Here is a 57,671-nt window from a genome sequence, read left to right on the forward strand (position 1 = left end):
GGGGGGGTGGGGGGGGGGGGTGTTGTTTGGGGGGGGGGGGGGGGGGCGGGGGGGGCGGGGCGCGGGCGGCGCGCCCCCCCGGGCCCGCCCCGGGCGGGCCTGCCAAGCTGTCGCCATGCGCGTCCACATCGGCACCGACCACGCCGGCTTCGAGCTCAAGCAGCACCTCGTGGCGCACCTGCGCGAGCAGGGCCACGACGTCGTCGACCACGGCGCGGCCGAGTACGACGCCGCCGACGACTACCCGCCCTTCGTGCTGGCCGCCGCGGCCGCCGTGGCCGCCGAGCCGGGCAGCCTGGGCGTCGTGATCGGTGGTTCCGGCAACGGCGAGCAGATCGCCGCCAACGTCGTGCCCGGCATCCGCTGCGCCCTGGCCTGGTCCGTGCGGACCGCGCAGCTGGCGCGCGAGCACAACGACGCGCAGTGCGTGGGCGTGGGTGCGCGCATGCACACCCTCGAGGAGGCCACCGCGATCGTGGACGCCTTCCTGGCCACGCCGTTCTCCGGCGACCCCCGCCACCAGCGCCGCATCGACATGCTCACCGAGTACGCGCGCACCGGCGAGCTGCCGGCGGCGCCCCAGCGCTGAGCCGGGCACCGGGGTGCCCGAGGGCAACGTCGTCCACCGCTACGCCCGCGTCCTGGGCGAGCGCTTCGGCGGGCAGCCGCTCGCCGTGAGCAGCCCGCAGGGCCGCTTCGCCGACGGGGCGGCCCTGCTGGACGGCCGGGTGCTGCAGCACGCCGAGGCGCACGGCAAGCACCTGCTCGCCGACCTCGGCGAGGACCGGCTCCTGCACGTGCACCTGGGCCTGTACGGCACGTGGACGCTCGGCGACGGCGAGCCGCCCGAGCCGCGCGGCGCGGTGCGCGCCCGCCTGGTGGCCGGCACCGGCTGGGCGGACCTGCGCGGGCCGACCGCCTGCGAGGTGCTGACCCCGGCGGGCGCGCAGGAGCTGCACGCGCGGCTGGGCGCGGACCCGCTGCGCGCGGACGCCGACCCCGAGCGCGCCTTCGCGGCCGTGCACCGCTCGCGCGTCGCGTTCGGCGCGCTGCTCATGCAGCAGGAGGTGGTGGCGGGACTCGGCACCATCTACCGCGCCGAGCTGCTCTTCCGCGCAGGTGTGGACCCCTACCGCCCCGGCCGGGCGGTCAGCCGCGAGGAGTGGGACGCGGTGTGGGCCGACGCGGTGCACCTGATGCGCACGGACGTGCGCACGGGGCGCATCGTCACCACCCGCCCGGCGCACCGCTCGAACCCGCGCGGCGCTCCGTCGGAGGAGGACCGCTTCTACGTCTACCGGCGCGGCGGGCAGCCGTGCCGGGTGTGCGGCACCCCCGTGCAGCACGCGCAGGTGGTGGCCCGGCACCTGTTCTGGTGCCCCACCTGCCAGCCGTCCTGAGGGAGCGGCGGGCGATCAGCCGACGGCGGCCGCCAGCTCGGCGCCCAGGGCGCGGGCCAGCCCCTCGAGCAGCGGGCCCGCCTGCGCGATGCAGCGGGCGGTGTCCGGCTCGACGTCGGTCAGGGCGCGCGCACCGGTGAACCCCTCGGCCCGCCAGCGCTGCTCCGGCAGCGTCCGCCGCCCGCTGAGCACCACGACCGGCGCGCCGAGGGCGGCCGCCGCGCGGGCCACGCCCACCGGGGTCTTGCCGCCCAGGGACTGCTCGTCGAAGCTGCCCTCCCCGGTGACGACCAGGCCCGCCCCTGCGGCCCGTTCCGGCCAGCGCACCAGGTCCAGCACGACCTCGACGCCGGGACGCCGGCGCGCGCCCAGCAGACCCAGGGCCACCAGGCCGGTGCCGCCCGCGGCCCCCGCCCCGGGCGCCTCGCGCGCGTCGGGGGCCCCCGCGGCGGCGAGCGCGTCGGCGAAGCGGGTCAGCGCGGCGTCCAGCGCGGCCACCTGCGCCGGGTCGGCGCCCTTCTGCGGGCCGAACACCGCCGCCGCGCCCCGCGCGCCCAGCAGGGGGTTGTCCACGTCGGCGGCCAGCGTCCAGCGCACCTCGCGCACCCGGGGGTCCAGCTCCGCCAGGTCCACCCGGTGCAGCCGGGCCAGCGCACCGCCGCCGTCGGGCAGGTCGCGCCCGTCGGCGTCCAGCAGGCGCGCGCCCAGGGCTGCCAGCAGGCCGGCGCCGCCGTCGGTGCAGGCGCTGCCGCCGACGGCCAGCACGACCTCGCGCGCACCGTCGTCCAGCGCGGCGCGCACCAGGTCCCCGGTGCCCCGCGAGGTGGCCGCCAGGGGGGCGCGCACGCCCGCCGGCAGGCGGTCCAGCCCGGAGGCCTGCGCCAGCTCGACCAGGGCGGCCGGGCCGCCCTCCTCCCGCGCCCACGTGGCGCGCACGGGCGCGCCGGTGGGGCCCGCGACGGTGGCCGTCACCGCGCGCCAGCCCGCGGCGACGGCGGCGTCCACGGTGCCCTCACCGCCGTCGGCCACGGGCACCTCGCTGATCCGCAGGGCGTCCGCGGGCACCGCCGGCCGCGCGGCGGCGAACCCGGCGCGCAGGCCCGCGGCGACGCGCGCGGCCACCTCGGCGGCCGTCAGCGACCCCTTGAACTTGTCGGGGGCGACGACGACGTGGAGGGGCAGCGACACCGGTGTCCGCACGATCACGGGGCCAGCCTGCCAGGCGGCCGGGCCGGGCGGGCGCGCGGCTCGGCCACCGGGTGCGCACGATGGCCCCGTGACGAGGGCGAGGCTGACGGCCGGGGACGTGGCGTGCTGGGTGCTCAAGGCGGCCTCCGACGTCCCCGAGCTGACCGGGGCACCGGCCGGTGCCCCGGTGCACCTGCACCGCTGCGTGCACCCGACCTACCGGCTCGGCCTGGTCCAGCCCGGGCAGGGCGTCCTGCTGTGGCGCAGCGGCCGCCGGGCGGGGGTGCGGGCGGTGGGGGAGGTGCTGTCCGCGCCGGTGGAGGGTGCGGTCGCCGTGCGGCTGCACCCGCTGGCGCGGCCGGTGGCGCGCGCGGACCTGCTGGTGGACACCCGGTTCCGCGCGGCGGAGGTGGTGCGGGTGCCGGTGGGGGCCAACCCGTCGTACCTGACGGGCGCTGCGCTGGCGGCGGTCCTCGAGCGGCTCGCCCCGGGTGAGGAGGCGTTCCTGCCGGGGGCGGGGGCGCCGGGGTGACGCCGTCTCGACGGGCCGGGTGCGCGCGGGTGTGCCAGCGTGGAGCAGGTCCCGAGCCAGGAGGGTGCTGTGCGCCACGCGTTGATGTCCCTGTCCGCTGCCGGTCTGCTCGCGCTCACCGCGTGCAGCACGCAGACCACCGAGAGCACCACCGAGGGGGTCGAGGTGGTCACCCCCGAGGACCTCGGTCCCTCGGAGGAGCGGGTGGACGAGGTGACCGAGGAGGAGCCGCCCGCCGGTGACGCCGCCGAGGAGGCGGAGGTCGTCGTCGACACCTGCGCGGTGGCCGACCCCGGGGTGGTCGCGGGCCTGACGGTGTCGAACGACCAGGTGGACCCGCGCAGCTACGTCGTCACCGTCGCGTTCGCGGGCGCCGACGGCACGCCGGTCGCCGAGGCGCAGGCCACGGTGGACGAGGTCCGCTCAGGGGAGTCGGCGCAGGGGCAGGCCGTCGCGGAGGTCGCCGACCCGCCGGCGGAGGTGACCTGCGTGGTCACCGACGTGAACCGCTTCTGAGCTCTCGACGCCGCGAGCCGCCGCCCCGGAGGGCGGCGGCTCGCGCGCGTGGAGCGGGCGACGGGAATCGAACCCGCGTAGCTAGTTTGGAAGACTAGGGCTCTACCATTGAGCTACGCCCGCGCGGCCGTGCACGGCGCCCGGTGGGGGCATGCGCAGCGGTCGGCGCCCAGCTTAACGGGTCCGCGGCGGTAACCTGTCGCAGTACCCGCCGCGCGCGGCGGGTCGCGGGGTGTGGCGCAGCTTGGTAGCGCGTCCGCTTTGGGAGCGGAAGGCCCCCGGTTCGAATCCGGGTACCCCGACGAGCACGGCCCGCCGGCGCCTCGCGCCGATCGGCGGGCAGGCAGACGCCCCGGCGCGGACGGCTAGGCTTTCGCGGGGGGGGGGGGGGCCCCCCCCCCCCCCCCCCCCCCCCCCCCCCCCCCCCCCCCCCCCCCCCCCCCCCCCCCCCCCCCCCCCGGCCCCCCCCCCCCCCCCCCCCCCCCCCCCCACGCCTGACCACGACCTCCGCCCCGGCGCGGAGAGACCCCAGGAGAACCCCGCTGTGAAGAGCGACGTCGAGACCCTCAACCCGACCCGGGTGAAGCTGACCGTCGAGGTCGGCTACGACGAGCTGAAGCCGAGCCTCGACGCCGCCTACAAGTCGATCGCGGGCCAGGTCCAGGTGCCGGGCTTCCGCCGGGGCAAGGTCCCCGCCCGCGTCATCGACCAGCGCTTCGGCCGTGCCGCGGTGCTGGAGGAGGCCGTCAACGACGCGCTGCCGAAGTTCTACCAGCGCGCCGTGGAGGAGCGGGAGCTGCGCCCGCTGGGCCAGCCGACCGTCGACGTCTCCCAGGCGCCGGACCCCAAGACGGGCGGTGACCTGCGCTTCTCCGTCGAGGTGGACGTGCGCCCCACCCTGGAGCTGCCGGTCCTGGACGAGCTCGAGGTGTCCGTCGACGACCTGGCGATCTCCGAGGAGGACGTCGAGCAGCGGCTGGACGCCCTGCGCGAGCGCTTCGGCACGCTGACCGGCGTGGACCGCCCCGCCGCGGACGGCGACTTCGTCTCCCTGGACCTGCGCGCCGAGATCGACGGCGAGGAGATCGAGACCGCCAAGGGCATCTCCTACCAGGTCGGCCAGGGCAACATGATCATCGGCCTGGACGAGGCCGTGACGGGCCTGTCCGCCGAGGGCAGCACCACCTTCACCGCGCCGCTGGCCGGCGGTGACCGCAAGGGCCAGGACGCCCAGATCACCGTGACCGTGCAGTCCGTCAAGGAGCGGGTGCTCCCCGACGCCGACGACGAGTTCGCGCAGCTGGCCAGCGAGTTCGACACCCTGGACGAGCTGCGCGCCGACCTGCGCACGCAGGTGGAGCAGTCCAAGAAGTTCGAGCAGGGCCTGCAGGCGCGCGACCGCGTCCTGGAGAAGCTGCTGGAGCTGGTCGAGGTGCCCGTCCCCGAGTCGCTGGTCCAGGCGGAGATCCACACGCACCTCGAGCGCGAGAACCGCCTGGAGGACGCCGAGCACCGCGCCGAGATCGACGAGAGCACCCGCGCCGCCCTGCGCAGCCAGCTGCTGCTGGACGCCCTCGCCGAGCGCGAGGAGATCGGCGTGGAGCAGCAGGAGCTGCTGGAGTACCTGGTCGGGCAGGCCCAGCAGTACGGCATGGAGCCCAACCAGTTCGTGCAGATGGTGGACCAGGCGGGCCAGGTGCCCTCCATGGTCTCCGAGGTGCGCCGACGCAAGGCGCTGGCGGTGGCGATGGAGAAGGCCACCGTGAAGGACGCCTCGGGCAACGTCGTGGACCTGGAGGAGCTCGTGGGCGGCCCCGAGGACGACGAGGACGCCACCGGCGTGCCCGCCGAGAGCGGCGCCGAGGAGCGCGCGGACGGCGCCGAGGACGCGGCGGACGCGCCCGAGGCCGGCCAGACGGTCGACCCGGTGGGCGAGGACGTCCAGGCCGCGGCCGACGCCGCCGCCGGGCAGGAGCAGGACGGCGGGGAGCGCCCCCAGGGCTGACCCCGCGCGCCGTGGGCGCACCGGCCCGGTGCCGGTGCGCCCACAGCGAAAAGCCCCCGGCCCCGACATGCCCTGCGGGACCTGCGCGTTAGGGTCGATCGAGATCGGCGGGACGCTCCGCCGGCCCCCGTCCGCGGGGGTGGTCGACGCCAGGAGAGGGCCAGGGAACAGCGTGAGCGAGATCTTGAGCGCACCGGGACTGGTGACGCCGCAGCACGCCCGTACGCCGGGCACGCCGGGGATGGGCCTCGACGACAACGTCTACCAGCGGCTCCTGCAGCAGCGGATCATCTGGCTGGGCTCGGAGGTCCGCGACGAGATGGCCAACGCCATCTGCGCGCAGCTGCTGCTGCTGGCGGCCGAGGACCCGGACGCCGACATCTACATGTACATCAACTCGCCCGGCGGGTCGGTCTCCGCGGGCATGTCGATCTACGACACGATGCAGTACATCAAGCCGGACGTGGCGACCATCGCCACCGGCCTGGCGGCCTCGATGGGCCAGTTCCTGCTGTGCGCGGGTGCTGCGGGCAAGCGTTCGGCGCTGCCGCACGCGAAGATCATGATGCACCAGCCGCTGGGCGGACTGGGCGGCTCCGCGAGCGACATCAAGATCCTCGCCGAGCAGATCATCATGACGAAGAAGCAGATGGCCGAGCTGATCGCCCAGCACAGCGGTCAGAGCTACGAGACCATCACGCGCGACTCCGACCGCGACCGCTGGTTCACGGCCGAGGAGGCCCAGGAGTACGGCCTGATCGACCACGTCGTCGGCCGCTCCAGCGAGGTCACGGGCGGCGGGGGCACCGGTGCGTGAGCCCGCGGGCCGCTCCCCGCTCCACGTCCCGCCGCACGTGACCGCCCAGATGGGAGACCGTCCGATGGACCAGCACAGCCGCTTCGACCCCGCGCTCGCGCCCTCGGCGCGCTACGTGCTCCCGCAGTTCGAGGAGCGCACGTCCTACGGGATGAAGCGCTCGGACCCCTACACCAAGCTCTTCGAGGACCGCATCATCTTCCTCGGCGTCCAGGTGGACGACGCCTCGGCGGACGACATCATCGCCCAGCTGATCGTCCTGGAGTCCCAGGACACCGACCGCGACATCATCATGTACATCAACTCGCCCGGCGGGTCCTTCACGGCGCTGACGGCGATCTACGACACGATGCAGTACATCCGTCCGGACATCCAGACGTACTGCATGGGCCAGGCGGCCTCGGCCGCGGCGGTCCTGCTGGCCGCGGGCACCCCGGGCAAGCGGTTCGCCCTGCCCAACTCCCGCATCCTCATCCACCAGCCGGCGATGTCCGGCGGCGGGTACGGCCAGGCCTCCGACCTGGAGATCCAGGCCAACGAGATCCTGCGGATGCGCACCTGGCTGGAGCAGACGCTGGCGGCGCACTCGGGCCGCACCGCCGAGCAGGTGGGCACGGACATCGAGCGCGACAAGTTCCTCTCCGCCGAGGAGGCCGTCGAGTACGGCCTGATCGACGAGGTGCTGGTCAGCCGCAAGGCCTCGGCCGTCACCCGTTAGGCAGCAGCGCGCGGCGCGTCCCGGGGGGCCGGTCTGGCACCGTGTCCCCCGGGGGCGTCTAATGAGTCCCCGGGAGGTTCCCGGCAGGTAGCGTGGTCGAGTCGTGACGGTGCCGTGAGCGGTGCTCCCGCGAGGTCAGCGGCACCGTCGAGCAGTACGAGGAGAGGAATCCGTCGGTGGCACGCATCGGTGACGGTGGCGACCTGCTGAAGTGCTCCTTCTGCGGAAAGAGCCAGAAGCAGGTCAAGAAGCTCATCGCCGGTCCCGGCGTGTACATCTGCGACGAGTGCATCGACCTCTGCAACGAGATCATCGAGGAGGAGCTCGCCGAGGCCAACGACCTGGGCCTGGTGGAGCTGCCCAAGCCCCGGGAGATCTTCGAGTTCCTCGACCAGTACGTCATCGGCCAGTCCGCGGCCAAGAAGTCGCTGGCGGTGGCCGTGTACAACCACTACAAGCGCATCCAGGTGGGGGACCCGGCCAAGAGCCGCGACGACGCCGTCGAGATCTCCAAGTCCAACATCCTGCTGATCGGCCCGACGGGCTGCGGCAAGACCTACCTGGCGCAGACGCTGGCGAAGATGCTCAACGTCCCCTTCGCCATCGCCGACGCCACGGCGCTGACGGAGGCCGGGTACGTCGGCGAGGACGTGGAGAACATCCTCCTCAAGCTCATCCAGGCCGCCGACTACGACGTCAAGAAGGCCGAGACGGGCATCATCTACATCGACGAGGTCGACAAGATCGCCCGCAAGTCGGAGAACCCGTCGATCACCCGCGACGTCTCCGGCGAGGGCGTGCAGCAGGCGCTGTTGAAGATCCTCGAGGGGACCACGGCGAGCGTGCCGCCGCAGGGCGGCCGCAAGCACCCGCACCAGGAGTTCATCCAGATCGACACGACGAACGTGCTGTTCATCGTGGGTGGCGCCTTCGCCGGCCTGGACCGCCTCATCGAGGCCCGCGCCGGCAAGCAGGGCCTGGGCTTCGGTGCCCAGCTGCGTCCCACGGGCACCGCGAAGCTCGAGCCGTCCTTCGGTGACGTGATGCCCGAGGACCTCATGAAGTTCGGGCTGATCCCGGAGTTCATCGGACGTCTGCCGGTGATCACCACGGTGGAGAACCTGGACCGCGAAGCGCTGGTGCGCATCCTCACCGAGCCCCGCAACGCCCTGGCCAAGCAGTACCAGCGCATGTTCGAGCTGGACGGCGTGGAGCTGGAGTTCACCCCCGACGCGCTGGAGGCCGTGGCCGACCAGGCGATCCTGCGCGGCACCGGCGCCCGGGGTCTGCGCGCGATCCTCGAGGAGGTGCTGCTGCCGGTCATGTTCGACGTGCCCAGCCGCGACGACATCGCGCGCGTCGTGGTCACCCGCGAGGTCGTGCTGAAGAACGTGAACCCGACGCTGGTGCCCCGGGAGGCCCCGGTGCGCAAGGGCACCCGGGAGCGCCGCGAGAAGTCGGCCTGACCCCGACCCGGACGAGACGTCGAGGGGCCCCGCCCGTGTCGAGCACGGGCGGGGCCCCTCCGTCGTCGTGCCGCGGCCGTGGGGCCCGGGTCAGAGCTGGGAGTTCAGGCGCGCCACGAGCGTGGCCAGCTGGTTCATGTCCTCCTCGGACCAGTCCTGCAGGCGGGCGTGCAGGCGCTCACGGCGCGCCGCGCGGGCCGCGAGCAGCTGCTCGGAGCCGGTGGGGGACAGGCGCAGGCGCACCGCCCGCCCGTCGGTGGGGTCCGCGGTCCGCTCGATGAGGCCGAGGCCCTCCAGCAGCTGGACCTGCCGGCTCAGGGTGGGTTTGCCGATGCCGAAGAACGCGGCCAGGTCGGAGGGGCGTGCCTCGCCCAGGTCGTCGAGGCGCACCAGGAGGCTGTACGCCTCCGGTTCGAGGTCCGGGTGCACGGTGCGGGCCGTCTCCCGGCTGATCGCCCGGGATCGGCGCAGCAGGACGGCGAGCTCACGTTCCAGGTGGTCTGCGGCGTCGTGGTGCACGGGGGAACCGTACCGCTCCGGCACGCCGCACCGCGTGATCGCCACGGCACCGCGCGACCCCCGGGTGTTGTGGTGGCGGCCCAGCTGCCCTAGGGTCGGACCGATGCATCGGACCGATGCATCGCCGACGGTCCTCAGGGAGTGCAGTGGTGCGAAGGCGCGGTGACGTGCTGCCCCTGGCGGTGCTGGCCCTGCTCGCCGACGGCCCTCTGCACGGCTACGAGGTCCGCCGCCGTCTCGACGTGCGACTGGGCGCCTTCCGCGCGCTGTCGTACGGGACGCTCTACCCGTGCCTGCGCACCCTGCAGGCCGGCGGCTGCATCACCGAGACCACCGAGCAGCGCACCCCGGGCACCGTGAGCGCCAAGCGGGCCCGCGTCGTCTACGAGCTCACCGAGCGCGGCAGGGATCGCCTCGCCGAGCTGCTCGAGGAGGCCGGCCCGGCCGCCTGGGAGGACGACGCGTTCGGGGTGCGCCTGGCCCTGTTCCAGCGGGTCGCCCCCCGCACGCGGCTGCGCATCCTGGAGGGCCGTCGCGCCCGGCTGCTGGAACGCGTGGAGCAGCTCACCGCCACCATCGAGCGGGCCCAGGCCCAGCTCGACGCGTACGCCCTCGAGGCCCAGCGCCACGGCCTGGAGACCGTCCGCAGCGAGGTCGACTGGCTCGACCGCCTCATCACGGCCGAGCGCCGTGCCCCCGCCCGGCCGGGTGTTCCGGCCGCACCCCCTCCCGAGGAGAGTTGATGTCCGAGATCCGCGTCGCCGTCGTGGGGGTGGGCAACTGCGCCGCCTCCCTCGTCCAGGGCGTCCACTTCTACGCCGACGCCGACGAGACCACGACCGTGCCCGGCCTCATGCACGTGAAGTTCGGCGAGTACCACGTGCGCGACGTGACGTTCGTCGCCGCCTTCGACGTCGACGACAAGAAGGTCGGCACCGACCTCGCCGACGCCATCGGCGCCAGCGAGAACAACACCATCAAGATCTGCGACGTCCCCACCACCGGGGTCACCGTCCAGCGCGGTCACACCCTCGACGGCCTGGGCCGCTACTACCGCGAGACCATCACCGAGTCCGCGGCCGAACCGGTGGACGTCGTCGCCGCGCTGCGCGAGGCCCGCGCCGACGTCGTCGTGTGCTACCTGCCGGTGGGTTCCGAGGACGCGGCGAAGTTCTACGCCCAGTGCGCCATCGACGCCGGGTGCGCCTTCGTCAACGCGCTGCCCGTCTTCATCGCCAGCACCCCCGAGTGGGCGCAGAAGTTCACCGACGCGGGCCTGCCCATCGTCGGCGACGACATCAAGTCCCAGGTCGGCGCCACCATCACCCACCGCGTGATGGCCAAGCTGCTGGAGGACCGCGGCATCAAGCTCAAGCGGACGTACCAGCTCAACGTCGGCGGCAACATGGACTTCAAGAACATGCTGGAGCGCGACCGCCTGGAGTCCAAGAAGACCTCCAAGACGCAGGCCGTCACCAGCAACGTCCAGGCCGACTTCGGCACCCGCGACGTCCACATCGGCCCCAGCGACTACGTCCAGTGGCTCGACGACCGCAAGTGGGCCTACGTCCGCCTGGAGGGCGAGGCGTTCGGCGGCGTGCCGCTGAACCTGGAGTACAAGCTGGAGGTCTGGGACTCCCCGAACTCCGCCGGCGTCATCATCGACGCGGTGCGCGCCGCGAAGATCGGCCTGGACCGCGGCATCGGCGGCCCGCTGCTGTCCCCGTCGGCGTACTTCATGAAGTCCCCGCCGGAGCAGCGCGACGACGAGCGCGGCCGTGCCGCCGTCGAGGAGTTCATCGCCGGGACCGCCGAGCGCTGATCGGCCGTCTCCCCGCGCAGGGCCCCGTGGTGCACCCGCACCGCGGGGCTTCTCGCGTTCCGTCCCTCGGGTCGGGTTTTCGGCCGGGTGGCGGGGTGGTCCGGCCGTCGGGCTCTCCGCCCGCGCCGGACTCGGGTGGTTCCCTCACCTGCCGTTGCTCGGCGCGGGCTCCGGACGCCCGTCGACCGGACCACCCCGCCACCCTCCGACCTCACCGGGGTGGACGGTCGCCGTCCGTCCCCGTGGTGCGGGTGCGCCACCGGGCCGCGCCGGACGGTCGATGAGCGCTCGACGGGCCCGGGTGCGATGTGGAGTGGGGGAGAGGTGCGAGGCGGCAGGACGGTGGTGGCTGCGGAGGTCGGCGTCCGGAGCCCGCCCTGCGCGAACAGGTGCGGCGGTGCACCCGGCAGCGGGCGGAGAGCCGGCCGCAGCACCCGCCACCGTCCCACCACGGCGACCACGGGCATCCCGAGAACGCGACAGGGCCGCTCCCGGTGAGGGAGCGGCCCTGTCGAGGGGAGGACGTCAGCCCTGCTCGGCGATCTCCGCCTTCGCCGTCAGCACCGGTGCCTGCTCGCCCTCGGCGACCGGCACCTCCTGCCAGGTGATCGAGGCCGCGCGGCTGGCGGCCAGCACGTCCGCCTCGGCGCGGGCGGCGTCGGCGGTCACGCCCGCCGGGCCGAACACCGCGGCGGCGGTCAGCGGGGTCTTCTGGGAGACCTTCGCCTCGCTCTTGACCTTGCGCAGCGCGGACAGCGCCTGACCGGCGGCACCGAGCACGCCGAGCGCACCGGTGTCCGCGGCGGCGGGGCCGAGCTCGTCCACGACGGGCCAGGACGCGGTGTGCACGGAGCCGTCCTGCCACCAGGACCACACCTCCTCCGCCGCGAACGGCAGGAAGGGGGCGAACAGCCGCAGCAGGGTGCGCAGCGCGATGGCCGCGGTGGCGCGGGCGGAGGCCTGCGCCTGCTCGCCGCGGGCGCCGTAGGCGCGGTCCTTGACCAGCTCCACCCAGTCGTCGCAGAACGTCCAGAAGAACCGCTCGGTGACGTCCAGCGCGGTGGCGTGGTCGTAGCGCTCGAACGCGTCGGTGGCGCTGCGCACCACCTGGGCGAGGTGCACCAGGACGCTGACGTCCAGCGGTTCGGTGACCGCGGCCGGGTCGGCGGCGGTGCCGCGCTCGACGCCCAGGCCGAGGACGAACTTGGAGGCGTTGAGCAGCTTCATCGCCAGCCGGCGGCCGACCTTCATCTGCCCGGTGTCGAAGGTGGCGTCGGTGCCCAGGCGCGAGGACGCCGCCCAGTAGCGCACCGCGTCCGAGCCGTGCTCCTCCAGCAGCCCCAGCGGGGTGACGACGTTGCCCTTGGACTTGGACATCTTCTTGCGGTCGGGGTCGAGGATCCAGCCCGACAGCGCCGCCCGCGACCACGGCAGCCCACCGCTCTCCAGGTGCGAGCGCACCACGGTGGAGAACAGCCAGGTGCGGATGATGTCCTGCCCCTGCGGGCGCAGGTCCATCGGGAAGACGCGGCGGTACAGGTCCTCGTCGCGCTCCCAGCCGCCGGCGATCTGCGGGGTCAGCGAGGAGGTGGCCCAGGTGTCCATGACGTCGGGGTCCGCGGTGAAGCCGCCGGGCGCGCCGCGCTGGGACTCGTCGTAGCCGGGCGGGGTCTCCGAGGCGGGGTCCACCGGCAGGGTGGACTCCTCGGGCAGGACGGGGGAGTCGTAGCGGGGGGTGCCGTCCTCGTCGAGCGGGTACCAGACGGGGAACGGCACGCCGAAGAACCGCTGGCGGGAGATCAGCCAGTCGCCGTTCAGGCCGGAGACCCAGTGGTCGTAGCGGTGCTTCATGTGCTCCGGGTACCAGGTCAGCTGCGCGCCGCGCTCCAGCAGCTGCTCGCGCAGCCCGGCGTCGCGGCCGCCGTTGCGCAGGTACCACTGGCGGGTGGTGACGATCTCGAGCGGGCGGTCGCCCTTCTCGTAGAACTTCACCGGGTGCACGATCTTCTTCGGCTCGCCGACCATCGCGCCGCACTCGCGCAGCGCCGCGACGACCCTCTCCTGGGCGGTGTGCACGGTGGCGCCGCCGATCTCGGCCCACAGCTGCTCGCCGGGGCCCCCGGCGATCCACTCGGGCGTCTCGCGCACCAGCCGGCCGTCCCAGCCGATGACGGCGCGGGTGGGCAGCTGCAGCTCGCGCCACCAGGTGACGTCGGTGGTGTCGCCGAAGGTGCAGATCATGGCGATGCCGGAGCCCTTGTCCGGCTCGGCGAGGCGGTGCGCCACGACGGGCACCTCGACCCCGAACAGCGGCGAGCGCACCGTGGTGCCGAACAGCGGCTGGTAGCGCTCGTCGTCGGGGTGGGCCACGAGGGCGACGACGGCGGGGATGAGCACGGGGCGGGTGGTCTCGATGAAGACGGGCTCGCCGCCGCCGGTGCGCTCGAAGGCGACGCGGTGGTAGGCGCCCTCGCGCTCGCGGTCCTCCAGCTCCGCCTGCGCCACGGCGGTGCGGAACGTGGTGTCCCACAGGGTGGGGGCCTCGGCGGCGTACGCCTCGCCGCGGGCGAGGTTGCGCAGGAACGCGCGCTGCGCGGCGGCGCGGGAGGTCGCGGAGATCGTGGAGTAGGTGTGCGACCAGTCCACCGACAGGCCCAGGCGCCGCCACAGCGACTCGAAGACCTGCTCGTCCTCGGCCGTCAGCCGCTCGCACAGCTCCACGAAGTTGCGCCGGGAGACCTGCACGAAGTCGCGGTCGCTCTTCGGCGCCTTCTCCGGGGGCGTGAAGGACGCGTCGTACGGCAGCGAGGGGTCGCAGCGCACGCCGTAGTAGTTCTGCACGCGCCGCTCGGTGGGCAGGCCGTTGTCGTCCCAGCCCATCGGGTAGAAGACCGACTTGCCGCGCATGCGCTGGAAGCGGGCCACCACGTCGGTGTGGGTGTAGCTGAAGACGTGGCCGACGTGCAGGGAGCCGGACACGGTGGGCGGCGGGGTGTCGATGGAGTACACGCCGGCGCGCTCGGCGGTGCGGTCGAAGGCGTAGGTGCCGGACTCCTGCCACACCGGTGCCCAGCGCTCCTCCAGGCCGTCGACGGTGGGGCGGTCGGGGACCGAGACGCCGGCGGCGGTGCCGTCCGGGCGGTGCTGGGGTGCGGGCGCGGTGCTGGCGTCGGACATGCCCCCATCATCCCGCAGGCGCCGGGGGTGAAGGCAGCGCCCCGGGGCGCCGATGCACCAGGGTGCTCTCCCGCGTCCGCCGGCTCCCGCTGTGGGTCGGGTACCTGCTGCTCGCGGGTGCCCTCGCGGTGCTCTGCCTGTGCCTGGGCGGCACCGCCCACGACGCGGTCTTCTCGCTCGTCACCGTCTCCAGCGCGGTCGCGATCGCCGTCGGCGCGCGCGTGCACCGCCCGGTGCACGCGCGCGCGTGGTGGTGCATGGCTGCCGGCATGGGCTGCTGGGCGCTGGGCGACGTGCTGTACACCGTCGTCTACGACGTCCTCGGGTCGCGGGCGTACCCGGCGCCGCCCGACGTCGCCTACCTGCTGGCCTACCCCCTGCTGGGGCTGTCCCTGCTGTCGCTGGCCCGGCGGGCCCGTCCCGGTCAGGACGTCGAGGGGGTGATCGACGCGACGATCCTGTCAGTGGGGGCGGGGCTGCTGTCGTGGACGTTCCTGCTGCGGCCCGCGCTGGCGGAACTGGGGGGCGACCTGCTCGGCTGGGTGGTCTCCGCCGCCTACCCCGTCGCGGACGTGGCGGTCCTGGCGGTGCTCGTGCGCCTGGTCTCGGCCACCGGGGGCCGTTCGACCAGCTTCCGGCTGCTCGCCGCCGCCGCGAGCACCATGCTCGCCGCCGACGTCGCCTACCAGGCCGCCTACGCCGCCACCGGGTACGACGGGTTCGCCTTCGACCCGCTGTGGCTGCTGTCGTACCTGCTGTGGGGCGCTGCGGCGCTGCACCCGTCCATGCGCAGGCTGTCCGACCCCGCTCCGGTGGAGGGCGGCGACCTGGGCGCGCCGCGGCTCGTGCTGCTGGCCGCGGCGAGCCTGCTGGCCCCGGGGACCCTGGCCGTGCAACTGCTGACGGGCGCGCCGCTGTCGGCGTGGTCGGTGGTGGTCTCCTCGAGCGCGCTGTTCCTGCTGGTCGTGGCGCGGATGTGGACGCTGCTGCGCCGGGTCCGCGAACAGGCCGCCCAGCTCGCCGAACTGGCCCGCACCGACCCGCTGACCGGTCTGCTGAACCGGCGCAGCGCCACCGCCGAGACGGACCGGCTGCGCTCCCGCGCCCGGGCCGCCGGCACCCCGCTGGTGCTGGCGGTGCTGGACCTGGACCGCTTCAAGCGGTTCAACGACACCCTCGGGCACCCGGCGGGGGACCGGCTGCTGGCCGGGGCCGCCCGCGCGTGGAGCACGCGCCTGTCCGGGACGGGGGCCGTGCTGGCGCGCTGGGGCGGGGAGGAGTTCCTCCTCGTCGCCGAGGGTCTGGGCCCCGGGCCCGCCGAGCAGCTCCTCGCCGAGCTGCGCGACCTGGTGCCGCAGGGGCAGTCGTTCTCCGCCGGGCTGGCCGTGTGGGACGGGGCCGAGGACGTCGAGGCGCTCGTGGCGCGCGCCGACGCGGCGCTGTACGGGGCCAAGGCCGCCGGCCGCGGCTGCACCCGCACCGCGCCGGCGGCCGAGCTCCTCAGCGCGGGTGGAAGCGGCGGCCGGTGACCCGCTCGGAGGCGCCCACCCGGTCCAGGTAGGGGGTGATCCCCCCCGTGGACAGCGGGTGCCCGGTGCCCAGCACCAGGCACACGTCGACGTCCTCGGGGCCGGCCACGACGCCCTCGTCGAGGACCCGGCGGACCTCGTCGGCCAGCGCGTCCTGCACGCGGCGCAGCAGTTCCGGCCCGCTGACCGGGGCACCGCCCTGCACGAGCACCCGTTCCGCGGCCCCGGTGACCTCCACCGGCCCCTTCGCGGTGACCAGGGGCGGCGAGCCGGCCTCGACCCAGCGGCGCAGGTTCTGCGAGACGCGGTAGCGGTCGGGGAACGCGGTGGCCAGGGTCTCGTGCACGTGCAGCATGACGGCGGGGCCGACGAACGAGGCGAGCCGGAACGGCGTCATCGGCAGGCCCAGCTCGTCCAGGGCGTGCTCGGCCTCCAGCAGCGGGGTGCCGGCGTCCACGGCGCGCACCACCTCGTCGAACATGCGGGTGGAGATGCGGTTGACGACGAACGCGGGGGCGTCGCGCACCAGCACGCACGTCTTCTTCAACCGTGCACCCACCGCGAACGCGGTGGCCAGCGTCGCGTCGTCGGCGCGCTGCGTGCGCACGACCTCCACCAGCGGCAGCACCGCCACGGGGTTGAAGAAGTGGAACCCGACGAACCGCTCGGGGTGCTCCAGCACCGAGGCCATCTGCGTCACGGACAGGGAACTGGTGTTGGTGGCGATGACGGCGTCCTCGCGCAGCAGGGGTTCCAGCTCGCGCAGCACGGCGTGCTTGACGGCCATCTCCTCGAACACCGCCTCGACCACGAAGTCGCACCCGGCGAGGGCGGACTTGTCCACCGAACCGGACACCGACGCCTTGAGCCGGTTCGCGACGTCGGGCGTCACGCGCCCCTTGGCGAGCAGGTCGTCCACGCCGGAGCGCACGAAACCCAGGCCCTTGGCGACACGGGCGTCGTCGACGTCGGTGAGCACCACGGGCACCTGCAGGCGGTGCAGGAGGAGCAGCGCGAGCTGGCTCGCCATCAGGCCGGCGCCGACGACGCCGGCGGAGGTGACCTGCCGCGCCAGGTCCTTCGCCGGTGCCCCGGTGGGGTTGCGGCCGTAGCGCTGCACGAGGTCGAACGCGTACAGCCCGGCGCGCAGCTGCGGGGAGACGGACAGGTCACCGATCGCGGCGTCCTCGGCGGCGAAGTGCTCTTCGCGGGTGCTCGTGCGCGCCGCGGCGATCAGGTCCAGGGCCCGGTAGGGGGCGGGCGCGGCGCCGTGCACGCGGGCGTCGGCGACGGCGCGACCCCGGGCCACCGCCGCCTCCCACGCGGCGGCCTCCTCGGCGCCGGGCAGCGGGACCCGCCGCGGCACCTGCACCTGCCCGGCCAGGACGGCCGAGGTCCAGCGCAGCGACTGCAGCAGGAAGTCGGCGGGTTCCACGGCGAGGTCGGCGACGCCGAGCTCCACGGCCTGCGGGCCGGTGATCGTGCGGTTGCCCGCGAGCGCGTTCTCCACCGCGATGCGCACGGCGACGTCGGGACCGGCCAGGTGCGGCAGCAGCCAGGTGCCGCCCCAGCCGGGCACCAGGCCCAGGTGGGTCTCGGGCAGGCCCAGCCCGCGGGTGGTGGTGGCGACCGTGCGGTACGTGGCGTGCAGGGCGGTCTCCAGGCCGCCGCCGAGGGCGAGGCCGTTGACGTACGCGAAGCTCGGCACGCCCAGGGTGCCGAGCCGGCCGAGGACGTCGTGGCCGAGGCGCCCGGTGGCCAGCCCGGCCTCGCGGTCGGGGGTGGTGGCCACGGCCTTCAGGTCCGCCCCGGCGCAGAACACCCCCTGCACGCCGGTGATCCCCACGGCGACGACCTCCCCGGCGGCGGCCAGGCGCTGCGCCTCTTCGAGCGCTTCGCGCAGCTGCACCAGCGTCTGGGCGCCCAGCACGAACGGCTTGCGCGCCTCGCCCGGGTCCAGGGTCAGCAGGGCCAGGCGGTGGGGACCGGGCTGCCCGGTGGGTTCCCCGGGCGCGCCGGGCAGCTCCAGGAGGCGGACGTGGACGGGCATCAGCGGGCCTCCCCGGCGCTCGCGGTGGCGGGTTCGTGCGTGGGCTCGTGCTCGGCGTGGTGCGGGTTCTCCCAGATCACCGTGCCGCCCTGGCCGAGCCCGACGCACATGGCGGTCAGGCCGTAGCGGACCTCGGGGTGCTCGGCGAACTGCCGGGCCAGCTGGGTCATCAGCCGCACGCCGGAGGCCGCCAGCGGGTGGCCGATGGCGATGGCGCCGCCGTAGGGGTTGACGCGCTCGTCGTCGTCGGCGATGCCGAAGTGGTCCAGGAAGGACAGGACCTGCACGGCGAACGCCTCGTTGAGCTCGAACAGGCCGATGTCGTCGATCGTGAGCCCGGCGCGGGCCAGCGCCTTCTCGGTGGAGGGGATCGGGCCCAGGCCCATGACCTCCGGCTCCACGCCGGCGTAGGCGAAGCCGACCAGGCGCATGCGGGTGCTCAGGCCCAGTTCCGCAGCGGTGCCCTCCTCGGCGACCAGGCAGGCGGTGGCGCCGTCGGTCAGCGGGGAGGCGTTGCCGGCGGTGACGCGCCCCTGCGGGCGGAAGGGGGTGCGCAGGTCCGCCAGGCCCTCCGCGGTGGTGCCGGGGCGGGCGAGCTCGTCGGCGGTGGCCAGGCCCCAGCCCTGCTCGGAGCTGGCCACGGCGACCGGGACGAGGTCGGCGCCGACCTTCCCCTCGGCCACCGCCCGCGCGAACTTCCGCTGGCTGGCGGCGGCGTACTCGTCGGCGCGCCGCTTCGTCAGGGCGGGGAAGCGGTCGTGCAGCGCCTCGGCGGTCCTGCCCATGTCCAGGGCGTCGGGGGAGACGATGCGCTCGGTGAGGAAGCGCGGGTTGGGGTCCAGGCCCTGGCCCAGGGGGTGGTGGCCCATGTGCTCCACGCCTCCGGCCAGCGCCACGTCCAGGGCGCCCACGGCGATGGAGGCGGCCGTGGTGGTGACGGCCGTCATGGCGCCGGCGCACCAGCGGTCGATCGCGTAGCCGGGGGTCGTCACCGGCAGCCCCGCCAGCAGGGCGGCGCTGCGGCCGAGGACGAGACCCTGGTCCCCGCTCTGGGTGGCGGCGGCGATCGCCACCTCCTCCACGCGCTCGGGCGGCAGGGAGGGGTTGCGCCGCAGCAGCTCGCGCAGGCAGGCGACCACGAGGTCGTCGGCGCGGGTCTGCGCGTGCAGGCCGTCGGGACGGGCCTTGCCGAACGGCGTGCGCACGCCGTCGGCGAACACGACGCTGCGCGCGGCGGGGGCGGAGCGGGCCACGGGACCTCCTCGTTCGGTGGCGGTGGGCCGCAGCGGCGCGGCCCGCGGCCACAGTACGCCCGGCACCCGGGTATGCGGTACCGGTGGTGACAGGTACCTGTGCTGCACTTCGCGCGCCAGGGGCCGGCTCACCCGTGTGGACCTCCCGGTCACCCGCTCGGGCGCCCGTTCACCCCCGCACCGTCGGCTGGAGGGGTGACGTGCTGTCAGAACGCTGGGTGGAGGCTGGGCGGGGCCTCACTCTGAGTACATCGAGTTCAAACCCGGTGTCATCCGGATGGCGTACTCGCTCACTCTCGGCAATGGCTCATTACTTCTGGAGGCGCGCATGTCCTGGCTGGTGGAAACCCTCGGGGGTGAGTCGTGGCAGGAGGTGGCACCGCTCGGCATCGCCGGTGTCGTCGTCTGGGGTCTGTGGCTCTACCGCGTCATCGGTTCCCGGATGGCCAAGCCCATCGTCAACGACCACCGCACCTCCACGTCCGTGGTCGTGCCGTCCTTCCGCGAAGACCCCCGGATCCTCGCCGACTGCGCTCGCAACTGGCTCTCGCACGACCCCGACGAGCTCATCATCGTCGTGGACGTCGACGACGTGGAGTGCCAGCGGCTGCTCGCCGAGATCGACGACGCACGCCTGAACGTCATCGTCTACCGGCACGAGGGCAAGCGCTCGGCCCTGGGCGTCGGCATCCGCGCCGCCCGCCACGAGCTCGTCGTGCTCTCCGACTCCGACACGATGTGGACCGACGGGCTGCTGCGCAACGTGCAGATGCCGTTCGCCGACCCGATGGTCGGAGCCGTCAGCACCCAGCAGAACGTCTACCAGCGCACCAGCAGCGTGTGGCGCCGCATCGCCGACTGGATGGTGAACCTGCGCTACTACGACTACGCGCCCGCCATGGGCCGCAAGGGCGCGGTGATCTGCGTCTCCGGGCGCACGGCCGTCTACCGCCGTTCCGTCGTCGTCCCCCTGCTGCCGAACCTCGAGCACGAGTTCTTCCTCGGCCGGCGCTGCATCGCGGGCGACGACGGCCGGCTCACCTGGCTCGTCCTGGCCGCCGGCTACAAGACGGTCCACCAGTCCTCCGCCAAGGCCATCTCGATGTTCCCCGACAGCTTCCGCGCCTTCGTCAAGCAGCGCGTGCGGTGGAGCCGGAACTCGGCCCGCACCTACCTGACGGCCCTGTGGAAGGGCTGGCTGTGGCAGGTCCCGTTCGTCTCCAAGGTGACCGTCCTGCAGATCCTGCTGACCCCCGTCACGATGGCGCTGACGCTGGGCTACCTCATCTTCAGCCGGCTGGAGCTCACCCCCGCCGGCATCCTCCTCGCGATCGGCTGGCTGCTGCTCGGCCGCGGCATCCGCTCCTACTCCCACCTGCGCCGCCACCCCCGGGAGATCCTCCTGCTGCCCCTGTACGCGCTCGTCGTCATCTTCGTGGCGCTGCCCGTCAAGGCGTACGCCATCGCCACCATGAACAAGCAGGGTTGGCTGACCCGCTCGGCGGACAGCACCGGCGGCGAGGGCCAGTCGGCCGCCAGCCTGACCGAGCCGATCGGTGCGCCCGTGAACGCCACCGTCCCCGCTCCCTCCGCCCCCGTCGCCCTGCCCGTGCCCGCGAAGGGGGTCTGACGTGCCCAGGACCACCCGCCTCCTCGCCGGAACCGTCGCCGCCGGAACCGCCGCGCTGCTGGCCGGCGCCGCACCCGCGGCCGCCGCGGACGAACCGGCCCCCCTGCCGCGCACCCTCGCCTTCAGCGACGACGACGCCGAGCGGGTCTCGGCCCTCGTCGCCGCCGAGGACCGCCGTGCCACCGAGATCCGCACCGTGACGGCGCTCGCCCGGTGGCAGGGCGACGACTGGAAGACCCCGTACCGGATGAGCACCGGCGAGGGCTTCACCCTCGTGCTCACCCCGCGCTCGGAGCCCTACACGGTCACCGACCTGCTGCAGCTGGCGCCGCAGACGTTCGTGCAGATGTCCGACGGCTCCTTCCTGCTCAGCGAGCACGTCGCCGTGGTGCCCGGTGCCACCCTGCGCCTGGAGCGGCCCGGCGGGCTCACCCTGCGCATGGCCAGCAGCGCACGGGGCTTCACGTCGATCGTCAGCCTGGGCGGCGACGTGCAGATCGACGGTGAGCAGAACGCCCCCGTCGTCGTGGAGAGCTGGGACGTCGACGCCGGCGCTCCCGACACCGACCAGACCGACGGCCGCGCCTACGTCCGCTGCATCGGCGGGACCTTCTCCTCCGAGCACGCGCGCCTGTCCGACCTGGGGTTCTGGAGCGGACGCACCGGCGGGCTGTCGCTCACCGGCACCGATCGTCCCGACACCGGGGCGATCGAGCGCGTCGGCTCCGGCGGCGACCAGGCGGACTCCGTCCTCAACGGTCTGACGATGCAGCCCGCCGGTCCGCTGCAGGCCGGCCAGACCAACCCCAACCTGGACTACACCGTCCCGGCGTACTCCTACGTGTCCTTCGACATCTCCCACACCACCGTCGAGGGGAACGCCTACGGCCTGTTCGTCACGAGCGCCAACGGCATCAAGCTGTCGGACAGCACCGTCGAGGGGAGCTCCATCGGCGGCATCGTGCTGCACCGCAACGTGCGCAACGGCCTCATCGAGGGGACGACCGCCTCCGGCAACGCCGGTGACGGCATCAGCCTGGACCGAGGGACCAGTGCCGTGAACGTGAACGGGGTCACCGCGACCGGCAACGAGGGCAACGGCATCAGCATCAACGGCCGGCCGCTCGCGGAGGGCCCCAGCGCCACCGGTGCCTCGACCAGCGCCTACGGCGGCAACTCGATCACCGGCAGCACCGTCGAGGACAACGGCCACTACGGCATCGAGGTGCTCGGTGGCTTCGACGTCGGGATCCAGAACAACCGCCTGTCCGGCAACGACATGGGCATCGTGGTGCAGGGTCCGGCGCAGCGCGTCTCGGTCACCGGCAACGACGTGTCCTCCTCGGCCCGGCACGGCATCGCCTTCACCGACGGCGTCACCGACGCCACCGCCACGGGCAACGTCGTGGACGGCGCCACGACCGGCGTGTACGTGCGCGCCTCCACCGCCCGGGTCCGCGGGAACACCGTGCAGGCGGCCACCGGACACGGCGTCTCGCTGGTCGGGGACGTCGACGGCAGCGAGGTCTCCCTGAACGTGCTCGCCGGTGCCGGTGCGAGCGCGCTGGACACCACGCGCTCCTCGGGTGCCTTCACCGATCGCGACAACGCGCTCGACGGCTGGGACGACACGAGCCCGTGGTGGTTCTGGTTCAAGAAGCTGCTGCAGCCGATGACGGCCCTGTGGGTGATCATCCTGGCGCTCATCGGCGCCTCGGCGGTGCGCGGTCGCGGCCGTGACCGGGCGGTCGCCCACCCGTACGCCCACCAGATGGCGCACCAGGGGCACCTGCCGGTCCCGTCGCCGCCCAGCGCGCCGCAGCGGGTCATCGACCTGCGCGACGGCCAGCCGAGCACCCGGAGCGGCGCGTGAGCCGCCGGTACGGCGGTCCAGGTGCGGGACGGCTGACCTTCCGGCAGGGCCTGGTGGCGGGCGGGGCCTCGATGCTCGTGCTCGTGCTGCTCGTGCTCGGCCTCACCGGGAACGGGTCCGGTCCCGAACCCGCGGCCTCGGCGGGCGCGGTCCGCGCCGCCGGCCCGGCGGCCTCGGCGACAGCCGCCCCGCAGCCCAGCACCTCCGTGGCGACCGCCGGCGCGTCACCGACCGCGCAGCAGGACGACGAGGACGACGACGAGGAGGACGAGGTGGACCAGCAGGACCAGCAGGACCAGGACGGCGGGTCGGCGGCGAGCGCGGCGGGTGCTTCCGTCAGCGGCGCCCCGCGGGCCGACCGCCTGCCGTCCTCCGACAGGGTCTCCTGCCCGGTGGCGACCCGCACGGTCGCGACCGCAGCGGAACTGACCGCGGCGCTGGCCGGCGCGGCACCCGGTGACGTGATCGAGCTCGCCGACGGCACGTACAGCGGCGCGTTCACCGCCACGACCTCGGGGAACGCCGGCGCCCCCATCTGGCTGTGCGGTGGGCGCGAGGCCGTCCTGGACGCCGGTGGCCCCAAGGAGGGCTACGGCTTCCACCTCGCCGGTGCGCAGCACTGGCGCCTCGTCGGGTTCACCGTGCGCAACGCCCAGAAGGGCGTCGTCGCCGACGGGACCAGCGGGTCGGTCCTGCAGGACCTGCTCGTGGAGGACATCGGCGACGAGGCGATCCACCTGCGTTCCGGCAGCACCGGCAACGCCGTGCTGGACTGCACCGTCAGCCGCACCGGGCTGCGCAAGGAGAAGTTCGGCGAGGGGATCTACGTCGGTTCCGCCGAGAGCAACTGGGACAAGTACGGCGAAGGCGGCGGGCCCGACCGCAGCGACTACAACCTCGTCGCCCGCAACGACATCTCCGGGACCACCTCGGAGTCGGTCGACATCAAGGAGGGCACCACCGGTGGGGCCCTCGTCGGCAACACCTTCGACGGCACCGGGATGTCCAGCGCCGACTCGTGGGTCGACGTCAAGGGCAACGACTGGCTGATCCGCGGCAACACCGGGCGCAACACCCCCGGCGACGGCCTGCAGACGCACCGGATCCTCGACGGCTGGGGCACGGGCAACGTCTTCGACGCCAACGTCCTGGACGTGCCCGCTCCGGGCGCGGCCATCTCGATCCACAAGCCCAAGGTGACCGACAACCGGATCCTGTGCACCAACCGCGACTCCAGCGGCCGGCCCGTCACCACCTCGCCCGCCTGCTCCGGCTGACAGCCGCAGCACCGCAGCACCCCGTCCACCGCGATCGACAGGAGCGCACCATGTCCGCCACACCCTCGAGCACCACCCCTTCGACCGCCACCGGAGCGGCCGCCCCCCGCCTCACCGTCATCGGCACCGGTTACCTCGGCGCCACCCACGCCATCTGCATGGCCGTCCTGGGCTTCGAGGTCGTCGGCGTCGACGTCGACCCCCGGAAGGTCGAGCGCCTGGCCGCCGGCGAGGTGCCCTTCTTCGAGCCCGGCCTGCCCGAGATGCTGCACAAGGCCCTGGACAGCGGCCGGCTGAGCTTCACCACCGACTTCGCGCGGGCCGCCGAGTTCGGCGACGTGCACTTCGTCTGCGTCGGCACGCCCCAGCAGCGCGGCAGCGACGCCGCCGACCTCACCTACGTCCGCTCGGCGGTGACCGAACTGGCGCGGCACCTGCACCGCAAGGCCCTGGTGGTGGGCAAGTCCACCGTCCCGGTCGGCACCGCCGCGGAACTGACCCGGCTGGTGCAGGAGGTCGCACCGGCCGGCGCCGAGGTCGAGCTGGCCTGGAACCCGGAGTTCCTGCGCGAGGGGTTCGCCGTCGAGGACACCACCAACCCCGACCGCCTGGTGTTCGGCGTCTCCTCCGCCTGGGCCGAGCAGCAGCTGCGCGCTGCGTTCGCGCCGGTCGTGGAGGCGCACGACACGCCCGTGCTCGTCGTGGACCTGCCCACCGCCGAACTGGTCAAGGTGGCCGCGAACTCCTTCCTGGCCACCAAGATCTCCTACATCAACGCCATGGCGGAGGTGTGCGAGCGCACCGGGGCGGACGTCACGGCGCTCGCCCAGGCCCTCTCGCACGACTCGCGCATCGGCGGGCGCTTCCTCAAGCCGGGTCTGGGTTTCGGCGGCGGCTGCCTGCCCAAGGACATCCGCGCCTTCAAGCACCGCGCCGAGGAGCTCGGCGTCGGGCAGGCGGTCGCCTTCCTCGGGGAGGTCGACGCCATCAACAAGCGTCGCCGCGAGCGCACCGTCGACCTGGTCCGCGAGGTCGCGGGCGGTGATCTGCGCGGGGTGCGCGTGGCCGCCTGGGGCGCGGCTTTCAAGCCGGACAGCGACGACATCCGCGACGCGCCCGCCCTGGACGTGGCGGTGCTGCTGCAGCAGGCCGGGGCGGACGTGACGGTCTACGACCCCGAGGCGATGGACAACGCCCGCCGCTCGTACCCGCAGCTGAGCTACGCAGCCTCCGCCGTCGACGCCGCTCGCGACGCCGACGTGGTGGTCCTGCTCACCGAGTGGCGGCAGTTCCGCGCGGTGGACCCCGAGGTCCTGGGCGCGGCGGTGGCCCACCGCCGCGTGGTGGACGGGCGCCACGCCCTGGACCGCGACGCCTGGCGCGCCGCGGGCTGGGACTACCGGGCGCTCGGCCGGCCGTGAGGCGCCCCGTCGCCGCCGCCGGTGCGGCGGCCGCCCTGCTGGTGGCGCTGACGGGCTGCTCCCTGGGCACCGCGGACGCGGTGCCGGGGGCGGTCCGGGTCCCGACCGGGCCCGCGGTGACGCCGCTGCCCATCCCCGAGCTCGAACCGTCCGGGACCACGGCCGCCGTGACGGACCCCTTCCGGCGCGCTGCCGACGGGACCGCCCTGCCGGTGCTGGAGCGGACGCCGGGTGCGGTCTTCGCGGACGTGACGCAGGCCGACCTGTGCGGTCCGCGCTACTCGGCGGGCGTGCGTGACGAGCGGTCCGGCGACGCCGAGGAGGCGGCCGCCGGCTACGGCATCGAGGACTCGTCCCCGTACACGACGGACCACCTGGTGCCGATCTCGCTCGGTGGCAGCAACGAGGTGTCCAACCTGTGGCCGCAGCCGAAGGAGGGCGCGTTCGCCGCGGCGGCCAAGAACACCCTCGAGGCCCACCTCCGCGCCCTGGTCTGCCAGGGCACGGTGCCGCTGGAGACGGCGCGCCAGGCGCTGGTGCAGGACTGGCGCGCCGCGTACGACACGTACACGGCGATGCCCCTGGCCACGCCGAGCGCGACCGCGGCCCCCTCGCAGGCGGCGAGCGGTGTCGTCAGCGGCGGGGTGTGCGCCACGGACGGGGAGGTGACGCGCTCCCCGGAGAAGCAGGTGCGCCTGACCTGCCGCGCCGACGCCGAGGGCGTGCTGCGCTGGCAGCGGCGCGCCTGACGGGCGGTGCCCGCGTGCGGACCGGCCGGGGAGGCCCCCGGCCGGTCCGCGGCGTTACCATGTCCCCACAGGCGTCGACCCGGCCATCACCGGTGAGCCTCCGGAAGAACGGGCACCCGCTCCGGCGGGCGCCCCACTAGACCCGGACGGGTCCGGCCCGTGACAGCCGGACGACGAGCGGTCGTCGTCGCGCCTCCCGCCCGGGAGGGGTGCCGGCGGCAAGCGGGGTGGTACCGCGGCACCGCCGGCCCCGGCGGGAGTCGTCCCCGCGGCAGCAGCGACGTCGTCGAGGAGCGCACGTGCCCGAGGTCACGGACCAGGCAGCGGACCAGACCGCCCAGGCGGACGAGCAGGGCGGCGGTGCCGCCGAGCAGGGCGGTTCCACCCCCCGCTTCCCGGACATCGAGCGCGCCGTCCTGGACTCCTGGGCGGCCGACGGCACCTTCGCCGCCAGCGTGGAGGCGCGGCGCGGATCGGCCGCGGGGGAGTTCGTCTTCTACGACGGCCCGCCCTTCGCCAACGGCCTGCCGCACTACGGCCACCTGCTCACCGGGTACGTCAAGGACGTCGTCCCGCGCTACAAGACGATGCGCGGGTACCGGGTGGAGCGCCGCTTCGGGTGGGACACCCACGGCCTTCCCGCCGAGGTGGAGGCCGAGCGCCAGCTCGGCATCACCCACAAGTCCGAGATCGAGACCATGGGCATCGCGACGTTCAACGACGCCTGCCGCACCTCCGTGCTGCGCTACACGCGCGAGTGGGAGGAGTACGTCACCCGGCAGGCGCGCTGGGTGGACTTCGAGGACGACTACAAGACCCTCGACACCGACTACATGGAGTCGGTGATGTGGGCGTTCAAGACCCTGCACGACAAGGGCCTGGTGTACGAGGGCTTCCGCGTGCTGGCGTACTGCTGGCGCTGCGAGACGCCGCTGTCGAACTCCGAGACCCGCCTGGACGACGTCTACCGCAACCGCCAGGACCCGGCCGTCACCGTCGGGTACCCGCTGCTGGGCTCGGACGCGCACCCGGAGCTGGCCGGCGTGCTGGCCCTGATCTGGACCACCACGCCGTGGACGCTGCCCAGCAACCTGGCGATGGCCGTGAACCCGGAGCTGGACTACGTCGTCGTCGACGGCGCGCCCGGCACCGAGCACGACGGCCGGCGGTTCCTGCTCGCCGAGGCGCGCCTGGGCCACTACGCCCGCGAGCTCGGTGAGGACGCCGCCGAGCGGATCAGCGCCCGGTTCCGCGGCGCGGACCTGCTCCGGGAGCGCTACCGCCCGCCGTTCGGGTACTTCGAGGGCCGCGAGAACGCCCACCAGGTGCTGTCCGCCGACTACGTCACCACCGACTCCGGCACCGGCGTCGTGCACATCGCGCCCGCCTTCGGCGAGGAGGACAAGGCCGTCACCGACGCCGCCGGCATCACACCCGTGGTGCCGGTGGACGCCCGCGGCCGGTTCACCGCCGAGGTGCCCGACTTCGCCGGCGAGCACGTCTTCGACGCCAACAAGGCGATCGCGCGCGCCTTGAGGGACGGCGTGCCCAGCGGGGCGCTGCTGCTGCGGCAGGAGACCTACGACCACCCGTACCCGCACTGCTGGCGCTGCGGCAACGCGCTGATCTACCGCGCCGTCTCCAGCTGGTTCGTGGCCGTCACGAAGATCCGCGACCGGATGGTCGAGCTGAACCAGGACATCACCTGGGTGCCCGAGCACGTCAAGGAGGGTTCCTTCGGCAAGTGGCTGGCAGGGGCGCGCGACTGGTCCATCAGCCGCAACCGCTACTGGGGCAGCCCGATCCCCGTGTGGGTCTCCGACGACCCGGCGTACCCGCGCACCGACGTGTACGGCTCGCTGGAGGAGCTGGAGCGCGACTTCGGCGTGCGCCCGGCCGACCTGCACCGCCCGCACGTGGACGAGCTGACCCGCCCCAACCCCGACGACCCCACGGGGAAGTCCACCATGCGCCGCGTGCCGGAGGTGCTGGACTGCTGGTTCGAGTCCGGCTCCATGCCCTTCGCGCAGGTGCACTACCCGTTCGAGAACACCGAGTGGTTCGAGAGCCACTACCCGGGCGACTTCATCGTGGAGTACATCGGGCAGACCCGCGGCTGGTTCTACACCCTGCACGTGCTGGCCACCGCCCTGTTCGACCGCCCCGCGTTCCGCACCTGCGTCTCGCACGGCATCCTGCTGGGTGACGACGGGCGCAAGATGAGCAAGTCCCTGCGCAACTACCCGGACGTCTCCGAGGTCCTCGACCGCGACGGCGCGGACGCCATGCGCTGGTTCCTCATGAGCTCGCCGGTGCTGCGCGGCGGCAACCTCGTCGTCACCGAGCAGGGCATCCGCGACTCGGTGCGCCAGGTGCTGCTGCCGCTGTGGAACACCTTCCAGTTCTTCCAGCTGTACTCCGGCACCTCCAGCCACACCCCGCGCTGGCGCACCGGCTCGGCGGACGTCCTCGACCGCTACGTGCTCGCCAAGCTGCACGACGCCGTCGTGGCCGTCACCGCCGAGCTCGACGAGTACGACATCGCCGGTGCGTGCGAGAGCGTGCGGCAGTTCCTGGACGTCCTGACGAACTGGTACGTGCGCCGCTCCCGCACCGCGTTCTGGGACGGCGAGTCCGAACGCGCCCGCGACGCCCTGGACACCCTGCACACCGTTCTGGAGACCACCACCCGGCTGCTCGCCCCGCTGCTGCCGCTCGTGAGCGAGCACGTGTGGCGCGAGCTCACCGGCGGGCGCTCGGTGCACCTGACCGACTGGCCCGACCCGCTGGACCTGCCCGCCGACCCCGCGCTCGTGGCCGCGATGGACGCCGCCCGCTCGGCGTGCTCGTCGGCGCTGGCGCTGCGCAAGGCCGACGGGCTGCGGGTGCGGCTGCCGCTGCAGCGGCTGGAGGTCCTCGTCCCCGACCCGGCGGCGCTGGAACCCTTCGCGCAGCTCGTCGCCCAGGAGGTCAACGTCCGCGAGGTCGTCCTCGGGCACGTCGACCGGGCGATCGAGCACGGCGTGGTCGCCAAGCTGACCGTCAACGCGCGCGCCGCGGGGCCCCGGCTGGGCAAGAGCGTCCAGCAGGCCATCAAGGCGTCGAAGTCCGGCGACTGGGAGGAGCGCCCCGACGGCACCGTCATCGCCGGTGGAATCGAGCTGCACGAGGGCGAGTACGAGCTGAGCACGACCGTCGAGGGCGGGGAGCCCGGCCTGGCCACGGCCGCCCTGGACGCCGGCGGGTTCGTCGTCCTGGACACCACCGTCACGCCCGAGCTGGCCGCCGAGGGCATGGCCCGCGACGTGGTCCGCCTCGTGCAGCAGGCCCGGCGCGACGCCGGCCTGCACGTGTCCGACCGCATCCGCCTCACCGTGGCCGCCGACGGCCCCGTGTGGGAGGCGCTGGTCACCCACCAGAACCTCGTCGTCGACGAGACCCTCGCCCAGCAGTTCGGCTCCTCCGGGCAGGCCGACGTGCTGCCCGCGGAGCGGGCCACGCTCGTGGGCTCGGTCGAGGGCCACGAGGTCCGCGTCGCCGTCGAGAAGCTGGAGGAGCGGTGAACCACGAACCCGGCGGGGAGCGCGGGCGCGAACGCGGCGAGGACCACGCCCACCTCGAACCCGGCGTCCTCGAGGACGACGTCGCCTTCGGCGGCGACGCCATGCGCCGCGGGCGGGTGCCGCAGGACCACCGGCCACCGGTCACCGGCGCCGAGCGCCGCCGCCGCGAGCAGCGGCGCGCCTCCGGCGTCGACGACGACCCCCGCTACGCCGAGGTCGTCGCCGCGATCCTCCAGCGCAACCCCGAGAACCGGATCCACCCCACCCTGGACCGGGTGCGCGAGGCGTGCCGCCTGCTGGGCGACCCGCAGCGCGCGTACCGGGTCGTCCACGTCGCCGGCACCAACGGCAAGACGTCCACGGCGCGCATGGTGGAGCGGCTGGTGCGCGAGCACGACCTGCGCACCGGCCGCTTCACCAGCCCGCACCTGTCGGAGGTCACCGAGCGCATCGCGATCGACGGCGAGCCGATCAGCCGCCCGGCGTTCGTGCGCGCCTACGACGACGTCGAGCCCGTCGTGACGATCCTCGACGCCCGCGCCGCGGAGGCGGGCGAACCGCGGCTGAGCTTCTTCGAGGTCCTCACCCTCATGGCGTTCGCCGCCTTCGCCGACGCCCCCGTGGACGTCGCGGTCATCGAGACGGGCCTGGGCGGCACGTGGGACACCACGAACGTCGTCACCCCCGACGTCACCGTCGTCACCCCCGTGGCGATGGACCACGAGGCGTGGCTGGGTTCCACGATCGAGGAGATCGCCGCCCAGAAGGCCGGCATCGTCAAGCACGGCGCCACCTTCGTCATGGGCCGGCAGGAGGAGGAGGCCGCGGCGGTGCTGCTGGCCCGCGCCGCCGCCGAGCGCGTCAGCGTGACCCGCGCCGGCGCCGACTTCGGCGTGGAGTCCCGCTCGCTTGCCGTGGGCGGGCAGCTCGTCTCGCTGCGCACCCGCGGCGGCACCTACACCGACGTCCTGCTGCCCCTGCACGGCGCGCACCAGGCCGACAACGCGGCCACCGCCCTCAGCGCCGCCGAGGCGCTGCTCGCCCTGCCCGGCGACGCCCTGCCGCCCGGCCTGGTGGAGACCGCCTTCGCCGACGTCTCCTCCCCGGGCCGGCTGGAGCTGCTGCGCACCTCCCCGGCGGTCCTCGTGGACTCCGCCCACAACCCCGCCGGGGCGCGGGCGCTGGCCGAGGCCGTCGCCGAGGCGTTCACCCTCACCCGCCTGGTGGGGGTGCTCGCCGTCGCCGGCGACAAGGACGTCGACGGCCTGCTGAACGCCCTCGAACCCGTCCTCGCCGAGGTCGTCGTCACCCGCTCATCCTCGCCGCGCTCGCTGGAACCCTCCGAGCTGGGCGAGATCGCCGAGGACGTCTTCGGCGAGGACCGCGTGCACGTCGTCGAGCGCCTGGACGCCGCCCTGGCCGCGGCCGTGGACCTGGCCGAGTCCGAGGGCGGCCCCGGCGCCGGCGTCCTCGTCGCCGGCTCGGTGGTGCTCGCCGGCGACGCCCGGCTCCTGCTGGGCGGGGGAGGTGCGGTGTGAGGAACCCCAAGCGGGTGCTCGCCGCGAGCACCCTGGTCGCCGAGGCCCTCGTGGTCTTCTTCGCCACCCTGGCCGCCACCGCCCTGCACCGCGAGGAGCAGACCAGCTACCTCGTCGCCGGCGGCGTGGTGATGCTGCTCTGCGTGCTGTGCGCGGGGATGCTGCGCTCACGCGCCGGTTACGCCCTCGGCTGGGTCCTGCAGGTGGTCATCATCGCCTCCGGGTTCGTGGTGCCCGAGGCGTTCCGCTGGACGATGGTCGGCATCGGCGTGGCCTTCGCCGGCATCTGGTGGGGGTGCCTGCACGTCGGCACCCGCGTCGAGCGCGAACGCGACCAGGTCGCCCGCGGCCTCGCGGAGAGGCGCCCCGAGGGGTCCTGAACCGCGCGGTGCGCCCGCTCACCCGGGTGCGGCGCCGTGGTCGCCTCGGTGCGGGCGGCGGCGGGTGCTGCGGCCGGCTCTCCGCCCGCTGCCGGGTGCACCACCTCGGCCAGGTGCGCCGGGCGGGCTCCGGACGCCGGCCTCCGCACCCGCCGGCGCCCTCCGTGGGCTGCGGCCCCGCGGTGCTGGACCGTCCCCGTGCAGTGGTGACGTCTGAGGGTGGTGGGGCACCTCGGTCGCCGGGCGTCCGGAGCCCGTCCCGCCCACCCGGGTGCGGTTGCGCACCCGGTCGCGGGCGGAGAGCCCGGAGGCCGAGGTGCCCCACCACCCGGGCGTGAACCGAACCCGGGTGGTGGAGGAGGCTCAAGCGGAGCGGGCGGGGTCCTCGGACCCCATCTCCTCGAGCTCGCGGCCCTTCGTCTCCGGCACGGCCTTGAGGACGAAGAAGAACGACAGCAGCGCGAACGCGGCGTACACGCCGTAGGAGAACGTCAGTCCCAGGTGCTCGGACATCGGCGGGAACGTCGTGGAGATCGTGAAGTTCGCGATCCACTGGGCGGCCGCGGCCACCGCCAGGGCGGCGGCGCGGATGCGGTTGGGGAACATCTCGCCCAGCAGCACCCACACGATCGGGCCCCACGTGGCGCCGAAGCCGATGACGAAGAGGTTGGCGGCGACGACGGCGACCGGGCCCCAGGCGCCGGGCAGGGAGAGGTCCTCACCGGTGCCGACGGACTGGGAGAAGGCCACCGACATGACGGCCAGGGCGACGAACATGGTGGCGGAGCCCGCGATCAGCAGCGGCTTGCGGCCGATCCTGTCGACGGTGGCGATGGCGATGAACGTGACGACCACGTTGGTCACCGACGTGATGGTGGACGTGGTGAACGCCTGGTCGGACTCGAAGCCGACGGAGCGCCACAGCGAGGTGGAGTAGTAGAAGATCACGTTGATGCCGACGGCCTGCTGGAACACCGACAGCAGCAGGCCGACCCAGACGATGGGCTGCAGGCCCAGGCGCGGGCCGCGCAGGTCGCGCAGGCTCGGCTCGTCCTCGCGCTGCATGCTCGCGCGGATGTCGGCGACCTTGCGCTGCAGGGCGCTGAGGTTGCGGGTGCCGAGGACCTCGCGCAGCACGTCGGTGGCGCGCTGCGTCTCGCCCTTGGCGATGAGGTAGCGGGGCGACTCGGGCACCTGCAGGGCCAGGAACGCCCACACGAGCGAGGGGATGATCCCGACGAGGAACATCCACCGCCACGCCTCCCAGCCCAGCCAGGCGTCCTCGGCCGCGCCGCCGGCGGTGTTGGCGATGAAGGCGTCGGAGAGCAGGGCGGCGAAGATGCCGACGGTGATGGCGAGCTGCTGCAGCGAGGCGAGCCGGCCGCGCACGTGGGCGGGGGCCACCTCGGCGATGTAGGTGGGGGCGATGACGGAGGCGACGCCGACGCCGATGCCGCCCACCACGCGCCACAGGATGAGGTCCCAGACGGCGAAGGCGAAGGCGGAGCCGACGGCGCTGATCGCGAACAGCACGCCGCCGAGGACCATGACGGACTTGCGGCCGAAGCGGTCGGCGATGCGGCCGGCGAACCAGGCTCCGACGGCGGCGCCGAGCAGGGCGCAGGAGACGGCGAAACCGGACAGGAAGGCGCTGAGCCCGAACTGACCGGTGACGGCGTCCACCGCACCGTTGATGACGGCGGTGTCGAACCCGAACAGGAAGCCGCCGATGGCGGCGACGACCGAGATGAGCACGACCTTGGTGGTGGTGCGCCGTTCCTCGGCCTCGTGGTCGGCGGCGGAGGCCGCCGGCCGATCGGGGTGGTCGGCTGACATGCCGGGCTCCTCGAGCTCGAAGGGGACGTCCGCGCGGGACGTGGTGCTCCGGTGCGGAGCCCGTGCTCGATGGTCCTGCGCCGCTCTCCGATCTGCACGCCGGGGGGGCTACCGCTACGGCCGTCCGCAGTGGTATCGGGTCGGCGCGGCGGGAGGGGTCAGGCGTCCTCGCCGCGGGCGGTCGCCAGGTCGTGCGCGGCGAGGTCCACGGCCTCCTCCGCGCGCCGCGCGGCGTCCACCAGCCCGGCCAGGGCCGCACCGTCCGGCACGCGCCCCGTGCGGGAGGCGTACGCCTTGGACAGGGCCTTCGCCTCGGCGGCCAGGTCGGCCAGCACGTCGGCGGCCTCCTCGCGGGCGGCGCGCAGGGCGTCCTCCTGCGCACGGGTGTCCTCGCGGTCGCTGCGCCGGCTCACGTCGTCCTCCTCCGGGTGGGGGCCGACATCCTGCCAGCCCGGGTGCCGGGCCCGGCTCCGCTAGGGTGCCGCGCGTGGCCACGCAGACCGACGTCCAGCGCACCCTCGTCCTCGTCAAGCCGGACGGCGTCCGGCGCAACCTCACCGGGGAGGTGCTGCGCCGCGTCGAGGCCAAGGGGTATTCGCTGGTGGCGCTGCAGCTGCGCACCGCCGACCGCGAGCTGCTCGCCGGGCACTACGCCGAGCACGAGGGCAAGCCGTTCTACGAACCGCTGGTGGAGTTCATGTCCTCCGGCCCCGTGGTGGCGGCCGTCGTCGAGGGCCACCGCGCCATCGAGGGCTTCCGCTCCCTGGCCGGCACCACCGACCCCACCACCGCCGCTCCCGGCACGATCCGCGGCGACCTGGGCCGCGACTGGGGCCTGAAGGTGCAGCAGAACCTCGTGCACGGCTCGGACTCGCCGGAGTCCGCCGCCCGCGAGATCGGGCTGTGGTTCCCGAACCTGTGAAGCGCCGATGAGTCCTGCGCCGCGCTGAGGTCTCCACCGGCAGCAGGGCCCGCCCGGGCCCCGACCCGCGAAGGAGTCCGGCCGTGCGCATGATCTTCGTCAACCTCCCGGTGAGCGACCTGGAGGCGTCCAGGACCTTCTTCACCTCGCTCGGCTTCTCCCTGAACCCCGAGTTCAGCGACGAGGGCACCACCTGCGTCGTCCTCGAGGAGAACGTCATCGTCCTGCTGCACCTGCCGGACAAGTGGCAGGGCTTCCTGCACTCGCAGCCGGCGGCCCCCGGCACCACCGAGGTGATGCTCGCGCTGTCCGCGTCCAGCCGCGAGGAGTGCGACGACCTGCGCTCGAAGGCGCTGGCGAACGGCGGCTCCGAGTACGCCCCGGCCATGGACTTCGGCTGGATGTACGGCGTGAGCTTCCGCGACCCGGACGGGCACGTGTGGGAGGTCAGCTGGATGGACGTCGACGCCGCCCGGGAAGCCGGGGGCATCGGCGCCTGAACGCACCCGCCGGCGCCCGGCCCCCGCTCACCCGCGGGGGCCGCGCGCCGGTGAGCAGGGGCTGGGCGCCTACAGGAGAGCCCCGGCGAGCAGCACCAGCGGGATCGACCCGGCCCAGGCGACGGTGGTCAGGGCCGACCACCCCTTCAGCGCGGCGGTGCCCTCCAGCCCGGTGAACCGGGTGACGACCCAGAAGTACGAGTCGTTGAAGTAGCTGAACACCATCGAGCCGGCGCAGCAGGCCACGGCCGCCGCCAGCGCGGACACCCCCAGGCCGCCGACGAGCGGTGCCGTCACGGACGCCGCCGTGATCATCGCGACCGTGCCCGAGCCCTGCGCCAGGCGCACCAGCGTGGCCACCAGGAACGGCACCAGCACCCCCGGCAGCGCCAGGGACGCCACCGCGTCGGCCAGCGCCTGCCCGACGCCGGAGTCGCGCAGCACCTGGCCGAAGCCGCCGCCGGCACCCGTGATGAGGATGACCAGCCCTGCCGACGCCGCCGCGTCCGAGAGCCAGCCGGTGACCTGCCGGCGGCTCGTCCACCGCGGCAGCAGCCCGTACACGGCGATGACCAGGCCGACGATCAGCGCCACGACGGGGTGGCCGACGAACGAGAACACCTGCGCGAGCGTCGACGGCTCGTACCCCTCGTCACCCTGCAGGACGCCCTGCGCGTCGCGGTCCACGGCCGTGGTGACGGTGTTGGCCACGATGAGCACCAGCGGCACCAGCAGCGGCAGCGAACCGCGGAAGGCGCCCAGCCGGTGCGGGGCGGCCCCCGCCGGTGGTTCCCCCAGAGCCGCGGCCGGGTCGGGCGCCTCCTCGAGCGGCCCCCCGGCGACCGCCCCCGTGCCGGTCCCCGCCCCGGCCGCCACACCCGCACCGGCGTAGACGGCCTCGCGCACCTGCGGCTGCACCTGGTCCTCCAGCTTCGGCCCCACCCACGCCGAGTACAGGACCACCAGGGGCAGCAGCAGCACGGAGAACACCAGGCCGGTGAGGATGAGCGCGCCGAGGTCGGCGCCCAGGATGCCCGCCACCCCGAGCGGGCCCGGGGTCGGCGGCACCATGTGGTGCGTCAGCGTCATCCCGCAGCCCAGGGCCAGCGCCAGGGTCACGTACCCGCGGCGCTGGCGGCGGGCGATCGAGCGCGCCAGCGGGTTGAGGATGACGTACCCGGAGTCGCAGAAGACGGGGATGGAGACCACGGCCCCCGTCCCGCCGAGCGCCCACGCCTCCCGGTCCTTCCCCAGCGCGCGGACGAACGCGCGCGCCAGCGCGTCCGCCCCGCCGGAGACCTCCAGCACCTTGCCGACGGCCACGCCCAGGCCGATGACGATGCCGATGGAGGCCAGCGTGTTCCCGAAGCCGGTGACGAGGGAGTCGAGGGTGTCGCCGGGGGCGGACCCGGCGATGGAGCCGGTGACCAGGGCGGCGAGCAGCAGCGCGACGAAGGCGTCGAGCCGGGTGCGCAGGACGACGAGCACGATGACGGCGATGCCGGCGACGAGCGCGGCGAGCAGCTGGAGATCCACGGTGATCCTCCGGTGTCGGTGCGGGTGCGATCACCCGACGCGGACAGGGTGGCGCCGCCGGCCGCTCCTGTCGAGCGGTGCGGGCGCGGGCCCGCGCGTCTAGGGTTCCCGACGTCGCCGCGAGGACGCGGCGGCGACCCGGACGCCTGCGAGGAGAGCCCGATGGCCACCGAGTTCCCGACCGCCCGCACCGCCGTCGTGACCGGAGGGGGATCACCGCGCGGCATCGGCCGAGCCCTCGCGCACCGCCTGGCGCGCGGCGGGTGGTCCGTCGCCGTCCTCGACCTCGACGGCGCGGCCGCGCGGACCGTGGCGGGGGAGCTGGAGCAGGCCGGTGCCGCGGCGATCGGCGTGCAGGTCGACGTCGCCGACCCCGCCTCGGTGGAGGCGGCCGCCGCCGAGGTCGAGCGGGCGCTGCCACCCGTGGTCGGGCTGGTGAACCTGGCGGGCATCAGCTCGCCCACGCCGTTCCTGGACACCACGCCCGAGGAGTGGGACCGCGTCATGGCCGTGAACGCGCGCGGCACGTTCCTGATCACGCAGCGGTTCGTGCGCGGCATGGTCCAGCGCGGTCTGGGGCGCGTGGTGAGCGCTTCGTCGGTGTCCGCCCAGCGCGGTGGCGGCACCTACTCCAAGGTCGCCTACAGCGCCTCGAAGGCCGCGATCATCGGCCTGACGCGCGCCCTCGCCCGGGAGGTGAGCCCGCTGGGCGTGACGGTGAACTGCGTCGCGCCGGGCCCGGTGGACACCGACATCATGGGCGGGCCGCTCACCGACGAGCGGCGGGCGGCGATGGCCGCCGACGCCCTGGTGGGCCGGGTCGGGACGGTCGACGACGTCGCCGCGCTGGTGGAGTTCCTGCTGGGCCCGGACTCCGGGTACGTCACCGCCGCCACCTACGACGTCAACGGCGGCCTGCAGATCTCCTGAGGCAGTGCCGAACCCTCCCCTTCCCGCACCGCCCCTCCTGCCGCGGAAACCATGGTTTCCGCCCCGCAGAGGGTCCTTCGAAGGGCGGAAACCATGGTTTCCGCGGGGGAGGGGTCAGCGGGAGGCGGCGTAGCGCGCCCAGGCCGCCTCCACGGCGGCCAGGGCTGTCTCGTCCTGCAGGGAGGTGACGTCCCCGCCGCTGCGGCCGGCCGTCATGTCCGCCATCAGCCGGCGCATGATCTTCCCCGAGCGGGTCTTCGGCAGGTCGGCCACGACCACGACGTCGCGGGGCTTGGCGACCGCCCCGACGCGCTCGGCGACGTGCGCGCGCAACTGCTCGCCCAGCCGGGAGTCGTCCGGGTCGTCGGCCGGTGCGGCGCCGCGGGTGATGACGAACGCGACGATCCGCTGACCGGTGGTGTCGTCCGGTGCGCCGACGACGGCGGCCTCGGCCACCCGCGGGTGCGAGACCAGCGCCGACTCCAGTTCGATGCTGGACAGCCGGTGCCCGGAGACGTTGAGGACGTCGTCGATGCGCCCGCCGATCCAGACGTAGCCGTCGGCGTCCTTCGTCGCGGCGTCACCGGCCAGGTACCAGCCCTGCTCGGCGTAGGGCTCCCAGTAGGACTTCACGAACCGGGCGTGGTCGCGCCACACCGTGCGGGCCATGCCCGGCCAGGGACGGGTGATGACGAGCACCCCCGTCTCGCCGGGCGCCGTCTCGCGGCCGGCGTCGTCGACGACGGTGGCGGCCAGCCCCGGCAGCGGCACCGTCCCGGAACCGGGTTTCAGCGGCGTCACCCCCGGCAGGGGAGCGACGACCGCGGCACCGGTCTCCGACTGCCACCAGGTGTCCACGATCGGGCAGCGCCCACCGCCGACCTCGCGGTGCAGCCACAGCCACGCCTCGGGGTTGATGGCCTCGCCCACCGAACCCAGCAGCCGCAGCGAGGACAGGTCGAAGCGGGCCGGCAGTTCCGGGCCGTGCTTCATGAACGTGCGCACCAGCGTCGGGGCGGTGTAGTAGATCGTCACCCCGTGCTTCTCGATGACCTCGAAGTGCCGGCCGGGGTGCGGGGTCAGCGGAGAACCCTCGTAGATCACCTGGGTGGTGCCGTTGGACAGCGGCCCGTACATCTCGTACGTGTGCGCGGTCACCCAGGCCAGGTCCGCCTGGCACCAGTAGACGTCGTCGTCCTTGACGTCGAACACCGCCCAGTGCGACCAGGACGCGTGCGTGAGGTACCCGCCGCTGGTGTGCACCAGGCCCTTCGGCTTCCCCGTGGTGCCGGAGGTGTAGATGATGAACAGCGGGTTCTCCGCGTCGAAGCTCGGCGCGACGTGCTCGGTGCTCTGCCGGTCCACGACGTCGTGCCACCACACGTCGCGGCCCTCGGTCCACGGGACGTCCGGCGTCAGGTCCCCGGTGCGGCGCAGCACGAGCACGTGCTCGACGTGCTCCAGGCCCTGCACCGCGGCGTCGGCGGCGTCCTTCACGGCGACGGCCTTCCCGCGGCGGAACTGCCCGTCGGTGCACACCAGCAGCTTCGCGCCGGTGTCCGCCACCCGGAAGCGCAGCGCCTCGGCGGAGAAACCCCCGAACACCAGGCTGACGACGGCACCGATGCGCGCGCACGCCATCGTCGTCACGATCGTCTCCGGCAGCACCGGCAGGTACAGCACGACGCGGTCGCCGTGGCCGACGCCCAGTTCCTGCAGCGCGTTCGCCGCCCGGCACACCTCGTCCTGCAGCTGCGCGTAGGTGATCGTGCGCGAGTCCCCGGGCTCGCCCTCCCAGTGCAGGGCGACCTTGTCCCCGCGGCCGGCGGCGACGTGCCGGTCCACGCAGTTCACCGCCACGTTGAGCCTGCCGCCGACGAACCACTGCGCGGTGGGCAGCGTGGAACCGTCGAACACGGTGTGCCAGGGCTCGTCCCACTGCAGCCGGCCGGCCTGCTCCGCCCAGAACGCCTCCGGGTCGGCCGCGGCGCGCGCGTACTCCTGCGCGCCCGCGTTGGCACGGGCGGCGAACTCCGCCGGCGGGGGGAAGACCAGGTCGTCGCCGGTGGGGACGGGGGCGGTGCTCATGCGGGCGGGTCCTCCCGGGGTCGTGGGTCCGGCGGTCAGCGTATCCGCGCGGCGCGCGGGGCCGGGCGGGCTCCGGCGGGGTCCGCCGCCGTGGACCGCCCCACCGGCCGGTGCCGTACTCTGCTCGGACCATCCAGAGCGGCCGAGAGACCTGGCTCGACGACGCCGCAGCAACCCCCGCGTGGAGGGTGCTCACGCCAGGACCGATGGGGAGGCACGGCATGAGCACCACCACGTCCGCCGCGGGCGCGGGGTCGGCGTCCGAGGACGCGCGCCGCGAAGCCGCCGCCTGGGCCACCTGGCAGGAGTCCCCGTGGGGGCGGCTGCGCTACCGGGTGCTCGTGGCGCTGCTGCGCGAGCGGTGCGCCCAGCTGGGCCCGGCGCCGCTGCGGGTGCTGGACGCCGGGGGCGGCGACGGCCGCGACGCCCTGCAGCTGGCCCTGGCCGGCCACGAGGTGACGGTCCTGGACGCCTCCCCGGACGTGCTGGGGGCGGCACGCGCCGCCGCCACCGCCGCGGGGGTCGCCGACCGCCTGCGCACCGTGGCCGCGGACCTGGAGGACCTCACCGCCCTGGCGGCGCTGACCCGGCACCGCGCGGGGGGATCGGGGTCCTTCGACGTCGTGCTGTGCCACGACGTGCTGCAGCACCGGGGCAGCGCGCAGCAGGTCGCGGACGACGTGGCGACCCTGGCGTCGTCCCTGCGCCCCGGTGGTCTGCTCTCGCTGATGGCGCCGAACCCGGCGGCGGACGTCCTGGCCGCCGTGCTGCGCGAGGGGCCCGCGCAGGCGTGGGTGCTGCTGGACGCCGAGCGGGGCGTCGACCCCGCCACCGGCCGCTCGGTGCTGCGCCTGGACCCCGCCGTCGTGGAGGAGGCGGTGCGCGCCGCCGGGTGCGAGGTCACCGGCCGCGCCGGGGTCCTGACGGTCACCACCCTGCTGGAGGACGCCCACCGGGCCGACGAGCGCGTCGTCGCGGACCTGGAGGAGCTGGAGGTCGAGCTCAGCCGGCGCGAGGAGTTCCGGCGGACGGCGCGGTTCTGGCACCTGTCGGCGCACCGCCGCTGACCGCCCCGTGCTCAGCGGCGGTGCCCCAGCACGAACGTGCGGATCGCCGTGACCGCCGCTCCCCGCGCCCACTCCGGGAAACCCGTGTGCTGCACGTCCACGTCGAGCTCGGAGGCGTGCGGGCTGCGGTGCGTCCGGACGCCCTCCTGCAGCGCCGCGGCCCCCACCTCGGCCAGCCGGGCGTTCTCCCCGGAGACGAGCACCTTCTCCGGCATCGTGAGGTTGCCGATCGCGGCCACCAGGACGCCCAGCGCGCGGGCGGAGTCGTCGACGACCCGCCGCGCCAGGGGTTCGCCCGCCGCCGCCAGGTCCAGCACCTCCTCGAAACCCGTCAGGCGCCGCAGCGCCGCGCTCGCCCGCGCCTCCACCGCCCCCCGCGTCAGCATCGCCTCCGCGCAGCCGGTGTGCCCGTCCGGGCACAGCGGACCGGCGGGGTCGAGCGGGAAGTGCCCCAGCAACCCGACGCCGGCGTCCGGGCGGTCCAGCACCTGCTCGTGCACGACGAGGCCGAACCCCACCCCGGTCCCCACGACGAGGAGGGCGAAGTGCCCGCAGCGGCGGGCCGTGCCGAACCACTGCTCGGCCCGCGTCAGCGAGAGCACGTCGTTGTCCACCACGACCGGCAGGCCCAGCTCGCCCTCCAGGAGGCGGCCGAACGCGACGCCCTCCCAGCCCAGGTAGCGGGCCGAGAGGACCTCCCCGTCCGGTGAGACCCGCCCGCCCAGGCCCACGCCGACGGCGCGCACCGGTGCGCCGGCGCGCGCGGTCAGGGCCCGGACGAGGTCGCCGACGGCGGCGGTGCACCCGGCGGGGGAGGGGTCCGGCAGGGGCGTCTCCAGCTCGGCGAGGACGTTCGCGCGCAGCGTGGTCAGCACGGCGTAGGCGGTGTCCGCGGTGAGCTTGACGCCCACGAAGCAGTGGGTGCCCTCCTCCACGTCCAGCGGCCGGGTGGGGCGCCCGGACACGGGGTCGTACGCGCCGGTCGTCTCCACCAGCAGGCCGGAGTCCAGCAGGGGACGGGACAGCCGCGTCAGGCTGCCGGCGGACAGGTCCAGCCGGCGGGCCAGCTCGCTGCGCGGCAGCGGCCCGTCGAGCAGCACCTCCAGGGCGATGTCGTGGGCCGGTCCCGTCAGCGGGGTCCAGGCGGTGCCGGGCCGCCCCGGGCTCACGAGGGTCATCCGGCTCCTCCCGGGTCGGGCGCCGAGTGCGGCGCTGCGTGGGAGAACCGTAGTCGACTACCGCCGCGGAAGTCTCGAGAAGCTCGATCGATTCCTGAGTGCCTCAGGGTGGAAGGTGCGTGCCTCTTGACCGCGTTGGAGGTTCTGTCGTAAAACTCTGCGGCAGCACGACCCTGACCACGACGACGTGATCCCGGAGACGCCGTGACCCTGCTCCAGCGCGAGACGCCCACCCCCGGCCGGGCCGCGGTCCCCGGGGAGGTGGTGCACCTGCGGGCGGCCGGCGTCAGCGTCGTCCTGCGCACCCACGCCGACCAGCTCCCCTCCGTCGTGCACTGGGGCTCCGACCTCGGCGAGCTCGACGCCGCCGCGCTCGGCGACCTCGCCGTCGCCGGCGCCCCCGCCCGCGCCAACAACGCCGTCGACGTCGAGCGGCCCCTCGCCCTGCTGCCCGAGCAGGCCCAGGGCTGGAGCGGCACCCCCGGCCTCGCCGGGCACCGCGACGGCACCGCGTGGACCACCCGCTTCGTCCCCACCGCGGTCGAGGTCACCGTGGACGAGGTCCCGGGCGGCGGGCGCGTGGACGTGCGCGCCGCCGACACCGCCGCCGCGCTGGAGATCCACCTGGAACTCGAGCTGCTGCCCTCCGGGCTGCTGCGCCACCGCGCGCACCTGACGAACACCGGCGCGGACGGCTACGAGGTCGGCGCCCTCGCCCTGGCGCTGCCGCTGCCGCCCGTGGCCACCGAGCTGCTCGACATGGCGGGCCGCTGGGGCAAGGAACGGGTCCCGCAGCGGCTGCCCCTCGTCGTCGGCGCGCACACCCGCGAGAACCGCCGCGGCCGCACCGGCCCCGACGCCCCCCTCGTCCTGGCGGCCGGCACCGCCGGTCTCGGGTTCCGCACCGGGGAGGTGTGGGCCCAGCACGTCGCCTTCAGCGGCAACCACCGCGCCCTCGCCGAGCGCCAGCACACCGGCACCGCCGTCCTGTCCGGCGGCGAGCTGCTGCTGCCCGGCGAGGTGCGCCTGGCCGCGGGGGAGGGGTACAGCTCCCCGTGGGTCTACGCCGCGCACTCCGGGCACGGCCTGGACGGCGTCGCCGCCCGGTTCCACACCCACCTGCGCTCGCGGCAGCACCACCCCGCGAACCCCCGCCCCGTCATCGTGAACACGTGGGAGGCCGTGTACTTCGACCACGACCTCGGCCGGCTCACCGAGCTCGCCCGCGCCGGTGCCGAGGTCGGCGCCGAGCGCTACGTCCTGGACGACGGCTGGTTCCGCCACCGGCGCGACGACAGCGCCGGCCTGGGCGACTGGTACGTCGACGAGGACGTCTGGCCCGACGGGCTCACCCCGCTCATCGACGTCGTCACCGGCCTCGGCATGCAGTTCGGGTTGTGGGTGGAACCCGAGATGGTCAACCCCGACTCCGACCTGGCCCGCGCGCACCCCGACTGGATCCTGCGCCCCGGGGAGGACGTGCTGCCCCCGTCCTCGCGCCAGCAGCAGGTGCTGGACCTGGGGAACCCGGACGCCTTCGCGCACCTGCTGGAGCGCCTGGACGCCCTGCTCACCGAGAACGACATCGCCTACCTGAAGTGGGACCACAACCGCGACCTGCTCGAGGCCGGGTCCGGCCCCGGCCGGCGGCCCGGCGTGCACGCGCAGACCCTGGCGGCGTACCGGCTCATGGACGAGCTGCGCGCCCGGCACCCCGGCGTGGAGATCGAGTCCTGCTCCTCCGGCGGCCTGCGCGTGGACCTGGAGGTGCTGGAGCACACCGACCGGGTGTGGGGCAGCGACTGCATCGACCCGCTGGAGCGCCAGCAGATCCAGCGGTGGACCACGCAGCTGCTGCCCCCCGAGCTCATCGGCTCGCACGTGGGCGCCTCCCCGTCCCACACCACCCACCGCAGCAGCGACCTGTCCTTCCGCGCCGGCACCGCGCTGTTCGCGTCCTTCGGCATCGAGACCGACCTGACCCGGATGGACCCCGCCGAGCGGGCGGAGCTCACCCGCTGGGTCGCGCTCTACAAGGAGCTGCGGCCCCTGCTGCACACCGGGACCGTCGTGCGCGCCGACCCGCACGACCCGGCGGGCGCCGTTCACGGCGTCGTGGCCACCGACGGCAGCGACGGCCTGTTCGCGGTGGTGCAGCTGAGCACCCCCGACACCAGCGTCCCCGGGCGGGTCCGCCTGCCCGGTCTGGACCCCGACGCGACCTACCACGTCGCGCCGCAGCCGCCGGGCGACACCCCCGCCGTGCAGGGCGGGGACGCCCTGCCGTGGACCGCGCAGGGCGGGGTCAGGATGACCGGCCGGGCGCTGGCCGCCGTGGGCGTCACGACCGCCGCCCTGCAGCCGCAGCAGCTCCTCCTCCTGCGGACCCGGAAGGTCTGACGCGATGGCACTCACGAGCAGAGCCGCTCGCACCCGCAGCTCCAGCCGGCTCAGCCTGCAGGTCCACGGCTACCGACCCGACAGCAGGGGAACGCGCCGGGAACGCCTCACCGCGCTGGCGTTCGTCCTGCCGGCGCTGCTGGGGTTCAGCGTGTTCTACCTCTGGCCCACCCTGCGGGGGCTGTACTACAGCTTCACCGACTTCGACGTCTTCAACCGGCCCACCTGGGTCGGGCTGGACAACTACGCCGCGCTCCTGGACGACCCGACGTTCTGGAACGCGATGAAGGTGACGGTGCAGTACGTCGTCATCAACATCGGCACGCAGACCGTCCTGGCGCTGCTGCTGGCGGTGCTGCTGCACCGGCTGACCCGCTCGGTCCTCGTCCGCAGCGTCATCGTCCTGCCGTACCTCATCTCCAACGTCGTCGTCGCCCTCGTCTTCTACTGGATGCTCGACGCCCAGATCGGCATCACCAACCAGTTCCTCGGCTGGCTCGGCATCGACGCGATCCCCTTCTTCGGCAGTCAGGACTGGGCGATCCCGACGATCGCGCTGGTCAACACCTGGCGGCACCTGGGGTACACGGCCCTGCTCATCTTCGCCGGCCTGCTGATGATCCCCGACCACGTGTACGAGGCCGGCCGGGTGGACGGCGCCTCGGAGTGGAAGATGTTCTGGCGCATCACGCTGCCGCTGCTGCGGCCGATCCTCGCCCTGGTGCTGGTCATCACGGTCGTCGGCTCGTTCCAGGCCTTCGACACCGTCGCCGTCACCACCGCGGGCGGGCCGGCCGACGCGACGAAGGTCATCCAGTACTACATCTTCGACCTGGCCTTCCAGCGCTACCAGTTCGGGTACGCGTCGGCCGTCTCGGTCGTCCTGTTCCTCATCCTCGCGGCCGTCGCCTTCGTCCAGCTCAGGCTGATGCGGGCGAACGAGTCCGACGTCGCCTGAGCGCGACCCGAAGCGAACGATCCCCAGGAGGCGACGTGGCCACCGCAGTGACGACGTTCGACGAGGCCGCCGCGGCCTCACGGACCAGCAGGAACCGTCGAGGGCGGCCCGGAGCCGGGCGGATCCTCGCGTGGACGGCGCTGGTCCTCATCGTGCTCGTGACCCTCTTCCCGTTCTACTGGATGCTGCGCACGGCGTTCTCCAACGGTGCGCACCTCGCCACCCAGCCCTCGAGCCTGCTCCCGGTCGAGCCCACCCTCGGCGCCTTCGAGCGGGTGCTCGGCCTGGCCAGCACCGCGGAGGCCCAGGCCCAGGCCGGCTCCGGCGCCTCGGTGAACATCGGCCGGTACCTGCTCAACTCGGTGGTCGTCGCGACCCTCATCACCGCCGGGCAGGTCTTCTTCGGTGCACTGGCCGCCTACGCCTTCTCCCGGCTGCGCTGGCCGGGCCGCGACGCGGTGTTCTTCGTCTTCCTCACCGCCCTCATGGTTCCGCCGATCTTCACGCAGTTGCCGAACTTCCTGCTCATGCGCGACCTCGGCCTCCTGAACACCTACGCCGCGATCGTGCTGCCGTTCTTCTTCATGACCCCTTTCGCCATCTTCTTCCTGCGGCAGTTCTTCCTCGGCATCCCGCACGAGGTGGAGGAGGCGGCGCGGATCGACGGCGCCGGTGCCGTGCGCAGGTTCTTCACCGTGATCCTGCCCATGGCCTCCGGGCCGCTGGTCACCCTGACGATCCTGCAGTACATCCAGGCGTGGGGTGAGTACTTCTGGCCGCTGCTCGTGGCCAGCGACCCCGACGTCCGCGTGCTCACGGTCGGCCTGGGCGTCTTCCGCGCTCAGACCCCGCAGGGCTCGCCGGACTGGGCGGGGCTGATGGCCGCCACGCTGCTCGCCGCCCTGCCCATCATCGTCCTGTTCGCGATCTTCAGCCGGAAGGTCGTCAACTCCATCGGCTTCTCCGGCATCAAGTGAGGAACCTCGTGACGCACCCCGCTCCCCGCCGCCGTTCCCGCACCCACCGCGCCGTCGCGGCCGCCGGGACCGCGCTGCTGCTGACCGCCTGCGGCTCCTACGGCGTCGACCCCGGCGCCGACGCCGACACCGGCACCGTCACGTACTGGCTGTGGGAGTCCGCGCAGTTGCCCGCGTACCAGCAGTGCGCCGACGACTTCGAGGTGCAGCACCCCGACATCGACATCCAGATCGAGCAGTTCGGCTGGGACGACTACTGGAACAAGCTGTTCACCGGCTTCGTGGCCAACTCCGCCCCCGACGTCTTCGCCAACCACACCTCCCGGTACGGCGAGTTCGCCGAGCGCGGTCTCATCGTGCCCGTCGACGAGTACGTCGCGCGCGACCGCGTCGACCTGTCGAAGTACGTCACCGGCACCACGGAGCTGTGGATCGGACCGGACGGGAAGCGCTACGGCCTGCCGAAGGACTTCGACACCATCGGCGTCTTCTACAACGAGGGGATGACCGAGGAGGCCGGCATCACCCGCGAGCAGATGGAGAACCTCACCTGGAACCCGCAGGACGGCGGCACCTACGAGGACGCCATCGCCCACCTCACCGTCGACGAGAACGGCGTGCGCGGTGACGAGCCCGGTTTCGACAAGGGGAACGTTCGCACCTACGGCCTCGGGCTCGGCAGCGCCGGCGCTCCCTTCGGCCAGGTGGAGTGGTCGTACCTGGCCATGACCACCGGCTGGTGGTACATGGACGACGAGGCGTGGGGGACCGAGTTCCACTACGACGACCAGCGGTTCCAGGACACCTACGCCTGGTGGCGCGGGCTCATCGAGAAGGGGTACATGCCGCCGCTGGCGTTCACCGAGGGTGGCTCGCCCGACCAGCAGATGCAGGCCGGGCGGTACGCGATGGTCACCGAGGGTTCCTGGCAGACCGCCAACTACGGTGCGCTGGAGGGTGTGGACCTCGCCCTGGCCCCCACGCCGATCGGTCCGAGCGGGCAGCGCGCGGCCATGCAGAACTCGCTGGCCGACTCCATCTCCACCTCCTCGCAGGTCAAGGGGGCGGCCTGGGAGTGGGCCTCCTACCTGGGGTCGCGGGAGTGCCAGTCCGTCGTGGCGCGGGCCGGGGTCGTCCTGCCCGCGGTCGCCAGCACCGTCGACACCGCGAAGGAGGCGCTCGGGCGCACCGGGTTCGACATCAGCGCCTTCACCGACCAGATCGACGCCGGCACGACCTTCCCGTACCCGGCCGTCCTGAACGCCGCGGAGGTCCAGAGCATCACCAGCTCCGCGATGGAGAACGTCATGGCCTTCAACGCCGACGTGTCCTCGCTCACGCGCATGAACGAGGAGGTCAACGCGTTGTTCGAGTGAGCGCCTCGCCCGGGGCCCGGCGCGCGGCGCGGTAGGCCCCGGGCGAGCACCCGCAGGCGCGGGCGAAGTGCGCGTACAAGCTGCTCTGCGAGCCGAAGCCCGCCGCGTGCGCGACCGCGGCCGTGGTCAGGTCCGTCGTCAGCAGCAGCCGCTGCGCCTCGGCCACCCGGTGGCGCGTAAGCTGCTCACCCAGCGACACCCCCGCGGCCCGGCGGAACAGGGTGGTGGCGTAGTTCGGGTTGAGGTTCGCCGCCCGGGCCGCGTCCGCGGCGCTGACCGGCTCGCGGAAGTGCTCGGCGATCCAGCTCGCCATCCGCGCCACGGGGCGCAGGTCCGCCCGCGGGCCCGCCGCACCGTCCCCGCCCGCGGGCGGCTCGCTGCCCGCCGCTGCCACGATCCTCAGCACCAGGGCGTGCACCTCCAGCAGCAACGCGGCCCGCCCCGCCCCGCCCGGCGCCGCCAGGTCGCGCTGCCAGCCGCCGAACATCGCCGGCACGTGCGCGCCGACCCGCGCCGTGGGCACCACCAGCGTGCGGTGGGCGAGCACCCGGGTGGAGAACGCCTCCGGCAGCGACCACCGCAGCACCGTCGACAACGGCACGTGGATCCACGCGACGTCGGTGGACTGCAACGACTCGTCCTCGAGGAGCCGGTGCGGTGCGGCAGCCCAGAACAACGCGGTGCTGCCGGCCTCCACGCGCGTGCGGACGCCGCCGCTGAGGTACTCCAGCCGACCCGCCAGCACGACGTTCACCTCCACGTCGTCGTGCCGGTGGAACTCGTGCATCGGCGGGGCGGGCCCCCGGTGCACCCACAGGGCGGACTCCTCGACCCTCGGTCCGCGCGGCACACCGTTCAAGGTAGGTGCTGAGGATCCTGGAAGCTCCCGGTGGCTCGCCGGAGGTCCGCGCAGCCGGTGGCCGCCTAGCGTCGAGGCATGAGCCCGACGACGAGCCCGACGCGCCCGCCCAAGATCACCATCATCGGCGCCGGGGGGTACGTCTTCCCGTTCCGCCTCATCGGCGACGTCCTCAGCTTCCCGGCGCTGCGCTCGGCGCGGCTCTGCCTCATGGACGTCGACCCCGGCAAGCTCGCACCGGTGGCCGAGGCCGCGCGCGAGCTCATCGCCCACCACGGCTTCGACGCGCAGGTCGTGGAGACGACCGACCGCCGCGGGGCCCTGGACGGCGCCGACTTCGTCGTCATCACCTTCCAGGTCGGGGGAGTGGACTCCTACCGGCACGACGTGGAGATCCCCCGCCGCTACGGCGTGGACCAGACCGTCGGCGACACCGTCGGCCCCGGGGGCGTCTTCCGCTTCCTGCGCTCGGTCCCGGCCTACGAGGCCATCGCCGCCGACGCGCTCGAGGTCTGCCCCGACGCGGTGTTCATCAACTACGCCAACCCCATGGCCATGGCCACGGCGTTCCTCAACGCCAAGGGGTTGCGGACCGTGGGGCTGTGCCACAGCGTGCAGGGCACCACCCGCATGGTCGCGCGCACCCTCGACGTCCCGTACGAGGAGGTCGACTACCTCTGCGCCGGCATCAACCACCAGGCGTGGGTCCTGCGCTTCCGCCGGCGCGGCGGGGAGGACCTGTACCCCCGGCTGCGCGAGGTCATGACCGAGCGGCACGTCGTCGGGCGCGCGGCCGGCGACCTGGCCGGCGACCACGGCGACCACAGCGGCGCCGCCGCGGCGGCCAGCGTCTACGAGGGCGGCAACGAGCAGGTCCGCACCACCCTGATGAACGCCTTCGGCTACTTCGAGACCGAGTCCAGCCACCACGCCTCGGAGTACCTGCCCTACTTCCGCAAGGACCCCGCCACGGTCGAGCGGTACGTCCCGCAGCGCTGGGACTACTACGAGATCTGCGCCGCCCACGACGACCGGGGCGACATCGACGCCCAGCTCGCCCGGTTGCAGGACGACCTCGCCCCCAGCGTGGAGTACGGCGCCTCGATCGTGAACTCCGTGGTCACCGGCGTCCCCTCGGTCGTGTACGGCAACGTGCCCAACGCCACCGGCGTCATCGCCAACCTGCCCGCCGAGGCCTGCGTGGAGGTGCCCTGCCTGGTCGACGCCAACGGCGTGCAGCCCACCGCCGTGGGCGAGCTGCCCCCGCAGCTGGCCGCCCTGAACCGCACCAACGTCAACGTGCAGGCCCTGGCGGTGCGGGCCGCGCTCACCGGCTCGCGCGACCACGTCTTCCACGCCGTCGCGCTGGACCCGCTGACGGCGGCCCTGCTGACCCTGGAGCAGGTCCGCGACATGACCGACGAGCTCCTCGCCGCGCACGCCGACCTGCTGCCCGCGGCGCTGCGGCCCTGACCCGCGGCGCCGCTCGACCCCGATCGCGAGCGGACCCGGGGGGGGGGGGGGGGGGGGGGGGGGCGCGGGGGGGGGGGGGCGGGGGGGGTGGGTGGGGGTGGGGGGGGGGGGGCGCGCCCCCCCCCCCCCCCCCCCCCCCCCCCCCCCCCCCCCCCCCCCCCCCCCCCCCCCCCGCCCCCCCCCCCCCCCCCCCCCCCCCCCACCGCAGGAGTGGGAGTGGGAGCGGGGGTGGGCCGGAGGGGTGAGGTGCGCGTGCCGGGGGTGCGGGCGGCGCGGTGGCGGTGCTACCCACGAGGGGTGGAACGCCGAACCCTCCTCCTGCGGGCGCTGCTGCGCGGCGCCTGGCTCGGCGGCGGCCTGAGCGCCGTCGCGGTCGCGACCGCGTGGGCGGTCACCGTCCTGCGCCGGGTCGACGGCCCAGTGCACGCCCTGGACGTCGCACCGCTGCTGCTCGCCCCGGCGGGGGTGGCGCTGGGTGCCGCGCTCGGGGCGCTGGCCGCCACCGCCGGGGCCGTCGTGCTGCTCACGCTGGCGCGCGGCCACCTGCGCGTGCACCCCTCGCGGGTGCTGCTCGCCGCGCTCGTCGCGCACGGGCCGAGGCGGCGCCCCGCGCGCTGAGGCGCGGGACGCCCGCACCTCACCAGCGCGAGTGCACGTGCTCCGCGACGAGCTCGTCGTACACCTCGCGCACCGCGCGCTGCTGCTCGCCCGTCGGGGCCGGCAGGTCCGCGGCGGCGGCGTTGCGACGGGCCTGCTCGCCGTTGCGGGCGCCGGGGATGACGACGCTCACACCCGGCTGCTCCACGATCCAGCGCAGCGTGGCACCCGCCAGCGGGGCGTCGCCGAACACCCGCGCCAGCCGCCGCGCGGCCCGCACGCCCACCTCGAAGGGGACCCCCGCGAACGTCTCGCCCACGTCGAACGCGGAACCGTCGCGGTTGTAGGTGCGGTGGTCGTCGGCGGAGAACGTGGTGCTCTCGTCGTACTTGCCCGACAGCAGCCCCGACGCCAGTGGAACCCGCACCACCACGCCCACCCCGGCCTCCGCGGCGGCGGGCAGGAACTCGGTGACCGGCTTGAGCCGCAACGGGTTCAGGATGATCTGCACGCTCGCCACGTTCGGGCGGGCCACCGCGGCCAGGCCCTCGGCGACGGTCTCCACCGAAACCCCGTACGCGGCGGTGCGGCCCTCGGCCACCAGGGTGTCCAGCGCGTCGAACACCGCGTCGGTGGCGTAGACCTGCGGCGGCGGGCAGTGCAGCTGCACCAGGTCCAGCGTTTCCACGCCGAGGTTCTCGCGGCTGCGGTCGTTCCAGGCGCGGAAGTTCTCCAGCGAGTACGCCTCCGCCACGTGCGGGTCGGCCCGCCGGCCCATCTTCGTGGCCACGGTGATCCCGCTCGCGCCGCTCTCGCGCAGGAACCGCCCCACCAGGCGCTCGCTGCGCCCGTCGCCGTACACGTCGGCGGTGTCCAGGAACGTCACCCCCGCGTCGACGGCCGCGGCCAGCGTGGCCAGCGCGTCGTCCTCGCCGACCGATCCCCAGTCCCCGCCGAGCTGCCAGCAGCCCAGCCCCACGACACCGACCTGCCGGCCGGTCCTGCCCAGCGTCCTCGTCTGCACCCGCCGAACCCTACGCACGCCCCGCCCGGGCCGCAGGGCGGCGCCCGGTCCGCGGGTCAGCCCGCCGAGGCCGTGAACCGCGAGTCGGGGTCCAGCCGGGTGAGCAGCCGTCCGCCCAGCTCGTCCAGCGCCGCGACGTCCTCGTCCCGCAGCACGTCGAGGACCAGGTGCCGCACCGCCTCCACGTGACCGGGCGCCGCGTCGGCGATCTTGCGGCGGCCCTCGTCGGTGAGGACGGCGAACTGCCCGCGGCCGTCGGCGGGATCGGCCTCCCGGCGCACCCAGCCGCGCTCCTCCAGCTTGCGCACCACGTGCGAGACGCGGGGGGCGGAGGAGTTCGTGCGCGCGGCGACCTCGCTCATCCGCAACCGGCCCGACGCCGACTCCGAGAGCATCGCCAGCACCATGTAGCCGGTGAGGGTGAGCTCGGCGTCGCGCTGCAGCTGCGAGTCCAGCGCCGCCGGCAGCAGCGTGATGACCGCCGCCAGCTTCAGCCACGCGCGCCGCTCGTCCGCGTCCAGCCAGCGGGGCTCCGGTGCCGCGTCTCCGTCCACCACGCCATGCTAGGGATCGGTTGCCCGAGCGAGGCGACGCCCGGTGGGCGCCACCGGGCTCAGGCGTGCAGCACGCGGTGGCCGGCGGCGCCCAGGGCCGCCACGACGGGGTCGTGCGGCGGGGCGTCGGTGACGACGCCGGCGACCTCCGCGAGCGGCAGCACGACGTGGGTGGAGGCGGTGCCGACCTTCTCGGAGCTGGCCAGCACGTACGTCTCGGCGGCGCGGGCGGCCAGGGCGCGCTTGAGCGCCGCCTCCTCGGCGTCGCCGGTCGTCAGGCCCGCGTCGGGGTGCACCCCGGTGACGCCGAGGAGGAACACGTCGGCGTGGACGCGGGCGGCCGCCTCGACGGTGGCGGCGCCGCAGGTGACGCCGGAGTGCTTGAACAGCCGCCCGCCGAGGACGAGGACCTCCGCGCGCGGGTGCGTCACGAGCGCGGCGGCCACCACGGGGCTGTGGGTGACGACGGTGACGTCCAGCGCCGGCGGCAGCGCGCGCGCCACGGCGAGCGCGGTGCTGCCGCCGTCGAGCAGGACCGTGCCCCCGGCCGGCAGCAGGCGCACGGCGGCCGCGGCCACGGCCCGCTTGCCGGTGGGGGCCAGGCCCGCGCGCGCGCCGAGGTCGGCGACGGCGGGGGAGGCGGGCAGGGCCCCGCCGTAGACGCGCTGGCACAGCCCGGCGGCGGCCAGCTCGCGCAGGTCGCGGCGGATCGTGTCCTCGGTGGTGCCGAGCTCGGCGGCCACCTCCTTGGCGACCACGCGCCCGTGGGCGCGCAGCCGTTCCAGGAGCTCGTCCCGCCGTTGCGCAGCCAGCACCCGATGCCTCCACAATTCTCCACGGTGTTCCGCGTTCTTGCGTAGTGTGCCGCACGTGACAGGTTCCCCGCTCCCACCCGCCCTCAGCTCCCGCCGACCCGGCGTCGACGTGCCCGACGCGCGCGGCCGCACCGGCCTGGACCGCGCCGGGCGCGACCTCACGGGCAACCCCGGCATCGTCGTGCGCGACGTGGAGGTCCTCGCCGCCGCCTGGCACGTGCTGCGCCGCACCACCTTCGACCACCGCCACCGCGACGGCCGCTGGAGCGTGCAGCAGCGCGAGACGTACGACCGCGGCGACGGCGCCACCGTCCTGCTGCACGACGTCGCCCGCCGCACCGTCCTGCTGACCCGCCAGTTCCGCTACCCCGCCTACGTCAACGGCCACCCCGACGGCCTGCTCGTGGAGACCGCCGCCGGCCTGGTGGAGGACGACGACCCGGCAACCGCGATCCGCCGCGAGGCCGCCGAGGAGCTCGGCGTCGAGGTCGGCGAGCTGGAGCACGTGTTCTCGCTGTGGACCAGCCCCGGCTCGGTCACCGAGCGCCTGCACTGCTACGCCGCGCCCTACACGCAGGCGTCGCGCACCGGCCCCGGCGGCGGGCTGGCCGAGGAGGGCGAGGACATCGAGGCGCTCGAGCTCGACGTCGACGACGCGCTCGCCGCCGTGCGCGACGGGCGCATCGCCGACGCCAAGACCGTCCTGCTGCTGCAGTGGTCGCTCCTGCACGGCCCGTTCGCCCCGGGCGCCCGCACGGGCGGGGAGGCCGCTGGCCGGGCCGACCGCTGAACCCGGCCCCGCTGAACCCGGCCGTCGGCGGTCCCGTTGGAGGGGACAGGACCGCCGACGGACAGGGGAACCCCGTGAGCAGCACCTCGACCACCGCCCACCCGGCCCGCCCGCCCGCGCCCCGGCGCCGCCGGTGGCCGTGGGTCCTGCTCGCCGTCCTCGCCGTCCTGGCCCTGCTCGCCGTGCTCGTCGGCCCCCGCCTCTACGCGCGGGTCCAGGAGGGCCGGGCCGCCGACCCGCTGAGCACCCCCGCCGCCGCCGGGGCCAGCACCCCGACCGACGCCGCCACCGACCCCGCCCTGGAGGGTGCCTGGAGCGTCACGGGCGGCACCGCCGGCTACCGCGTCGACGAGGTCCTCAACGGCCAGGACGTCACCGTCACCGGCCGCACCGAGCAGGTCGGCGGCGACCTCACCGTCACCGGCGGGCAGCTCACCGCCGCCACCGTCACCGTGGACCTCGCCTCGGTCGCCACCGACTCCGCCAACCGCGACGGGCAGTTCCGCCGGCTCCTCGGCGTCGAGGAGGACCCCACCGCCACCTTCACCCTCACCGGCCCCGTCCCGCTGGGCGGCCTCGACGTCGGCGCCGTCCTGTCCGTCACCCTGCCCGGCACCCTGGAGGTCGGCGGGCGCGAGGTCGCGGTCCAGGCCCCCGCCACCGTCGAGCGCACCGCCGCCGACGCCGTCACCGTCACCGGCGCCGTGCCCGTGACCTGGTCCGACCTCGGCGTGCAGGCCCCCGACCTGGGGTTCGTGTCCGTCGAGGACACCGGCACCGTGGAGTTCGCCGTCACCGCCGCCCCCGCCTGAGCCGAACCGCTGCGGGGCGGGCCCGCGGCCCGTAGGTTCTGCTCGTGGGACCTGCGGCGTCGCCGGCGGCGGAGCCTCCCGCGGCGGGCGGCGCCGCGGTCGAGGACGCCGTCCTGCTGCGCGCGCTGCAGGAGGTCTCCGAGGGGGTCATGGTCCTCGACGCCGCCGACTGGCGCGTCGTGCACGTCAACGACGCCGGGGCCGCCGTGCACGGGCTCCGCCCCGCCGACCTGCTGGGGCGGCCGCTCGGCGAGGTCTTCCCGCAGGCGGTCGGCTCGGAGTTCCACCGGCAGCTGCGCCGCACCCGCACCCACGCCGGCACCGTCGACTGGACCGGGCCCGTGCCCGGCAGCCACCTGCACGTGCACGCCCGCGCACGGCGCCTGGACGGCCTCGTGCTGTGCGCCTACCGGGACGTCACCCGTGAGCAGGTCCTGGAGCGCGAGCGCGACGAGCTGACCCGGTCCCTGCGCGAGACCGTCGAGCGCACCACCCGCCTGCTCGCCCTGTCCGAGGCCCTCACCGCCACCACCACCGTCGCCGACGTCGCCCGCGTGGTCGTCGACACCGCCCGCTCCGTGTTCGGCGCCGCCCACGCCGGGCTGTCCGTCGTGGACCACGAGCGCGGCGTCCTGCGCACCCCCTTCCTGGAGGAGCTGGCGCCCGGGGCCGTGGAGCGCTGGGAGGACCTGCCCCTGGACGGACCCGGCCCCGGCACCGCCGCCCTGCGCGAGCTGCGGCCCCGCTTCGAGGACGGCGACGCGCTGCGCGCTCGCTACCCGGAGCTCACCGAGCGCTGGGAGGTCGCCGACGTCAGCTACCTGGCCGCCGTCCCCCTCGTCGCCGCCGGGCGCGGCGTCGGCCTGCTGACCCTGGTGTGGTCGCGCGGCCGGCGCCTGGCCGTGGAGCACCGCGCCCTGCTGGAGGCGTCGGCCTCCTACGCCACCCAGGCGCTGCAGCGGGCGCTGCTGCTGGGCGAGCACACCGAGGTCGCCCGCACCCTGCAGCACGCCATGCTCACCGCGGAGCTGCCCCAGCCCGACGACCTGCACCTCGCCGCCCGCTACCTGCCCGCCCGCGCCGGCGCCCAGGTCGGCGGCGACTGGTACGACGCCGTCGTCCTGCCCAGCGGCTCCACCCTGCTCGTCATCGGCGACGTCACCGGCCACGACGTGGTGGCCGCCGCCGCCATGGGGCAGCTGCGCATCGCGCTGCGCGCCCTGGCCGTGGACCGCGACGACGGCCCGGTCGAGCTGCTGCGCCGGCTGGAGGCCGTCGTGGCCTCCCTCGGCGGCGAGCCCATCGTCGCCAGCTGCCTCGTCGGCCACGTCGAGCAGTCCGCCGCCGACCGCGCGGCCGGCCGCCGCGTCCTGCGCTGGGCCTGGGCCGGGCACCCGCCGCCGCTGCTCGTGCACGCCGACGGCCGCGTGGACGTCCTGGGGCCCGACAGCGACGTCCTGCTGGGGGTGCAGGCGGCCACCGGGCGCAGGGAGCACCTCGCCGACCTGCCCACGGGCAGCACCCTGCTGCTGTACACCGACGGCCTCGTCGAGCGCCGCGACTCCGACCTCGACACCGGCGTGGAGCGGCTGCGCGCCGCGGCCGGCGCCCTCGCCGGCGCCGCCGACGACGCCCTGGGCGCAGCCCTCGACGACCTGCTGGTCGCGGCCGAGCCCGCCGGCGGCGACGACGTGGCCGTCCTCGCGGTCCGCTTCGGCGCCCAGGACTGACGCGCACGCCGCGAGCGCCGCCTACGATCGTCCGTCGTGAGCCAGCAGGAGGAGCAGCAGCCGGTCGTCTTCGAGGGGCGCACGGGCACGGCCCACCCGATCACCACCTACGGCACGCCCGTGCTGCACCGCCGCTGCACCGAGGTCACCGCCTTCGACGACGCCCTCGTCCAGCTCGTCGCCGACATGTTCGCCTCCATGGCCGCCGCCGAGGGCGTGGGCCTGGCCGCCAACCAGATCGGCGTCGACGCGCGCGTCTTCGTCGTCGACTGCCCCGACCAGGACGGCGAGCACGTCGTCGCCCACGTCGTGAACCCCGTCCTGCACCTGCCCACCGGCCGCAAGCGCCGCCTCGACCTCGACGACGAGGGGTGCCTGTCGGTGCCCGGGCAGTACGCCGAGCTGGGCCGCCCGGACCGCTCCGAGGTCACCGGCGTCGACGTCCACGGCGCCCCCGTGCGCATCACGGGCACCGGCCTGCTGGCCCGCTGCCTGCAGCACGAGAGCGACCACCTCGACGGCGTCGTCTACGTCGACCGCCTGCCCGCCGGGCAGCGCGAGGAGATCCTCACCGCCGCCGGGCTGCCGACGCAGGCGCAGCGGTGAGCCGCACCAGCCCCGTCGTCCTGGGCATCGAGTCCAGCTGCGACGAGACCGGCGCCGGCCTGGTCAGCGACGGCGTCCTGCTCGGCGACGCCCTGGCCTCCAGCATGGACGCGCACGCCCGCTACGGCGGCGTCGTGCCCGAGGTCGCCGCCCGCGCCCACCTGGAGGCGATGGTCCCCGTCGTGCGGCAGGCCCTGGACGCCGCCTCGCTGGACCTCGCCGACGTCGACGCCGTCGCCGTCACCGCCGGGCCCGGCCTGTCCACCGCGGTGCAGGTGGGCCTGGCCTCCGCCAAGGCGCTCGCCTTCGCGATCGGCAAGCCGCTGTACGGGGTGCACCACCTCGCCGGGCACGCCGCCGTCGACGTCCTCGAGCACGGCCCGCTGCCGGCCCGCTGCGTCGCGCTCGTCGTCTCCGGCGGGCACACCTCCCTGCTGCTGCTCGGCGACCTGGGCCGCGAGCGCATCGTGCACCTGGGCGACACCACCGACGACGCCGCGGGGGAGGCGTTCGACAAGGTCGCGCGCGTCCTGGGCCTGGGCTACCCGGGCGGCCCCGCGATCGACCGCGCCGCCCGCGACGGCGACCCGCGCGCCATCGCCTTCCCCCGCGCCCTGTCCCGCCCGCAGGACCCCGCCTACGGGTTCTCCTTCTCCGGGCTGAAGACCGCGGTGGCGCGCTGGGTGGAGGCCCGCACCGACGCCGGCGGCGAGGTCCCCGTGGCCGACGTGGCCGCCTCCTTCCAGGAGGCCGTCGCCGACGTCCTGACCCGCAAGGCGGTGGCCGCCTGCCGCGAGCACGGCGTGGACGCGCTGCTGCTGGTCGGCGGGGTCGCCGCCAACACCCGGGTGCGCTCGCTGGCCGAGGAGCGCTGCGCGGCGGCGGGGCTGCAGCTGCGGGTGCCGCCGGTGCGGCTGTGCACCGACAACGGCGCCATGATCGCGGCGGTGGGGGACCTGCTCGTGCGCGCCGGGGCGCCCGCCTCGCCGCTGTCGCTGGCCGCCGACCCGTCGGCGCCGCTGACGGGGGCGCTGCTGGCCGGGCCCTGGGGCTGAGCGGGCACTCAGGGCCCGCCCGGCTCGTTGACGGGCCGTGGCCATCGAATACTCGAAGAAGCGCAACGAGCCGGACCCCGCGCCCTCCGGCGGCACCGGCGGCGGGATCTCCCTCAGCAAGGTGACGCTGACGAAGTCGGCGCCGAAGGTGTCGCTGACGAAGTC

General features: G+C 74.6%; 49 protein-coding genes, 2 tRNA genes and 1 riboswitch (1 of these 52 running past the window's edge). Of the genes, 36 read left to right on the plus strand and 15 right to left on the minus strand.

Features of this window, described 5'->3' with window-relative positions; translation table 11 throughout:
• Positions 1-115: 115 nt before the first annotated feature.
• Positions 116-589: a ribose-5-phosphate isomerase gene (locus ACRYR9_RS04515; RefSeq protein WP_432496431.1), complete on the plus strand. Its 474-nt coding sequence runs from the start codon at positions 116-118 to the stop codon at positions 587-589.
• A 13-nt stretch (positions 590-602) separates the two neighbouring features.
• Positions 603-1,400 (plus strand): Fpg/Nei family DNA glycosylase, encoded by a 798-nt coding sequence (locus tag ACRYR9_RS04520; protein WP_432496429.1) that lies wholly within the window; start codon positions 603-605, stop codon positions 1,398-1,400.
• Positions 1,401-1,415: 15 nt separating this feature from the next.
• Here ACRYR9_RS04520 and ACRYR9_RS04525 read toward each other — a convergent pair whose 3' ends face one another.
• A complete protein-coding gene (locus ACRYR9_RS04525) occupies positions 1,416-2,606 on the minus strand; it encodes a glycerate kinase (RefSeq protein ID WP_432496426.1) in 1,191 nt (396 codons plus the stop codon).
• A gap of 70 nt (positions 2,607-2,676) precedes the next feature.
• Here ACRYR9_RS04525 and ACRYR9_RS04530 point away from each other — a divergent pair, with 70 nt between their 5' ends.
• Positions 2,677-3,120 carry a hypothetical protein gene (locus ACRYR9_RS04530; RefSeq protein ID WP_432496424.1) on the plus strand — a complete coding sequence of 148 codons (444 nt, stop codon included), beginning with the start codon at positions 2,677-2,679 and terminating at the stop codon, positions 3,118-3,120.
• Positions 3,121-3,189: 69 nt separating this feature from the next.
• The gene (locus tag ACRYR9_RS04535; protein ID WP_432496421.1) at positions 3,190-3,636 is read left to right on the plus strand and encodes a hypothetical protein; all 447 of its coding nucleotides are present in this window, start codon (positions 3,190-3,192) and stop codon (positions 3,634-3,636) included.
• A gap of 49 nt (positions 3,637-3,685) precedes the next feature.
• Here the strand turns inward: ACRYR9_RS04535 and ACRYR9_RS04540 are convergent.
• Positions 3,686-3,759, minus strand: a tRNA-Gly gene (locus ACRYR9_RS04540).
• A 105-nt stretch (positions 3,760-3,864) separates the two neighbouring features.
• Here ACRYR9_RS04540 and ACRYR9_RS04545 point away from each other — a divergent pair.
• The 5 genes from ACRYR9_RS04545 (at position 3,865) to clpX (ending at position 8,642) form a co-directional block, all read left to right on the plus strand.
• Positions 3,865-3,938: transfer RNA gene (locus ACRYR9_RS04545), tRNA-Pro, on the plus strand.
• A gap of 242 nt (positions 3,939-4,180) precedes the next feature.
• The gene (tig, locus tag ACRYR9_RS04550; protein ID WP_432496017.1) at positions 4,181-5,641 is read left to right on the plus strand and encodes a trigger factor; all 1,461 of its coding nucleotides are present in this window, start codon (positions 4,181-4,183) and stop codon (positions 5,639-5,641) included.
• Positions 5,642-5,882: 241 nt separating this feature from the next.
• The gene (locus tag ACRYR9_RS04555) at positions 5,883-6,458 is read left to right on the plus strand and encodes an ATP-dependent Clp protease proteolytic subunit (RefSeq protein ID WP_432486149.1); all 576 of its coding nucleotides are present in this window, start codon (positions 5,883-5,885) and stop codon (positions 6,456-6,458) included.
• 64 nt (positions 6,459-6,522) lie between these two features.
• On the plus strand, positions 6,523-7,176 hold the full coding sequence (locus tag ACRYR9_RS04560; RefSeq protein ID WP_432496015.1) for an ATP-dependent Clp protease proteolytic subunit: 654 nt from the start codon (positions 6,523-6,525) through the stop codon (positions 7,174-7,176).
• 176 nt (positions 7,177-7,352) lie between these two features.
• Positions 7,353-8,642: an ATP-dependent Clp protease ATP-binding subunit ClpX gene (clpX, locus tag ACRYR9_RS04565; protein WP_432496012.1), complete on the plus strand. Its 1,290-nt coding sequence runs from the start codon at positions 7,353-7,355 to the stop codon at positions 8,640-8,642.
• 90 nt (positions 8,643-8,732) lie between these two features.
• Here the strand turns inward: clpX and ACRYR9_RS04570 are convergent, their stop codons facing one another.
• Complete coding sequence (locus tag ACRYR9_RS04570) at positions 8,733-9,161, minus strand: MarR family winged helix-turn-helix transcriptional regulator (RefSeq protein ID WP_432496009.1); 429 nt, start codon at positions 9,159-9,161, stop codon at positions 8,733-8,735.
• Between the two features lie 167 nt (positions 9,162-9,328).
• On the opposite strand from ACRYR9_RS04570, the gene ACRYR9_RS04575 reads away from it, so the two are divergent.
• Both ACRYR9_RS04575 and ACRYR9_RS04580 read left to right on the plus strand, forming a co-directional pair.
• Positions 9,329-9,904: a PadR family transcriptional regulator gene (locus tag ACRYR9_RS04575; RefSeq protein WP_432496006.1), complete on the plus strand. Its 576-nt coding sequence runs from the start codon at positions 9,329-9,331 to the stop codon at positions 9,902-9,904.
• Positions 9,904-10,983, plus strand: coding sequence for an inositol-3-phosphate synthase (locus ACRYR9_RS04580; protein WP_432496004.1), 1,080 nt, complete (start codon positions 9,904-9,906; stop codon positions 10,981-10,983). Before ACRYR9_RS04575 ends, ACRYR9_RS04580 begins: the two co-directional genes overlap by 1 nt.
• A 525-nt stretch (positions 10,984-11,508) precedes the next feature.
• Here ACRYR9_RS04580 and valS read toward each other — a convergent pair.
• Positions 11,509-14,160, minus strand: a complete 2,652-nt coding sequence (gene valS, locus ACRYR9_RS04585) for a valine--tRNA ligase (protein WP_432496001.1) — start codon at positions 14,158-14,160, stop codon at positions 11,509-11,511.
• 62 nt (positions 14,161-14,222) lie between these two features.
• On the opposite strand from valS, the gene ACRYR9_RS04590 reads away from it, so the two are divergent.
• Positions 14,223-15,689, plus strand: coding sequence for a GGDEF domain-containing protein (locus ACRYR9_RS04590; RefSeq protein WP_432495998.1), 1,467 nt, complete (start codon positions 14,223-14,225; stop codon positions 15,687-15,689).
• Here ACRYR9_RS04590 and ACRYR9_RS04595 read toward each other — a convergent pair.
• Positions 15,661-17,739 (minus strand): 3-hydroxyacyl-CoA dehydrogenase NAD-binding domain-containing protein, encoded by a 2,079-nt coding sequence (locus ACRYR9_RS04595; RefSeq protein WP_432495995.1) that lies wholly within the window; start codon positions 17,737-17,739, stop codon positions 15,661-15,663. The genes ACRYR9_RS04590 and ACRYR9_RS04595 overlap by 29 nt on opposite strands.
• Entirely contained in the window at positions 17,739-18,992 is a 1,254-nt protein-coding gene (locus ACRYR9_RS04600; RefSeq protein ID WP_432495992.1) for a thiolase family protein, read from the minus strand. Before ACRYR9_RS04600 ends, ACRYR9_RS04595 begins: the two co-directional genes overlap by 1 nt.
• 328 nt (positions 18,993-19,320) lie before the next feature.
• On the opposite strand from ACRYR9_RS04600, the gene ACRYR9_RS04605 reads away from it, so the two are divergent.
• From ACRYR9_RS04605 to ACRYR9_RS04640, 8 genes are all read left to right on the plus strand, one after another.
• A complete protein-coding gene (locus ACRYR9_RS04605) occupies positions 19,321-20,622 on the plus strand; it encodes a glycosyltransferase (RefSeq protein WP_432495990.1) in 1,302 nt (433 codons plus the stop codon).
• A gap of 1 nt (position 20,623) precedes the next feature.
• Positions 20,624-22,495 carry a right-handed parallel beta-helix repeat-containing protein gene (locus tag ACRYR9_RS04610; protein WP_432495988.1) on the plus strand — a complete coding sequence of 624 codons (1,872 nt, stop codon included), beginning with the start codon at positions 20,624-20,626 and terminating at the stop codon, positions 22,493-22,495.
• A complete protein-coding gene (locus ACRYR9_RS04615; RefSeq protein WP_432495986.1) occupies positions 22,492-23,772 on the plus strand; it encodes a right-handed parallel beta-helix repeat-containing protein in 1,281 nt (426 codons plus the stop codon). The genes ACRYR9_RS04610 and ACRYR9_RS04615 overlap by 4 nt, the downstream gene beginning before the upstream one ends.
• A 50-nt stretch (positions 23,773-23,822) precedes the next feature.
• Positions 23,823-25,193, plus strand: coding sequence for a UDP-glucose dehydrogenase family protein (locus tag ACRYR9_RS04620; protein ID WP_432495983.1), 1,371 nt, complete (start codon positions 23,823-23,825; stop codon positions 25,191-25,193).
• Positions 25,190-25,942, plus strand: a complete 753-nt coding sequence (locus ACRYR9_RS04625; protein ID WP_432495981.1) for a hypothetical protein — start codon at positions 25,190-25,192, stop codon at positions 25,940-25,942. The genes ACRYR9_RS04620 and ACRYR9_RS04625 overlap by 4 nt, the downstream gene beginning before the upstream one ends.
• 299 nt (positions 25,943-26,241) lie before the next feature.
• The gene (gene ileS / locus ACRYR9_RS04630) at positions 26,242-29,505 is read left to right on the plus strand and encodes an isoleucine--tRNA ligase (protein WP_432495978.1); all 3,264 of its coding nucleotides are present in this window, start codon (positions 26,242-26,244) and stop codon (positions 29,503-29,505) included.
• Positions 29,506-29,606: 101 nt separating this feature from the next.
• Entirely contained in the window at positions 29,607-31,043 is a 1,437-nt protein-coding gene (locus ACRYR9_RS04635; protein WP_432496020.1) for a bifunctional folylpolyglutamate synthase/dihydrofolate synthase, read from the plus strand.
• Positions 31,040-31,423: a DUF4233 domain-containing protein gene (locus ACRYR9_RS04640; protein ID WP_432495976.1), complete on the plus strand. Its 384-nt coding sequence runs from the start codon at positions 31,040-31,042 to the stop codon at positions 31,421-31,423. The genes ACRYR9_RS04635 and ACRYR9_RS04640 overlap by 4 nt, the downstream gene beginning before the upstream one ends.
• A gap of 363 nt (positions 31,424-31,786) precedes the next feature.
• Here ACRYR9_RS04640 and ACRYR9_RS04645 read toward each other — a convergent pair whose 3' ends face one another.
• A complete protein-coding gene (locus ACRYR9_RS04645; RefSeq protein WP_432495973.1) occupies positions 31,787-33,259 on the minus strand; it encodes a sugar porter family MFS transporter in 1,473 nt (490 codons plus the stop codon).
• Between the two features lie 158 nt (positions 33,260-33,417).
• Positions 33,418-33,672, minus strand: a complete 255-nt coding sequence (locus ACRYR9_RS04650; protein ID WP_432495970.1) for a hypothetical protein — start codon at positions 33,670-33,672, stop codon at positions 33,418-33,420.
• A gap of 74 nt (positions 33,673-33,746) precedes the next feature.
• Here ACRYR9_RS04650 and ndk point away from each other — a divergent pair, with 74 nt between their 5' ends.
• Positions 33,747-34,181, plus strand: a complete 435-nt coding sequence (gene ndk / locus ACRYR9_RS04655; RefSeq protein ID WP_432495967.1) for a nucleoside-diphosphate kinase — start codon at positions 33,747-33,749, stop codon at positions 34,179-34,181.
• 83 nt (positions 34,182-34,264) lie between these two features.
• On the plus strand, positions 34,265-34,681 hold the full coding sequence (locus tag ACRYR9_RS04660) for a VOC family protein (RefSeq protein ID WP_432495965.1): 417 nt from the start codon (positions 34,265-34,267) through the stop codon (positions 34,679-34,681).
• Between the two features lie 69 nt (positions 34,682-34,750).
• On the opposite strand, the gene ACRYR9_RS04665 is transcribed toward ACRYR9_RS04660, so the two are convergent.
• Entirely contained in the window at positions 34,751-36,217 is a 1,467-nt protein-coding gene (locus tag ACRYR9_RS04665) for a GntP family permease (RefSeq protein ID WP_432495962.1), read from the minus strand.
• Positions 36,218-36,379: 162 nt separating this feature from the next.
• On the opposite strand from ACRYR9_RS04665, the gene ACRYR9_RS04670 reads away from it, so the two are divergent.
• Complete coding sequence (locus ACRYR9_RS04670; protein ID WP_432495956.1) at positions 36,380-37,147, plus strand: SDR family NAD(P)-dependent oxidoreductase; 768 nt, start codon at positions 36,380-36,382, stop codon at positions 37,145-37,147.
• A 114-nt stretch (positions 37,148-37,261) separates the two neighbouring features.
• Here the strand turns inward: ACRYR9_RS04670 and acs are convergent, their stop codons facing one another.
• Positions 37,262-39,235 carry an acetate--CoA ligase gene (gene acs / locus ACRYR9_RS04675; RefSeq protein WP_432498638.1) on the minus strand — a complete coding sequence of 658 codons (1,974 nt, stop codon included), beginning with the start codon at positions 39,233-39,235 and terminating at the stop codon, positions 37,262-37,264.
• A 126-nt stretch (positions 39,236-39,361) separates the two neighbouring features.
• Positions 39,362-39,448, plus strand: a riboswitch (SAM riboswitch).
• A gap of 8 nt (positions 39,449-39,456) precedes the next feature.
• On the opposite strand from acs, the gene ACRYR9_RS04680 reads away from it, so the two are divergent.
• Positions 39,457-40,302: a class I SAM-dependent methyltransferase gene (locus ACRYR9_RS04680; RefSeq protein ID WP_432498636.1), complete on the plus strand. Its 846-nt coding sequence runs from the start codon at positions 39,457-39,459 to the stop codon at positions 40,300-40,302.
• An 11-nt stretch (positions 40,303-40,313) separates the two neighbouring features.
• On the opposite strand, the gene ACRYR9_RS04685 is transcribed toward ACRYR9_RS04680, so the two are convergent.
• The gene (locus tag ACRYR9_RS04685; protein WP_432498633.1) at positions 40,314-41,480 is read right to left on the minus strand and encodes an ROK family protein; all 1,167 of its coding nucleotides are present in this window, start codon (positions 41,478-41,480) and stop codon (positions 40,314-40,316) included.
• Between the two features lie 204 nt (positions 41,481-41,684).
• On the opposite strand from ACRYR9_RS04685, the gene ACRYR9_RS04690 reads away from it, so the two are divergent.
• The 4 genes from ACRYR9_RS04690 to ACRYR9_RS04705 are packed head-to-tail and all read left to right on the plus strand — an operon-like array spanning position 41,685 to position 47,191.
• Positions 41,685-43,880 carry an alpha-galactosidase gene (locus ACRYR9_RS04690; protein ID WP_432498630.1) on the plus strand — a complete coding sequence of 732 codons (2,196 nt, stop codon included), beginning with the start codon at positions 41,685-41,687 and terminating at the stop codon, positions 43,878-43,880.
• Positions 43,881-43,884: 4 nt separating this feature from the next.
• Positions 43,885-44,838 (plus strand): carbohydrate ABC transporter permease, encoded by a 954-nt coding sequence (locus ACRYR9_RS04695; protein ID WP_432498628.1) that lies wholly within the window; start codon positions 43,885-43,887, stop codon positions 44,836-44,838.
• Positions 44,839-44,873: 35 nt separating this feature from the next.
• The gene (locus ACRYR9_RS04700; protein WP_432498625.1) at positions 44,874-45,815 is read left to right on the plus strand and encodes a carbohydrate ABC transporter permease; all 942 of its coding nucleotides are present in this window, start codon (positions 44,874-44,876) and stop codon (positions 45,813-45,815) included.
• Positions 45,816-45,823: 8 nt separating this feature from the next.
• Positions 45,824-47,191 (plus strand): ABC transporter substrate-binding protein, encoded by a 1,368-nt coding sequence (locus tag ACRYR9_RS04705; RefSeq protein ID WP_432498622.1) that lies wholly within the window; start codon positions 45,824-45,826, stop codon positions 47,189-47,191.
• Here ACRYR9_RS04705 and ACRYR9_RS04710 read toward each other — a convergent pair.
• Positions 47,172-48,041 (minus strand): helix-turn-helix domain-containing protein, encoded by an 870-nt coding sequence (locus tag ACRYR9_RS04710; RefSeq protein ID WP_432498619.1) that lies wholly within the window; start codon positions 48,039-48,041, stop codon positions 47,172-47,174. The genes ACRYR9_RS04705 and ACRYR9_RS04710 overlap by 20 nt on opposite strands.
• A gap of 87 nt (positions 48,042-48,128) precedes the next feature.
• On the opposite strand from ACRYR9_RS04710, the gene melA reads away from it, so the two are divergent.
• Both melA and ACRYR9_RS04720 read left to right on the plus strand, forming a co-directional pair.
• On the plus strand, positions 48,129-49,523 hold the full coding sequence (gene melA / locus ACRYR9_RS04715) for an alpha-glucosidase/alpha-galactosidase (RefSeq protein WP_432498617.1): 1,395 nt from the start codon (positions 48,129-48,131) through the stop codon (positions 49,521-49,523).
• A gap of 297 nt (positions 49,524-49,820) precedes the next feature.
• Positions 49,821-50,141, plus strand: coding sequence for a hypothetical protein (locus tag ACRYR9_RS04720; protein WP_432497243.1), 321 nt, complete (start codon positions 49,821-49,823; stop codon positions 50,139-50,141).
• A gap of 19 nt (positions 50,142-50,160) precedes the next feature.
• On the opposite strand, the gene ACRYR9_RS04725 is transcribed toward ACRYR9_RS04720, so the two are convergent.
• From ACRYR9_RS04725 to ACRYR9_RS04735, 3 genes are read right to left on the minus strand one after another with little or no spacing between them, the layout of a single operon-like run.
• Positions 50,161-51,144 (minus strand): aldo/keto reductase, encoded by a 984-nt coding sequence (locus ACRYR9_RS04725; RefSeq protein WP_432497241.1) that lies wholly within the window; start codon positions 51,142-51,144, stop codon positions 50,161-50,163.
• A gap of 56 nt (positions 51,145-51,200) precedes the next feature.
• The gene (locus ACRYR9_RS04730; RefSeq protein ID WP_432497238.1) at positions 51,201-51,698 is read right to left on the minus strand and encodes a MarR family winged helix-turn-helix transcriptional regulator; all 498 of its coding nucleotides are present in this window, start codon (positions 51,696-51,698) and stop codon (positions 51,201-51,203) included.
• A 59-nt stretch (positions 51,699-51,757) separates the two neighbouring features.
• Positions 51,758-52,513, minus strand: coding sequence for a DeoR/GlpR family DNA-binding transcription regulator (locus ACRYR9_RS04735; RefSeq protein WP_432497236.1), 756 nt, complete (start codon positions 52,511-52,513; stop codon positions 51,758-51,760).
• Positions 52,514-52,568: 55 nt separating this feature from the next.
• On the opposite strand from ACRYR9_RS04735, the gene ACRYR9_RS04740 reads away from it, so the two are divergent.
• From ACRYR9_RS04740 to ACRYR9_RS04765, 6 genes are all read left to right on the plus strand, one after another.
• Positions 52,569-53,303 (plus strand): NUDIX domain-containing protein, encoded by a 735-nt coding sequence (locus ACRYR9_RS04740; RefSeq protein ID WP_432497233.1) that lies wholly within the window; start codon positions 52,569-52,571, stop codon positions 53,301-53,303.
• A 74-nt stretch (positions 53,304-53,377) separates the two neighbouring features.
• Positions 53,378-54,115 carry a YceI family protein gene (locus ACRYR9_RS04745; RefSeq protein ID WP_432497230.1) on the plus strand — a complete coding sequence of 246 codons (738 nt, stop codon included), beginning with the start codon at positions 53,378-53,380 and terminating at the stop codon, positions 54,113-54,115.
• Between the two features lie 44 nt (positions 54,116-54,159).
• Positions 54,160-55,845: a PP2C family protein-serine/threonine phosphatase gene (locus ACRYR9_RS04750; protein WP_432497228.1), complete on the plus strand. Its 1,686-nt coding sequence runs from the start codon at positions 54,160-54,162 to the stop codon at positions 55,843-55,845.
• Positions 55,846-55,881: 36 nt separating this feature from the next.
• Entirely contained in the window at positions 55,882-56,451 is a 570-nt protein-coding gene (gene def, locus ACRYR9_RS04755; protein WP_432497226.1) for a peptide deformylase, read from the plus strand.
• Positions 56,448-57,506: a tRNA (adenosine(37)-N6)-threonylcarbamoyltransferase complex transferase subunit TsaD gene (gene tsaD / locus ACRYR9_RS04760; RefSeq protein ID WP_432497223.1), complete on the plus strand. Its 1,059-nt coding sequence runs from the start codon at positions 56,448-56,450 to the stop codon at positions 57,504-57,506. The genes def and tsaD overlap by 4 nt, the downstream gene beginning before the upstream one ends.
• 37 nt (positions 57,507-57,543) lie before the next feature.
• A protein-coding gene (locus ACRYR9_RS04765) for a TerD family protein (protein ID WP_432497220.1) crosses the window boundary here: on the plus strand, positions 57,544-57,671 show its 5' portion. Its footprint extends 580 nt past the window's final position; only the first 128 of its 708 coding nucleotides appear in the window; the start codon lies at positions 57,544-57,546; its stop codon lies off the right edge, out of view.

The sequence above is a fragment of the Kineococcus auxinigenes genome, assembly GCF_050871525.1.
GTDB lineage: Bacteria > Actinomycetota > Actinomycetes > Actinomycetales > Kineococcaceae > Kineococcus.

What these genes read in the sequence shown, in the direction of transcription:
- ACRYR9_RS04515 (WP_432496431.1), top strand. Translation starts at nt 116, where the DNA reads ATGCGCGTCCACATCGGCACCGACCACGCCGGCTTCGAGCTCAAGCAG.
- ACRYR9_RS04555 (WP_432486149.1), top strand. Translation starts at nt 5,883, where the DNA reads ATGGGCCTCGACGACAACGTCTACCAGCGGCTCCTGCAGCAGCGGATC.
- ACRYR9_RS04560 (WP_432496015.1), top strand. Translation starts at nt 6,523, where the DNA reads ATGGACCAGCACAGCCGCTTCGACCCCGCGCTCGCGCCCTCGGCGCGC.
- ACRYR9_RS04580 (WP_432496004.1), top strand. Translation starts at nt 9,904, where the DNA reads ATGTCCGAGATCCGCGTCGCCGTCGTGGGGGTGGGCAACTGCGCCGCC.
- valS (WP_432496001.1), bottom strand. Translation starts at nt 14,160, where the DNA reads ATGTCCGACGCCAGCACCGCGCCCGCACCCCAGCACCGCCCGGACGGC.
- ACRYR9_RS04595 (WP_432495995.1), bottom strand. Translation starts at nt 17,739, where the DNA reads ATGCCCGTCCACGTCCGCCTCCTGGAGCTGCCCGGCGCGCCCGGGGAA.
- ACRYR9_RS04605 (WP_432495990.1), top strand. Translation starts at nt 19,321, where the DNA reads ATGTCCTGGCTGGTGGAAACCCTCGGGGGTGAGTCGTGGCAGGAGGTG.
- ACRYR9_RS04620 (WP_432495983.1), top strand. Translation starts at nt 23,823, where the DNA reads ATGTCCGCCACACCCTCGAGCACCACCCCTTCGACCGCCACCGGAGCG.
- ACRYR9_RS04635 (WP_432496020.1), top strand. Translation starts at nt 29,607, where the DNA reads ATGCGCCGCGGGCGGGTGCCGCAGGACCACCGGCCACCGGTCACCGGC.
- ACRYR9_RS04645 (WP_432495973.1), bottom strand. Translation starts at nt 33,259, where the DNA reads ATGTCAGCCGACCACCCCGATCGGCCGGCGGCCTCCGCCGCCGACCAC.
- ACRYR9_RS04670 (WP_432495956.1), top strand. Translation starts at nt 36,380, where the DNA reads ATGGCCACCGAGTTCCCGACCGCCCGCACCGCCGTCGTGACCGGAGGG.
- acs (WP_432498638.1), bottom strand. Translation starts at nt 39,235, where the DNA reads ATGAGCACCGCCCCCGTCCCCACCGGCGACGACCTGGTCTTCCCCCCG.
- ACRYR9_RS04680 (WP_432498636.1), top strand. Translation starts at nt 39,457, where the DNA reads ATGAGCACCACCACGTCCGCCGCGGGCGCGGGGTCGGCGTCCGAGGAC.
- ACRYR9_RS04685 (WP_432498633.1), bottom strand. Translation starts at nt 41,480, where the DNA reads ATGACCCTCGTGAGCCCGGGGCGGCCCGGCACCGCCTGGACCCCGCTG.
- ACRYR9_RS04695 (WP_432498628.1), top strand. Translation starts at nt 43,885, where the DNA reads ATGGCACTCACGAGCAGAGCCGCTCGCACCCGCAGCTCCAGCCGGCTC.
- melA (WP_432498617.1), top strand. Translation starts at nt 48,129, where the DNA reads ATGAGCCCGACGACGAGCCCGACGCGCCCGCCCAAGATCACCATCATC.